This is a genomic window from Chryseobacterium gleum (assembly GCF_900636535.1).
Classification (GTDB): Bacteria; Bacteroidota; Bacteroidia; order Flavobacteriales; family Weeksellaceae; genus Chryseobacterium; species Chryseobacterium gleum.
In genome coordinates this window covers 5,198,873-5,256,543 of record NZ_LR134289.1, presented here as the reverse complement: position 1 = coordinate 5,256,543, position 57,671 = coordinate 5,198,873, and the positions used below count along the sequence as shown (strand labels likewise).

Genomic DNA, 57,671 nt, shown 5'->3' with positions numbered 1-57,671 from the left:
GCTAACAGTAAATAGGCCTCTTCCAGTCTGAAGACAATGGAGTTTTCTGTGGAGTTGGAAGACCTTGCTTTGTATTTTTCCGCTCTGTACCAAGTGTTGCCCCCTACCGTAACAGTTCCCATCCAGTATTGCTTTCTAAGATCTCCATTGTGAAACGAGCTGACCAGAGATGCGGAAAGTGCCATAGAGGTTGGAGCAACATTAACAAAATAATAAATAGTTGCTTCCCTCACCGCATCCCCATTGTTTTTAGGCTTGAGCTGCCAGATAATATGGCTGCCGTTTTTAAGAAAGACTTTCGTGATATCATTTTGAAACTGATACAGAGGACTCTGAACTACTGTTTTCAAGGTGGCTTCTGCCTCACTCCATTTCAGCTGCTGCATCTGAACTTTACCCAGAAGAAGCTGGGCTGCTTTTTTATTGATATAGATGCGTTCATTATTTCGGTATGTATCAGAAAGCAGTTCAATAGCTTCCTTCACATCAGATTCAATTCTCATCAGTACCTCCGCAGAAGATGTTTTTGAAATACTCTGATTGATCATATAATTGGTGGTCACAGGAAAAGGAATATCTCCATAAACCTGCTGGACATAGAAAAAGAGCAAAGATCGGATAACCAGGGTCTCCCCTTTTATCCTTGCTTTATCAGCTGCCGGAATATGATCTGCTCCTTCCAGCCCTTCGAGTATGGAATTGCTGACATATATTTTCTGATACGCAGCATTCCAGAACGAACTGACAAACTGATTGGAATCAATCTGTGTATTATTGGATAATTCAGGCAGTCCATTACTGGCATTGACTGCATAGTAGGTCAGGTCATCAGTATAAAGCCCCAAAAGCCTTCCGCTTTGATCTCCCGTAACAGGTGATGATTCCCACAATCCGGCATAAAGTCCAGATAATACGGCGTTGGCAGTCTGAGTATCACTGAAGACGGTTTCTGACAACATCTGATTGTCAGGCAAATCCACTTCCAGCATTTTTTCACACGATATGGCGGTACTCATCAGATAGATGAGCCCTGCCGTTATTATACTATTGAATATTGATTTCATTGTTTTTGTATTGGGTTAAATAATATGATGGTCTTTGGTTGCCGTTAAGCATTCATCACAGCGTAAGTTGAATGCCCAATGAATAAGTTTTCAAGGGAGGCAGGAATCCAAAAGAGGTCATCTCGGGATCAATTCCAAAGAACTTCGTCCAAGTCCAGAGGTTCTGCCCCTGAAAATAAAGCTTGACTTCCCTGAAAAGACCTGAATCCAAAGAAAGATGATAGGTAAGCTGTACATTCTTAAGCCTTATAAATGAAGCATCAGAAACACTGGCATCACTATTTTGAAAAAGGCTGTGCGAAGAATTTGACGTAGAGCGGTACGGCATATAAAGGCCATTGGGATTCGAAGGCGACCATACATTCAATGCCTCCACTGGGAGATTCGCCATAATCCCCGGAGAAGACATTGCCGAGTTATAGTTCCGGCTCTGCTGCTTTACAAACTGCAACAAAAATGAAAAGTTCCAGTTTCGGTAGCGTAATTCATTGCTTAGTCCTCCGTAAAACTGCTGTCCAAGATTTCTGATCACCTGCCTGTCATCCGGTGATGCGATCTTTCCGTCGCCATTGAAATCGGTAAAATCATAGACCAAGGTAGTGGGATTTACTCCCTGAAGCTGGTAGAGTTTAACAATGTTAACAGGCTGTCCGATCACATAAGTATTGGCATAAGATGAACCTTCAAGTCCAGGAAAGGAAATCAGCTTGTTTCGGGGAATGGTTATATTGAAAGAACTTTTCCATGAAAAATTTCCCTTATCGATAATTTCTCCGCTGGCCTCAAATTCAAATCCTGTATTCTGAATAACAGCATCCAGATTGGCCAGTACACTGCTGAATCCCGTTACTGAGGAAAGCTGATAGCCTACCAGTTGATTTCCAGAGCGGTTTCGGTAATAGGCAGCACTTAGGTTAAGCCTGTTGTTGAACAATCCAAGTTCAAGAGCAGCTTCTGTTTTGATGGTTCTTTCCCAGCTGAAATCAGGATTGTAGAGTTTTGTTGGAGCCAGGCCGGTGCTGCCATTATAGATGAGATTAGCCGTAGCAAAGGTATCAAGGTATTGGTAATCCCCGATATTATCACTTCCCGATGAACCATAACTTCCTCTCAGCTTTCCAAAACTGAGCCATGAGATGTTCTTCATAAAATCTTCTTCCGAAAACAACCATGCGGCCCCAACAGCACCAAACATTGCATATTTATTATTGGGACCAAATCTGCTGCTGCCGTCTCTTCTTCCCGTAAGATTAAGAATATACTTTTTATCGTACTGATAGTTCATTCTGCCGAAAAAAGCACCGTATCGGTATTCTGTACTGATCTGGTCAAGGACGACTTTATTGATTGCAGCACCTATATTATAGATAAAGGCATTACTCTCAAAACCGGATCCCTGAATTTCACCTCGGTCTGAAACATCTCTCTGATAGGTACCTCCCATCAGTACATCAAATTTATGTTTACCTGCTCTGTACATCCAGCTTATCTGGGGTTCTATCACCATAGACAGTCTATTCTGGTTGGATTTTGAAGACATGGAATTGAGAGGTGTTGCTCCAGCAGAAGGGCTATACGCCGTACTCGGACGAAGTGACCATTCTTCAAAAGTCTGATAGGTTAAACCTCCATTGAGTTTGAGCTTAAAGTTGTCAAAAGCTTCATACTCCATACTGATGTTGTTAAGGAATTGCAGATTGCTATTGGAATAGGAGTTCTCAAAAGCCGCTGCGGGATTCGTAAACGTATTGTTTTCCCAGTTAAGGTTACCTTCCGAATCATAAAGAGCGGGTGCATTGGGAGCCAGAATATACGATTGTCTTGTCGCATCAGAGCTAATCAGATTATTGTCTGTTGCGGTAAAAATATTGGATGAGTTGAAACTGAATTTTCGATCAGCAGATCTGTGGCTGATATTTCCTGAAACGGTATTGGTTCTGTACCTGAAATCCCTGCCAAACACCGTGGTTTGTTCATTATGACCGAGACTGAGCAGGAAATTGGTATTTTCACTTCCTCCACTAAGTGAAAGCTGGGTATTTGACAAAGCCGCATAATGACCAATCAGTTCCTTTCTCCAATCTGTATAACGGTTGGAATCCCAGGTTCCGTTAATGTCGTAGGCGTTAGCAGGATAGACAGAGACATTGCTGTTGGCAAATGCCTGCTTTCTCATATCTAGATACTGAGCAGTATTCATCATTTTAAGGTTTGAAATACCATGGCTCAGACCATAGGAAGAGTTCAGGGTCAGTTTTACCTTTCCCTTTTTCCCTTTTTTGGTGGTCACCAGCACTACTCCATTAGCACCTCTTGAACCATAGATGGCAGTAGCGTCCGCATCTTTGAGGATCTCGAAACTTTCAATATCGTTAGGATTGATGCTGTTCAGCGGATTGATGTCTGCATTGAGAAGGATACTTCCGGCATAGGAGGAACTCATTCCCGTACCCACCGGAACACCATCAATAATATAGAGCGGCTGATTACCATCGATTACGGAATTGCTTCGGGTCCGAAGGCTGTTTCTTCCTCTGATCTGAATATCAAATCCACCTCCGGGAGTTCCTGAATTCTGGGTGATACTGACTCCTGCCATTCTTCCCTGTGCTGCTGACAGGACATTGGAGACAGGCTGATTTTCTATATCTTTTGCTGAAACTTTGGCAATACTACCGGTTCTTTCTTTGTCTTTAACCTTGTAGTAGCCAGCGTTGAGAATAACTTCTTCGATTCCCTTTACTTTTTGTTCTAAGCTGATATTAACGACGGTCTGATTAGTGATTGTAAATTTTTCTTCAGCATAATCAGGGTGTCTGAACAATAGGATAGTATTTTCTGCTGAAACCTGTAATGCGTAGGTTCCGTTATTAGCGGTTATCGTTACTTGGTCACTACCCTCTTGGGAGATTACGACTCCTGAAAGGGGCTTGCCTGATGAAGTTACGGTACCGGAAATGGTGCGTGTCTGGGCTTTTGTTGTAATGCTTACGGCTGTAAACATGAGCCCAAAGAAAATGCCTCCTATATGGTAATAGGAATTTTTCATAGATTTGTAAAGGTTTTTAATTTTTAAAGATTAATTACTGAACTACGCTCTTTCCCGTTGGTCTCCAAACTGCATGGGAAAGGGCTTTTTTCTTTCTTCTGATTTTAAGTTGAGTAGTTTTTTTGATTCATTTTTTAGATAAAGACTTTCCTGATGCCCTTGGTATGAAAAAGGACTGGTGAGGTTCTGTAAGCAGTGACCGTAAGGCACCGGAAAGAATTTAATATGAATGAAATCTGTGTTCCCGTGTAAGCTTTTTAAAGCCGCAATAGGTTGTACATTCCTATTGTATCGTGTAGTCTGATACTATGTTTAGGAAGCGGGCTTAGAATTGTTATGTAGAAAAGAGCGGACAGCATTGAGAAAAAAACAGCGTGAGACTCTACATTATCCGATTCGGGGTACTGGTATACCTTACATGCAGATAAGAGAGCCCACGCCTAGGTCGTGAGCTTAATACTTATCGTCTCGCATGTTAAAAATTACCAGTTTTCGAATCGAGATTCTAAGCAATAGCTTCTATTATTCTTTGAAGTATCGCAAAGTTACATTATCTGTAACCTATTTTACAAATATAATAAAAAAAACAATAGACGACATATATATCTTCATGAGAAAAAATTAAAAGATCAAAATTTACTACATGTATAAATGGCAAGTAGAGAATTTGAAGTTTCAAATTGGTAAATTAATTCAAGTCTATAGACTAAGAAAAGAATTATCACAATTCCAATTAGGATTGGAATTAAATATCTCTAAAGATCATGTAGGTAGAATTGAAAGAGGATTAACTAATCCAACAATTGAAAATATTGTGAAACTGTGTAACTTTTTAGACATCAATATTCTATTTCTATTTACAAAACTGGACATCACAGAATTGAAAAAAATAGAATTAGAAATTGATCATCTACAAAAAGAGTTTAAGAATAAAAATAAGAGAAAATCATAACTAAACATTGTCATACTTAAAATTTACAGCTTCTAATTCTGAGGTTATAGTCAAGGCATCTCCTCGCTTGGTTGTTCGCCCTGTCTCACTGATCAAATGCAAGTTTGTCTTTGCTCTGGAACAAATAACATATAATAATTTTTTTGAAGCCTCGTTTGCATTTCCCGAAAAAATCTCGTTCCAATGCGGAATGTAACCGTTCAGTAAACCGTAGGCAATAACTGTTTCAAATTCTTCGCCTTTAATTCCCACGCATGTATTTATTACCACACCTGTCATTTCTCTGTAAAAACTTTTGAAGGACTGAATATCACTAGGGATTACATACTCGGGATCATTTAATCTTTTTTTTATATTGGTAAAGAAAAGTTCCCAACTTTCAACCAATGTTGGATTTTTTTTATAGTCAATCCCTACTATGTTGAGAAATTGATCAAAACAATCTTTTAGGTAATCGATCCCTTCAATTTCATTTGATTTAATTGAGTTTATGAGTCTTAAAAAACTTCTTTCATTTCTATATTCCTCAGTTAAATCACTAAAAGTATGAATTCTGAAATTATCTATTAGTTCTGCTGCCCATCTATATCTTAAAGAATATAGTTTCGGGCTAGGCTGAGTTAAAAATAATCTTGAGAGTTTAAACCAAATATTTTCCCGATTCCGTGCCATTGGAGCTAGCCCCGAGGCATCAAAATTGACATTCGGTAGTACTGCCCTAAGTTTTTTCGAAATTGAGGTGATTAACCACCATTGAGGTACCAATACACAGATCTCGTCCTCAGGTATTCCCTTGTCCAAACTTAACAGAATTAATTTGGATATCTCTTCAACAATTCCTGCCTTATCAATAGTATTATTAAGAGTTATTAGACCTTTTGTTTTTGCATTAATTCCCACCGCTTTTATATCTATAGACTGCGTTTGAAACTGCCTGTAGAAATCAATTATTCGTTGACTAGATCTGTAATTTCCTTTTAAGGTTAAAGGTTCTATTGGAAGGTCATTTAACTCTTCTTTTATTTGTTCGATATTTTTTGCTACCCCTCCTAACGAAGAGTAAATAGCCTGATCAGTATCTCCTACAAAGAAAGCAGATGTTTCACCATTTCCGGCTCTAACAATTGTTGAGATGATAGCGTATAGTAAATCTTGAGTGTCCTGATATTCATCAATACAAATAATTTTGAATAATTTAGATAATATCTGTGGGATTCTTGGCAGATCCTGAAGGATTTTATAAGAGTAAAATAAAATCAATTCAAAGTCTATTAATTTTTTTCTTTTTAAAATTGAGTGATAATCTTCTAAAAGCCTTTTCTGGATTATTTTTGTTTCTAAGAAATTACCATTTCTATCAAATCGCATATTTACAGGATCTATTGGCTTCAATTTATATTTGACTTTTAAACTGCTTATTAGTTCATCACAATAAGATTCGTCTGCCATTGAAAATCCGTTTTGCAACTCAGGAAGATAACAAGAATAAGGCCTTAAAATCCATTCTAAACAAAAAGAATGAAGAGTACCTGACCATATCTTATCACTATTAATCCCCATAGCATTGAGCCGCTTAAAAATTTCTTCAGAAGCCCTAACAGTAAATGTTACTGCAGCAATTTTTTTCTTACTTGTATTTGCAAGCTGATCCAATTCATAAGCCAATTTATGAATGATCACTCTTGTCTTACCACTTCCTGGGCAAGCCGTAAGTAAAACATTACCACTTTGCGTAACTGCAACTCTCTGCTCATCATTTAATTTGTCAAATATCATAAGTAAGAAAGAAATTTGGTTAGTTGATCTTGAGGAAATGTTTTTATAAAAGCCTCTAAAATTTCTAAATCTGTTTTATCTTTAGTTTCAAACTTTTTAGCTGCATTATAGTATGTTTTACAATATTTGTCATTTTTTATCTTTTCAATACGATACATAATTGATTTAACTTTCGAAGACAAATTGATATGTGGCGATGCGAAGGCAATGGCTTTTAAAATATAATTTGGAATATATGTATTATATAAAAGCTCGTCGGTGATAAGTAATGCGAACCAGCCTTTACCATACTTTTTAGCTAATCTTAAAACTTCCAATCCTGCAACTTGAATATTAGGATTTTCTAATCTTTTAGTTATCAACTTTATATTTGATTCTTTACGATAGATCTTATCAAGTGCTGATACAAATTCCGGACTGTTTTCATTCATGAGTAAGTCTACTTCAAAAGTATGAGTTGCGTAAAATGCTTCCAGATACTCATTATCTTTACAAAGCTCTGTAATTATTACTCTACGTTCTTCTCCACTTTTTTGTGATGCTCTGAAATGTTTCTGATTTGGCGTATCATTTTCTGGAGAATCGGGAAGTTTTACAACAGAAATGTCTTGATCTGTTAATATTGCACAATATTTCTTTATACGTTCTTCATGAAAAATATTTGCTACATTTTCAAAACCTGTACTGCCAATATTAATGAGACTTACTCCAATCTCATCTAAAGAAAGACCAAAAACAACTTCAAACATTGCTGGTATTAATATTTGTTCAGCATCACCTTCTACAAGTATAACTCCTTTTGCAAATAATAGATTACTACGAACCGCGTCTAGATATCGTTCTAATCTTCTTATTTGATTAGGTAACAAATTATTAGAAGGTTGAAAAACCAAAGCTTCATTTTTTCCTCTACAAATAACATTTACACTACTTATTTTACTTGCTGAGGATATATGAGTGGAATGAGTAGAAATTATTATTTGAGTATTACTTTTGCTTAAGTTATTAAAAAGAGTTTTTTGTATATGAGTATGAATATGTGCTTCCGGCTCTTCAATCAGTAGAAAATTCGCTATTCGATCTGTCTTGACCCTTTCATATTCTAATAGCTTTAATGACAAATATATTAAATTAGCTCCACCTAAACTAAGTTCCCAAACCCTACCTTTATAATCATCTTCAGGATCACCCACCCACAGCTTTAATGATTGGAAAAGTTTTTCCATTTTATTTGGAAGCTCTGATTTAATATCAATGCTTGGAGCATATGTTGTCCCTACAGCATTCTTTATACTTTTATCAATGCCATTCTTAATTTCTATTATCTCATCAAGTGAACTAATTTTTTCATTAAGATTGTCGATACTAGTTATAATTTCGTCCTGCTTAGTAATTTCAACTGTTTTTTCTTTCCCTTTCAATAAATTAATTAGTGGGTTATTACTATAAGAACGTAAATCAGCTTCAACATCCCTTAGAGCCTTTATAAATGTACATGAGACTTCATTATGGATACTGATTTCACGTGGTAAGTAAGTTCCTATGACTAGTTCTTCTTTTTCGTCAGGATCTGGGAACTCAATTTTATCAAAATTTCCAACGTATTTTTCGTAGGTTACATCATCACTAAAATCACCAGAACCACGACTTAAATAAACTACTTCATAATCGGCTATTGTAATTTTATCTAAGAGTAGCTCTAGTCCTTCTGAATCTTTTTCAGCTAAAATCGAATAGTCATACAACTCTTTTCTAAATTGATATTTAGGTCGGAAATATACCGAATAACTACCTTTAGAAGGAGTATCCATACATCCGCTTGATTGTACAGCCAAAGCTTGTGCTTCTTCACTTGCATCTAATCCTTCAAAAAAAACCGTTATAACGATCCAATGTCCCGCCCAATTGCCAATTCCCCGGTTGAAATCGTTTGAATTAAAATTAATATATCTTGGCAATGAATCATCAATAAGTATTCGAAGTGCATAAAAGAGATTGGTTTTGCCTGACCCATTTTCTCCTATTATTGTATTTATTCCTTCAGTAAATTTAAAATGTGCTGATTTAAAATTACGGAAATTTCTAATGGATAATCCAGAAATATACATAGTTAATAGTTTTGTTAAAAATACCAATATTTATAGAATTAAACTAACTGTATTTACAGTTTTACTTAGTAAAATTTACTAATTCTATAACACATAACAATTTAAGACATTAGTACTATGGCACTTAAGAGAGGTCCAAAAAAGAATTGCAAAATCAACCAGAGAAGATGATCAACATCAACGTGATAACAAGAAAACACCTGGAAACACAACAAAATTAACCACATAAGAAACAACAGGAAAATAAAATTTTAAAATCTTTATCACTCTTTAATTTGGACAGTTGTTCGAATTAAAAGGTAACTTTTCAAAAAATTTCGAAGCATTAAGATTTTTGTGAATACATTATTAGAGGACTGTAGAATTAAAATAACTATCTTTTTTCAAAATAGTATTCCGTAACTTTACTATCAGACAGATTATAAACTTAATTTAACTGATGATTCCAGCCAAAATTTTTATCGACGAATTTGGAAATGCACACCTTGACCTTTCCAAAGAAGGAACTTTTTCTCATTTTATTTACACCTCGGTAATTATAAAAGATACAGATATTGAAAAAGCAAGAAAAGTATTGAAAGATATCTGTATAAAATATAGACTTGGAGAAAATCTTAAATCCAGTAATATCAAAAACAAAAACTTTAAAAAGAGAAAAGATATTCTAATTGAATTTGTTGAAAGATTGGACTTCGTTATTGATATCATGGTAGTCGATAAATCAAAACTTTTCGGGGAAGGTTTAAAAATCAAAAGAACTTTTTATAAATATTTCCAGTCATTATTTGTAGAAAAATATAACAAAATCTATGAAAGCTATTCTATCAATGCTGATAAAGTAGGAGAAGAATTTAAACAGGAGCTGCAAGATTATGTTAGGGAAAAAAGCATTAACCGTGATTTATTTAATCAGGACAGAAGCTTTGAAATTTTTGATGATAAAGATGAAAAACTCATACAAATTGCAGATTTTATTTCAGGATGCTTGGGCAAGGTCTTTTGTACAAGTCATTTTGATCACCAATATATTGAATTGTTCAATCTCCTGCATGCAAGAACTTCAATTTCATATTTTCCTTTCGAAAGCTATATAACAAAAGAAATAGAGGGCAAACCCGAACTTGACAGGCAAATCATGAGAATGAACTATCAGTTAATTCAGAAATTCTTAGAATCAACCAATGTTCAAAAAACTAAAGAAAAAGCTAGACTACTAGAATACCTACGATTCCAGTCAGAACTAAATCCTAATCGTTTAGTCTCAACAACTGAACTGCTTATTTATCTCAATAATTTTTTTCCTAATATCAAAAGTGAAAGAGTCAGAATATTAATCAGAGACCTAAGATATGAAGGACTATTTATTGTAAGCCATTCTGGTAAACCTGGTTATAAACTTGCAACAAAGTATTCAGATGTTTCTGAACATTTTAACCATTTTCTAAAATACGTTGTACCAATGCTCCAAAAGGTAAAAATATTGAACGAAACCCTTTCTAAGAACTCATTTAACGATATAAACCCTATAGAGAAAGACCCCAATATGCAGAAACTTAAAGAATTAATATCAGGAATTTAATCCGCTATTATGCAAAAATCTACCATACATAAACTAAAAGAACAAGCGATATATATTGATGATAAGAACAGAACTGATGAGATAGATTCTTATTATTTTGAGGGCAATAAGTGTGTCGTGGTGTATAAGAACAGTGGGAAAGCCTATTCTTATCCCCAACATAGAATTAAGATGTTGAGATCTGCTATTCAGAGTGAGAGAGCAGGAAATATTTTTTCTTATCTAAAGGCGATTGCAGAAAGTGTTGGTTTGAAGACAGAGGAAGGCAATAACATTCTTGCCAATAGCTATGGGAGTATTCGTTTTATTCCTGAGACTTCAATTCTTTACAATTATCTTAATGGGAAAGAACCCGGTAAGAATTACCACGCCTCTCCTATTGAAATCTTTCCTTTTGGTTTTAATCTGAGTCAGAAAACGGGAGTTGACCATGCGTTTTCAAATCCGTTAAGTGTTATTGAAGGTCCTCCCGGAACAGGAAAGACACAGACTATTCTTAATATTATTGCCAATGCGGTAATGAATAATCAGAGTGTGGCTGTGGTTTCAAGCAATAATTCGGCAACAAAAAATGTTTTTGAGAAGCTGGAGAGTAAGGGAGTTTCTTTTATAGCGGCATTATTGGGAAGCAGTCAGAATAAAAAAGAATTTATCGATGCTCAGACTGAAATTCCGGATTTATCAGGTTTTAGATTAGAGAAAGAACAGGAACAATCTCTTATTCAATCTACTCCACTTCTTTTTGCTGAACTTGCTGAAAAATTGGAACTTAAGAATGAACTGGCTTTACTTACACTCGAAATAGATAAGATCAAAACAGAACATCAGCATTTTACAAATGATGTCACTTTGGCAACTGAAATCCGTTTTAAAAAGAATGTCAGTTCAGATCAGCTGCTTTCTTTATGGGTTACCTTGGAAGACTATGAGAAAACAGGCAAGAAATTTTACTGGTGGCGTAAACTGATATTTCCTTTTCTGTATGGGGTAAGAGATAAGATTTTTTATACCTTATCGTATGAAGAAATGATCAGAATTGTCCAGGCAAAATACTATGGAGTAAAAATTTCAGAGCTTGATTTCAGAAAGCAGGAACTGCAAAATACATTACAGCATTTTTCCTTCCATGATAAAATGAAAGAATATACAGAAGGATCGATGCAGCTGTTTAAAAACAAACTCTACCAAAAATATAAAGAAGAAAAACGTTCAGAATATACCGAATGGGATCTTCGTTTTAAATCAGAAGAATTTATTAAAGATTATCCTGTCATTATGAGTACCACCTACTCACTAAGAAGAAGCCTTGCTGAAAACGTAGTCTACGATTATGTGATCGTGGATGAATCTTCACAGGTTGATTTGGCTACAGGTGTACTCGCATTATCCTGCGCGAAGCAGGCCGTCATTGTAGGAGATTTAAAACAGCTTCCCAATGTCGTGGATTCTGAAACAGCAGAAAATACCGATCAGATCTTTAAGAACTATGATATCCCGGAACCTTATCGCTATTCCAATCATAGTTTGCTTTCTTCTATCACAGAAGTATTCCCGGAAGTACCTAAAACCCTGTTAAAAGAACATTATCGCTGCCATCCTAAAATCATCGATTTTTGTAACCGTAAGTTTTATAATGATCAGTTGATTATTCTTTCTGAAGGACAGATGGAAAGAGAACCTTTACTAGTCTATAAAACAACTGAAGGCAATCATGCGCGGCAAAGAGAGAATCAGCGACAGATTGATGTGATTATTGAGGAAATCATTCCACAGCAAAAGCTGGAGGGTGTGAATCTGGGAATTGTAACGCCATACCGTAATCAGACCTTAGCACTGCAAAGAACATTTCACGGAACAGATATCAAAGCCGATACGGTGGATAAATTTCAGGGAAGAGAAAATGATGTAATCATTCTCTCTACTGTAGATAATGAAATCTCAGAATTCACCGACAACCCGAATAGATTGAATGTAGCCATTTCCAGAGCCAAAGATCAGCTGATTCTATTGGTGAACGGAAATGAAAATGACAATGACACGAATATCTCCGATCTGATCCGCTATATAGATTATAATAATTTCAGCACGATCAAGAGTGAGGTACACTCTATTTTTGATTACCTGTACAAAGGGTATGAAGAAAAAAGAAGAACTCTTTTATTGGATCAAAAAAAGAAATCTGTTTTCGACAGTGAGAATCTAATGTATGCGTTAATTAAGGAAGTTTTGTCCGATGATCAATTTTCAAAGTATGGCGTTATTCTGCATCATCCATTGAGAAATCTTTTGTTAGATTTTTCAAAATTAAATCCTGAACAAGAGCGTTATACCAGACATCACGCCACCCATCTTGATTTCCTGATCTATAATAAGCTGGGGAAAAATCCTGTATTAGCGATTGAAGTGGATGGATATGAATATCATAAACAAGAAAGCCGACAAGCCGAAAGAGATATCATGAAAAATGAGATCCTGGAGAAGTATAGAATTCCGTTGGTAAGGTTTTCGACGACGGGAAGTGGAGAAAGAGAAAAGCTGATAAACGTACTAAAAACATTAATAGACTAATAATAAGTCCCTAACAAAAGTTGCAAACGGTTTCTTATTAGGAAAATAAAATTATATAATGCTTAATAGATAAGTGTTTAATAAAAACTATCTCTGTATAAATAAATGATTATAGACCAACGATATTACTTCTTGAGACCAATACAGCATTTCTTATACTTTTTTCCAGAGCCGCAAGGACATTGGTCATTTCTACCAATTTTTTTATGACGGCTCAAATTATTGTTAATTGGAAAATCCCTAACAGTTAATGTTTCCCGAACCATTTTTTTAGTTTCTAAGAAATTAATGTTTTTATTTGCATCCGAATAATACAAAATATCGTCTTCGGACCAATCCTTTGCGTTAAGCAGAATGAAATCCTCAGAATTGGTTTGAGTAAATTTAGGAGCGTCAAAAGCAATCCCTATTATTTTTTCATATTTAGGAAATTTGTTTTTTGTCACACCACAGGCAATCTCAAGCAGCGCTTGTCTTTTAGGTCTATATTCATTATCGTAATCCTTATTTCTGGGATCGTGTAATTGTAAAAAGACATAAACTGTATTTTTATAAAAGGATGGCATAATAGATAAATTACGCATAAGCGTTGTCCCATCTCCAGGAAATCCCTCTATAGCTCGTATCATAAGATCAGACAAGGTTCTTCTAAAAAATCTAGGTTCTTTGGCCATTTCACAAATAGCGCTTTCACCTTTAAAGATGTTACTATTTCCTTTAAGAGTTTGATCTAAGGCATTTTGTGTAGTATATTGAAGTAAATTATCCCACATTTCAGATGTTTTATTTGCTTCTTTTCTGCTTTTGTACAAAGCTGAATTTTCAAAGGAGTTCCACCCACCTTCGGAAATCATAATGCTGGTTGCTTTTTCATCTATTACTCCAACAAAATGCTTTTGCTTTACCGCATCAAAGTTTTGAAAGTAATTAGCTAATAGATCTTCTTCTCCGCAATAAGTAATACTTTCATAGTGCTTTAAAGCCTTCTCTTTCTCTGAAAGATATTCAGAAAAATCGTATACAGTATCTAATTCTTTAAGAATGATTTCTAAATTAAAGGTATCAAAAATATGAATAGGTTTATTACTATCTAGCTCCACGAGAAAAGGAATATCAAGCCCTAATTTTTCCCTTTTACTGTAAGTTACAGCAAGACTTCCGTTAATATTTTCGGGTGAATGCCGCAAACAAGCTTCCGCTGCTCCATGAGCAATAATAATACTATATATAGTTAAATTTTCATGAGGTATGAGTATCGGAAAAGGTGTTGTTTTTTTACTGTCCAAATATATTTTATCGGGATTTTCAAGTACATATCTTCTTGCTCCTTCCGCTGTTCTTATTTGGTTCTCAATTACATTTTTGTGCCAGCGTTTCCATTGCACATCAATATCACCCTCCAAATTATCAAATTTCCTACTTTCACGATCAAAAAATAAAAAAATCTTATTGTCAAAGACAGCCATTAAATCACACAATTCCTTTGTATCTTCTTTGTAAGGATTTGGATAAGACCATAGTTTTAAGAAAGTAGCATCACATAGTTTTGCTAATATTCTTTCTGTTTCAGTATAACCTGTAGATTTTTCAATTGCCATTAGTTTTAATCTTTAAGAGATAATGTAAGGTAGCAAATATTTAGTGAATTTCCCATAGGTTTAATTTTTTTTTATTTGTTAATCAAGGCTTTAAACGTTCCTAACGTAAAATTTTTGAGACTACGGAAAACCGTAATTAGTTCTTTTAAAGTTCATTTAGATTTGCAGATATAAAATTAACTACAATGAAAAAATCATTACTTTATCTTGTATTACTTCTCTCCGTTATTTCATGTACCAACTATTACACTGTTAGACTACAGGAAGACACGCCTCTTTACTACAGCAGTGACAGCAGCAAATCAGTTACCACTATTCCTAAAGATACGGAAGTTTTCTTGTCTTCAAAAGCTGGTAAGAAAAATTACAGCAAACTTAAATGGGGAAATTATTACGGGTGGGCCTATAAGCCCAGCTACACAGCTTATAGTGACTATTCTAAAACCTCATCGTATTCTTCTCCATCAGTAAGATCATCCTCTAGTTACAGTTCTCAATCAAATTCAGGCGGATCAGTACATGTTAAAGGTTATACGCGAAAAGATGGAACTTATGTTAGACCACATACAAGAAGCGCTCCTAGAAGGAGGTAATTGCAATCAAAATTGATTGTCTAAAATACGTTATCCATCTTTTCAGAAACCAGCGGTTACGGCTTTCCGTAATGAAAATGGTGACCAAAAATTTACTTTTGATCTGGTATTAATCTGTTTTGATATCAAAATAATTATTAATTAATCTTTATTGTACTATGAATACAATCGAAGCAATCAAGCCAGGCCCCAAGCCTAAAAAACCAGATGGAGAGCCTGACAGAAGAAGAAGGGTAACCCCTCCCAATCAACCTAAGCATCCAAAGCTAAAACCTCACGAGCACGAAAAAGGGGATTAGACTTGGATAAAATGTAAAATGTAGAAGCAGCTTATTGGCTGCTTCTTTACATTATTATTTTCTTTAAATTAATTCTTGTTTATAAATTCAAATGATGTACTGAAATCATCCTTCAGTAATAGGTAAGCATCAAACTTTTTACCGTTTTTGCTTTTCATGTTTTTGATTAATGATGTTTTGTTTTGAGTTAATAGTAAAGTAAGATCTTTAATATTGAGTTGTACTCCGCAAATAATTCTGAAGAGAATCCAGTTGCACTGCTCATCGGGACATTTGACAATTTTATCCTTGATAATAAGATTGTGTTGTTGGCATTTGGGGCATTTGAGTTGTGGGATGTTTTCTTGGGGAATATGGAGTGATAAAAGTTCGCTGGTGATTTCTGCTGTGTAGGCTTGGATGTCGTTCATGAATTGGGTTTTATTGAGTTCACCTTTTTCAATTTTATCCAGCGCTATTTCCCATTCTGCGGTCATTTGGACATTGGCTATTTTTTTGTCTTTAACAAGGTTGTAAACCTGTAAGCCTTTATCAGTGGGATGCAGGGTTTTGCTTTTTCTGACGATATAGTTTCTGCTGAGCAGGGTTTCAATAATGGATGCCCTGGTGGCAGGGGTTCCGATGCCAATATTGGAGAGTGCTTTCTGATCTTCTTTATTTTCAATAGATCTGCCTGCATTTTCCATCACTGATAAGAGGTCAGCCTCTGTGTAAAGTTTGGGAGGCTGGGTTGTTTTTTCCAATAATTCGGTTTTTGAAATCTTCAACTCATCTCCGATTTTGAATTCCGGAAGTTCTGTAAGGTCTTCGTTAGCGTTATTGGAATTTTCATTGTCAGAAAGAATCCCTTTGATGGCTCGCCAGCCTTTGTTGAGTATTTTTGAGCCCTTGATCTGGAATTCGTAATGATGGACTTTTATCTGGATCTGGGTGACTTGCTTTGTACAGGTGTGGGATAGTGATTCCAACAAGCGGTAAGCAATCATATCATAAATGGCTTTTTCCGTAGCGCTAAGTGCAGAAGGTGTTTTGGTTGTTATGAGTAATCCGTGATGGTCGGTAACTTTTACATCATTCACAATCCGCTTGTTGAAGTTTCCGAATTTTAGATGGGTTATGGCGGCTTTGAAGGGTTCGGTCTGATTCAGTATTCTGACAAGTTCAGGAATATCAGTCCATAGATCCTCAGGAATATATTTGCTGCCGGTTCTGGGGTAAGTGATGAACTGTTTCTCATAGAGGCTTTGGGCTGTTTGTAAAACCTCATCAGCAGAAAGCCCCAGTTTTCTGTTGGCTTCTTTCTGTAATTCAGTGAGGTCGAAAAGTAAGGGAGATTGCTCCTGTACTGTTTTAACAGATACATCTTCTACAATAGCTCTTCCCTCTCGCTCTATAATCTTTTGGATTTGTTCTGCCTGCTTTTTTTCTTCCCATTGTAATAGTGAAAGACTGGTGAAGTCTGTATATTCTTTTCTGTGGCTCAGCTGGATTTGAAAGTATTTTTGCTTGGTGAAGTTTTGATGCTGAAGAAACCGTTGACAGATTAAAGCAAGGGTTGGTGTCTGCACTCTGCCTAATGAATAAACATCTTGGTTTCCTCCGATGGTTAATGCCTGGGTTGCATTGATTCCTACGAGCCAGTCCGCTTCACTTCTGGCTTTAGCTGCTTGATACAAACCGTCAAAGGCATCGCCTGGCTGAAGGTTTTTAAAACCATCCTGTATTGCTTTTTCTGTCAGGGAACTGATCCAGAGTCTTTCAAAAGGTTTGTTGCATTGTAGGTAATGATAGATATAACGGAAGATCAGCTCTCCTTCCCTTCCTGCATCTGTGGCGACAATAATACTGCTGCATTGCTTGATGACTTGTTGTATGGTGTTGAGTTGTTTTAAAGCGGAAGGATCAGGCTCATAGCCTTTTGCTTTCTTTAGTTTTTTGGGAGTTAGAATAAAAGGGTTGGGAAAGATAGGCAAAGAGGCTTTCTTAAAGCCTCTTATACCATAATCTTCTGGCATTCCTAACGATATCAAATGTCCCAATGCCCAAGTGACACAGTATCCGTTACCGGATAGATAACCATCTTTCTTTTCATGGGCTCCTAATAATTGTGCGATTTCTCTTGCGACACTCGGTTTTTCTGCGATGATTGCTTTCATATGATGGATTTAGATGTTTATTATAGTTTGGGTCCTCTTGGTTTTCTAACCTTTTTTTGCTGGTCTTCCTGCTGTTGACTGGCAGGCTGCTGCTGTTTTGATTCTAAAGGCTCCTTCACATTTTTAGTAGCTTCATTGGTTTTACCCAGGGTGTTAACCGCAGTTTGGATTTTATGATCTTCTGTAGGTTTTGCCTCTTCTTTGAGCTTATTAGGGTGATTGAAGGAGAAATCGGTTTTGGAAGTCTCTTTGTTGAAGGTAATATAACCTTGATAGGCTTTACCTTTAGCATCGGTAAGACCGTCAACGTACACGGTTTGCCCAGCTTTGAATTTTTCATACTGTGAATCATCCAGTTCTTTTCCCCTGAATACTTTGGGTGCTTCTTGATCCGTAGATTGAGTTTGCTGTTGATTGTGTTGTTGTCTTTGTTGCGGTGTCTGATTATTATTGAACAGAAATTCCACATACCGCTTGTCTGCATTGAACTGTACGGTAGCATCGAAAAGTTCACCTTTTTTGGAAGTCATCCCTTCAAGATACAATGGTCTTCCTTCCAGTAAAGTTTGTTTTTGGTGTTCATCAAGCCTAATTCCTTTGATTTCATCAGGAATTTTCATGTACTCTGCTCTATAGGCTACCAATTCATTGGTTAAACGATCACGGCTTATAACCGATGGAATAATTTCATCTGTCTTAGGATTGATCAGATCTACTACCCTGCCCATATTCCCGGTTTCCTTAAGATTCTTCTTGTCTTCATCCGTGAACTCATGGCCTAAGAATTTACTGTTAAGATTAGGTTCTTTTCGGATACCATGTAGATGAACGGCAACCTGTCCCGTATCACCTGTCTGAAGGGATAATCGAACATCCATTTTGCTTACTGCCGTTCCCAAATTAATAGTAATCGGAATTAATGTATTGGTTTTAAAACCTCTGAGTAATGCATCCATCGCATTCATTTTTTCAAGCTTTTCCTGATTAAGTCCGAATTTTTCCATCGTTTTCCAGTCGATCTGTTCCGGCTGAAAACGGTACTCCTGATTGTCTGTGTTGTTGTCCATTGTATTTTGATTTTTTGGATTGTTGTTGTGTTGAGGTAAAACTTCGTAGCCTTTCAGTTTTTCTTTTTCTTCAGGTGATGCCTGATCAACATATTTTTGAAGATCCTTGGCGGTATTGATGGCATCGTATTCTGAAACTTTAAAAAAGTTGAAATGCGTGGGATTTTTGAGCTGCCGGTAAAAGTTGGAAAAGAAGTTGGAGAAAATATCTCCATGTTTATCAACGCTGATCAGCTGCTCATTATCCTTTTTTTCTTGTGGAGGAACTTTTTGAAGATTCCCTTCTTTATCTACACCTTTGACCAGCTCAACCTGATTGGTATGAATGTTCAGGACAAGGAGTGTGTCTGCTGATGGTTTGAGTTCATTGGATTCCTGAGCGTTTATCAATTCATTTTCCATTGTATTTCATTTAATGGAACCAAGGTATAAGCTCAATTATGATGCTCTAAAAGATTGGAATGGTGATGAATAATTTGGCTGCTGATGTCTTATTACCATCAAGAGTTTAAACATTCTCTGATCAGTTGATGGACATCCGAAAGCTTATAGTACAGCTTTCCGCTGATGGTATAATAAGGCAGCTTTTTATCAGTCCGGTACCGCTGTAATGATCGGGAACTTATCTTTAAAAGCTGTAAAACATCCTGGTTATCAAGAAGCTGCTCTCCGTCTACTTCTATAAATCTGGACTGGTTCTTGAGCATTTGTTCTTTCAGTAGGTCAAATCTTTCCATGATTCTCTCCATCCAGGCTATAAATTCTGTTCTTTCGATATTCATAACTGTGATTTTTATGATTATTGGTGATGTAAAATTGAACAAGAGAAATCATATAAAATCACTACTTTTTCGTAGTTACGAAAAAAGAATATTGAATGATGGAATCTTAACCAAAAGCATCGTAACTTACAAAGCATTTAATAGTAAGGACTACCGATTATGAGTGAAATGTCTGATTTTAGAGAAAATTATATTAAGCAACTGGAAAAAGAAGCAGAAAAGGCATTGAAAGACAATGAAAAAATAATTCTTGACTTTATCCGTTTTGCAGCGAGTAAAAATATAGAATTAACTACTCAAGATTTTAGGTACACCCAAATATCAGGCATTGTTGTTGAATCACATGATATTCTTTTGAAGTTAAATGAAGATCTACTTCCTGATAAAGACGGTCTTTTAGATTATAAGCTGCTCAATTCTAAATTTAAAAAGCAAATATTCTCTGACGGCTATTTTTTTGCAGATAATTATATAACAATGGCTAACCCTTTATTTCGACGTAGCTACTCCTCGCTAAATGGTTTCCAGCCCCGATTCATTAATAAATTCTGGGATATAGACCCTACCGTTTATGATGAAATAAAAATAAGCCTGGATCAACACAATTTAAAAATTGATGTAAATAATGCGGCTATCTTAGAGCTAGATACCTGGTATGGTTCTGTTTTTAATCAAAATGTAGAAAGCATTTCTGATCAATTGGTAAAACTAAGGCCTTCTCCTGATTTTAACGATTCTGAAATTAATTTTTTCTTTGCAGATACTTATTCCTTAGATATCAAATGGGCTTTATCAAAAAATATTAAAACGTTTCAGGCAGAAGAATTTAAAAGTGAACATATCAAAATAAAAATTGATAATATTATTTATTTTCCAGTCCGATATGTACATGCAGAATTTGATATGAACACCCTTAGTTTTAGACATTTTGATGGAGCGTTTCATTTCTATACTGAAGAAGAATATCTCCGAAGACGAGATTCTGACCTTAATTATAATAGGAAAGATCATTCACAAATTAAGTCAAAGTCAAAAAAATTGTTTAAAATAAATGGTACAATACCCATCGAAACTTGGGTAGACCTGACAGGTCATTTTTTTTCTAGAAATCCCTTGATCTATGAATATTTTAATGGAGAATATCCTCCTAATATAAAAGAAATCTTAGACTTAAAACGAAAAAATCAAACCTCTTAAAATCCTTGAAAAACTATGAAATGTTGGATATGTCAAAATAATGAAGCGAATTCTGAGGAACATAAATTTAAGGCGTCTGATATCCGGCGTCAATTCGGTAAGTCATTTGATGCTATCTATTATGATGGTGAAAATTTGCATCCATTCAATTCACCAAAAGATAAACTGATCAAATTCCCAAAAGTCATTTGCATTGACTGTAACAATAATCAGACAAGAAATGCAGATATTGCTTATACAGAATTCTTTGAAAATACTGATCTTATCAATAATATGATAGAAACCTCAAACCAAATTAACTATCAAGAGATCTTTGGTAATGATTGGAAGGCATCTAAAATGAACCTCTATCGTTATTTTGCAAAGCATGCGGGATGTAAAATTATGACAAGTAATTTACTGGATTATGTAGATATTACTCCACTAAGACTCTTCATCTTAGGGCAGGAACATATAAGTAATTTTTATATTAAAATATACTTTAATAAAGTCACAAAAGAATTTACAGATTACCTCAAGCATGATCAAAAGAATAAGTATCGAAGCAATATTGCATTCGGACCAACTATATATATTGGACAGGGCAATGATACCGGTTTTGCAGGAAGTATTATAAATGGTTCCATTCGTATAGAATGGTTTTATGGTAATCAAAATCATTTTAATAAAATTATTGATTTCAATACACATTCTGACGCTGTGGAAATTTTAGATACAGAAGATTTTTATCCCAAAGCCTTTAAAGATTTCCAAAATGAAGATTTCTTTTCTTATTTGAATTTTGGAAAATATCATTTAAATGAAGAAACTCTTAAAAATGATTATCAATCCGTCTTCAGAAGCTTACAGATTGGGTAATATTAAACGAAATGTCAGATTAATTCGTTCTTTCATTCGTATGGTTGATTTCGCAATGCGATGTTCCCAGTGTTCCTGAAGATCGCCTTTCATGATAAGGAGTGATCCGTGAGGCAATGGCAGACTGTATTTACTCTGATGATGGTCTTTTTTTCTGAAATCAAAGTTTCTGGTTTGTCCAAGACTTATGGATGCGATAACCGGACGTTTACCATATCGGCTTTCTTTATCCTGATGCCAGGCAACGGAATCATTATGATCACGGTATAGGTTTAACAGAACGCCATTGAATTGGCAGCCAAATTCCTTTTCGATTCTTTGTTTTAATGTAAACAATTCAGGAGTCCATGGATTCGTTGGCTTTTTATCTGCTTCAGAATCGTTATACTTTGAATCACCATACCAGGCCGTTAATCTTGGAGTAAGTACCATCTTATCGTACATTTTCTGCGTCCGCTGTTCCCAGGGAGCGGTTTCCAATAATTTGTTTTTAAGCAAGTCAGCTTCTTCCCTATTCAGGAAGTTTTCCTTGTATTCCAAAAGATCTTTTGGAAACTCATACAATTCTTCGGCATCAAATAAACTAAGCTGACTCATTGTAGTTTTTTCTTTAAATTATTTAACTTTGCTTTATTCCGTTTCTACGGAATTTTTTTTTTCATCAATTGTGTTTTTACTTCCCTTCGGGGAAGTTTTTTAATTATGCCGCGTACTCAAAATAAATTCAATTCTTATCTCCCATTTTTTCTTTGATCTGTTTGATATCGGTTTTAATTTCTGTGATAAAATTTTGAATATGATGTTCTGAAAATTCATCAGGTTCATATTCTTTGGTGTTAATACTACAGGCAAATTCCCAGATCTCTTTAATTTCAGGCAATGGAATTTTATAAGGCTCATAAAATTGATTGTCAGCCTTCACCCATATACCATCTGCTTCATGAAACTGAAATCTCTTGTAGCTGATACCATCATTGGTAGTAATGAAAACATACGTTCTGTCCGTTTTCAAGTCCGAAAGATTTTCTACATATTTTCCCACAATATAGGTTCCATTCTTATAGGGAGGCATTGAATCCCCGTCAGCCGGAAATGCCCTAAACTTGCCACCTTTTAAAAAAGGCAATGATATAGTCTCCAGACTTTCTATGTATTCCGGATCTCCATAGCCATTCAAATAGCCCATAGAAGCTTTTTGGGGAATAATCTCAATCTGATTGTTTCCATCCTGATCAACCTTTATAGGCAGAACAATCCTGTTCTCAGGAAGCTCCATGAGTTCATCGATAGAAAATTTTCTGACATCTACAGTTAATAGTAGGTCAATGCTGATGTTATAGAATTTTGAAATTCTAAGCAATATTTCAATAGGAGGTTCCGTTCTGCCATATTCATAGGCGACATATCTGGATCGGGTAAGAAATAATAGATCTGCCAGTTCTTGCTGAGTCATATTTTTCTTTCCTCTCAAAAACACGATGTTATCAGAGAATTTTGACATTGTTACAATTTTAGACAACAAAAATACAAAATTTGTTTCAAAAAGTAACTAATTTTACCACATGGAAAGAGCAATTGTACATATGGATTTAGATACGTTCTTTGTTTCCTGTGAAAGGCTGAAAAACTCTGAACTCGAGAATAAGCCTGTGATCATAGGAGGTGGAGATCGTGGTGTTGTGGCGTCATGCTCTTACGAAACCCGTTTTTTCGGAGTAAGGAGTGCCATGCCGATCAAAATGGCTTTGCGCTTGTGTCCCGAAGCAAAAGTCATTAAGGGAGATATGGAAATGTATTCCAATATGTCCCATATGGTAACGGAGATTATTCAGGAAAAAGTACCTGTTCTTGAAAAGGCAAGTATCGATGAATTTTATCTGGATCTTTCCGGAATGGATCAGTTTTTCGGATGCTATAAATGGACCCATGAAATAGCGGAAAGCGTGCAGAAAAATACAGGTTTACCGATAAGTTTTGCTCTATCCACCAATAAGACCGTATCCAAAATCGGAACCGGAGAATCAAAGCCAATCGGAAGATTGGAAGTGAAACAGTCTGACATACAGCCGTTTTTAAACCCGCTTTCGGTAAAGAAGATTCCTATGGTTGGAGATGTAACCTTTCAACTGCTCTCAAGACTGGGGATCAGAACGATACAAACACTTTCTGAAATGCCTGTTGATGTGCTTGGGCAGCTGATTGGTAAAAACGGAAATGAACTTTGGAAAAAAGCACACGGAATTGATGAATCCCCTGTCGTTCCCTACTCTGAACGAAAATCCATTTCTACAGAAGATACTTTTGCTCAGGATACTATAGATATTCAGGGGATTCAAAGTATACTCTCAGGAATGGTTGAAAAACTCTGTTATCAGCTCCGGGCAGAGAAATGGCTGGTATCGGTAGTAGTGGTAAAACTCCGGTATGCCAATTTTGATACGGAAACCAAACAATGCAGAATTCCTTACACCTCAGCTGACCATACCCTGCTCAGGTATGTTTTAGAACTTTTTAAAAAAGTATATACCAGACGTATGAGAATCAGGTTAATTGGAGTAAAGTTTACCGGACTGGTTCACGGATGCCATCAAATGGATCTCTTTGAAGATACGGAAGAGTTGATATCACTGTATCAGACAATGGATAAAATCAAGAACAGGTTTGGAACTTCAAGTGTAGGAAGAGCCTCAGGTTTATTAAAATAAGTATAAGATGTTTCTGAATTGTCATTCTTATCACAGCCTTCGGTATGGGACTATTTCTATTCAAGATCTGGTACAGCAGGCTGTACATTTTAATATTAAAACCTTAGCTCTTACAGATATCAATACCATTACCGGGATCTATGATTTTTATAAACTTTGCCAGGAGTATAATATCAAACCGATTGTCGGAGTGGAAATACGGGTTCAGGATGAACTGTATTATATCTGCCTGGCTAAAAATCAAAAAAGCATTGCAGAAGTTAACAGGCTTTTAACCGCATATAACTGTGAAGGCATTGAAATTCCTAAAGCAAATCCTGATTTTACAGATACTTTTGTTATTTACCCACTGGAGAATATTCCGGAACAATTAGCAGATCATGAATTTATAGGTATCAGAAAGGACCAGCTCAACCTTTTAATTCAACCTGAATTGAAACCGTTCATCCATAAAATGGTCATCCTGCATCCCGTTACCTTTACAACTCCTGAAGAATATGAGCTTCATAAAATACTAAGGGCCATTGATCTCAATACCTTGATCAGTAAGCTAACAGAAGCTCATTACTGTAAAGACAATGAAATGTTTACTGATAAAAAAAAGCTTTTGGCTCAGTTTCAGCATGAGCCACAAATTATTGAAAACACAAAATATATTGTCAATACTTGTCATTTTGATTTTGACTTTTCAACCCCTAAAAACAAAAAGCATTTCACTGATAGCAGGGAAAATGATTTTGAGCTTTTAAAGAAGTTAGCGTATGAGGGCCTTTCAAAAAGATACTCCGAAGACAATCTACAGGCAAAAGAAAGGGTGGATAAAGAATTAGCAGTTATTGATCAGCTTAATTTCTGTGCTTATTTCCTCATCACCTGGGACATTATCCAATACAGCAACCGCATGGGATTCATGCACATAGGAAGAGGCAGCGGCGCCAATTCTATGGTCAGCTACTGCATCGGTATTACTGATATATGCCCTTTGGAACTGGATCTGTACTTTGAGAGATTTTTAAACCTCAACCGGAAAACGCCTCCTGATTTTGACATTGACTGGAGCTGGCAAACCAGGGATATCATCCTGGAATATATTTTTGGTAAATATGGTAAAGACCATGTTGCCTTCTGCGGGACCAATGTTGAATTTAAATACCGTTCTATTTTCCGGGAAGTAGGAAAAGTTTTCGGACTTCCAAAAGAGGAACTGGATATGCTCGTAACAAAACCAATTCAGGAACATGATAGCAATTCGGTATCAAGACAGGTCCACTATTATGGAAAACTCTTAGAAAAGTTTCCTAACCAGAGAAGTATGCATTCCTGTGGGATTCTGATCTCAGAAGAACCTATCACCAATTATTCTGCACTCGAAATGCCTCCCAAAGGTTTTCCGATTGTACAGTTCGATATGTACACTGCTGAAGAGATTGGCCTTGAAAAATTTGATATTCTCTCACAGAGAGGTTTAGGTACCATAAATGATACGGTAAAGCTAGTGAAGGAAAAAAGAGGAATTGATATCGATATCCGGGATACTTCTCTCTCAAAAGATGAAGCCCAATGTAATGAATTCTTAAGTTCCGGAAAGACAATCGGCTGTTTTTATATTGAGTCACCCGCTATGCGGGGGTTACTTCGAAGACTGAAGTGCGACAATTACAAAGTACTGGTTGCCGCCTCTTCCATTATCCGCCCCGGAGTTGCACAAAGCGGAATGATGCGGGAATATATCTTCAGGCACAATAATCCCTCAAAATTTGAGTACTTCCATGAGGTTTTTGAAAAAGAACTGGGAGAAACCTACGGTATTATGGTATATCAGGAGGATGTTATTAAAATTGCACTTCACTTCGGAGGGTTATCTGCACCTGATGGTGATGTCCTGAGAAGAGCAATGAGTGGTAAAGGCAGATCTTTATCTGCATTACAGAAAGTAAAAGATAACTTCTTTAAATCCTGTAAAAGATTAGGACACCCCGAAAAGTTATCTATGGAAGTATACCGGCAGATCGAATCTTTTGCAGGATACTCATTCTGTAAAGCACATTCTGCTTCCTATGCCGTAGAAAGCTACCAGAGCTTATATCTGAAAGTCTACTTCCCTATTGAGTTTATGGTTTCTGCTATTAATAACGGTGGAGGATTCTACAGAACTGAGGTTTATATTCATGAAGCCCGGATGTCGGGAGCTGCTATCCATAATCCCTGTGTCAATCTGAGTGAATACCAGACAACGGTCTATGGTTCGGACGTTTATTTGGGATTGATGCATATTGAAAGGTTGGAACTTAAATTAGCGCAACTTATTTCTGAAGAAAGAAATCAGAATGGAGAGTATACTTCCCTGGAAAATTTTGTTAAAAGAATTCCTATTGGCATCGAAACACTACAAATTTTAATCTTTATCGGAGCATTCCGCTTTACCGGAAAACAGAAACATGAACTGCTGATTGAATCAAGATTTCTTCTGGGAACTCATAAGGTTCCTTTCAGGCATCTGACTTTATTGGACGAGCCCCAAAAAGATTATCAGCTTCCTTCTATAGAAAGAAACCGGTTTGAAGATGCTTTTGATGAAATAGAAATATTAGGTTTCCCCGTTTCATTCAGCCCTTTTGATTTATTACAAACTCGATACAGAGGTTCTGTTTTGGTAAAAGATTTATTGAAGTTTCATAAATGTCAGGTGAAAATGCTGGCGTATCTTATTTCAAGAAAGCATGTACCCACAAAAAAAGGAACCATGTACTTCGGAACCTGGATTGATGCAGAAGGAGAATATTTTGATACGGCTCATTTTCCCAGCTGTCTTGAAGAATATCCTTTTCAGGGTGGTGGCTGCTATCTCTTATTGGGAACAGTGGAGGTCGATTTTCACTTCCCTACTGTTACTATTCATAAAATGGCAAAAATGCCTTTTATTCCGGATCCAAGATATTCTATGGATAAAGAAAAATCATTGGAAGCCCAGCGTAATTTGCATGAGGATGTTAGTATGACTTTTAGGAAACCATATCCCCAGGAACATGAAATTGGATTGCCAAGACAAAAGATGTAGCATTCGAAATTACTTTTGGCGATAACATACTTTAGCGTACCAAATAGTAATTTTACATAAAACTTACTTATTACTTACCATTATTTTTTGTTGGCTTCAGCAAATTCTTCATCGGAAACCGCTTCCAGCCAAATATTCTGATTGGTTTGCGGATTTCCATTCGTTGCTAAATGCGAAAACCAATTGTCAGCAGTTGCACCGTGCCAATGCTCAACATTCGGAGCAATTTCTACAATATCTCCGGGTTTTAAACGACGCACAGGTTTTCCTCTTTCCTGATATAAACCTTCGCCGCCCACTACAATCAAAAGTTGTCCGCCTGTGTGACTGTGCCAGTTATTGCGACAACCCGGTTCAAATGTGACATTAGAAAGGGGAACATTTACATCTTTATTGCTTGTAAGCGGTGCTAAATAGGACTTGCCAATAAAATACTGCGCATAAGCCGTGTTTTCTTCACCTGCCGGAAAATCACTTATTTTAGGAATATCTGTACAGTCAGAAAAGTACAGTCGAAGTTGATGAATACATTCTTACCGATGTTAAGATTCTTTCCATAATTGATATAAATGGGTGTAAACACCGCTACATTCTTCAACTTTCCACCGACTATTTCACTTAATCTTTTCAAAATCTCATCCGGCTCTGTGGAATTATTTAACTGAATCAATTGTTTCTTAACCTCATAGGAAGCCTCCAGCAATTTATACGTTTCCGGGTCATCGGGCATTATTGTTTCACCATTTCTCAATCGGGCGAAAATATCTTGGTTAAAGCTCATTCTTATATATTTAGAGAAATTAAAAGGCTAAATCCGCTATTTTAAAAAACGGATTCAGCTATTGCAGTGTTCAATTATTTCAAATGAGTTCTGAAGAAATTTTCCAGTTTTTCAAAGGGAATCACATCTACTTTATCGTATAAATCTACGTGAACCGCATTCGGAATAATCATCAATTCTTTCGGTTCTGCAGCCATTTTGTAAATGTCTTCTGAGAAGTACCTTGAATGTGCATTTTCACCAGCAATTAAAAGCATAGGTCTAGGTGAAATTTCTTTTATGTAGCTTAAAATAGGCATATTCATGAATGAAAGTGCGCTTGTTAGCCTCCATCCTTTTGTTGAATTTACCGAACGTTCATGAAAACCTCTTGGTGTTTTGTAATAATTGAAATAATCTTTTATAAATTGAGGCTCGCTACCAGTTAATTTTTCCGGGAGATGAGAAGATGTATATGCCTGTTCTCCTGTTTCCGCATCTTTCCATCTTTGTTGGTTCAGATCTTCGAGCGTTTTTGTTCGTTGCTCAAGTGTAACTACATCATTATATCCTTTAGAAATTACTCTTGTCATATCATACATACTGGTGGTGGCAACGGCTTTTATCCGCTTATCTATCGCCGTAGCATTCAGAGCCATCCCTCCAAATCCGCAAATTCCGATAATACCGATCTTATTTCGGTCTACATTGTGTTGAAGTCCTAAGAAATCAACTGCCGCACTGAAATCTTCGGTATTGATGTCGGGGGAAGCAATATCTCTCGGCTCACCTCCACTTTCGCCTGTGTAAGAAGGATCAAAAGCGATAACGGCAAACCCTCTTTCCGCCATTTGATTGGCATACAAACCGGAAGACTGTTCTTTTACCGCACCAAACGGTCCGCTGATTGCCAAAGCTGCTAATTTTTCTTTTCCAGTATTCTTGGGAAGGTATAAATCTCCGGAAAGCGTTATTCCGTAACGATTTTTAAAGGTAACCGCTTTTCGGTTAACTTTATTGCTGAGTAAGAAAGTATAATGTTCGTTTTGTTCGGTTGCATTCATTGTTTTTGGGTTTGATTTTTTATGCTGCGCAAATGCCTGTCCGATGAAAAGAAAGGACAAAGCCATCACTGTTGTTGCTATCTTCATATCTGAATTTTGTATTAAAAATTACTGATACAAAATTAGAAATAACGAGGAGCTAACAGTTAATGATAATCAAACCAAAAATTAAGAAATTCAAACTTCCGTTAAACGAAATGCTTTTGGATTTGTGCCTGTTTGTTTTTTAAAGAAATTATTAAAATAAGTCGGATAATCGAATCCGAGTGCAAAAGCTATTTCTGAGATATTCCAGTCGGTGTGCAGCAGCAATGCTTTTGCTTCTGTGAGAATACGTTCCGTAATATGAGCCGTTGTGGATTTTCCGGTAACTTCTTTTACAGCACGATTGAGATAATTAACGTGAACATTCAGGTTTATCGCAAAATCCTGAGCTGATTTCAATTGCAGAGATTGGTCTGTAGTTTCAATAGGAAATTGTCTTTCCAACAGTTCCAGAAAAACAGATGATAATCTTAATGCCGCATTCTTATTCTTGTCGAGATCCTCTGCAGGTTCCAGCTTCAGAGATTCGTGAATGATAAGGCTTATATAGTTACGTATCAATTCATCCTTATAAACATAATCACTTTCCTGTTCGGCAATCATCTTTTGGAAAATAGTGTTAAGAAACTGTCTTTGTTCTTCGGTAATTTTCAGAACGGGAGTTCCGCCGATTTTAAAGAAAGAAGATTGCTGCAAACTTTCGGAGCGTTCAGAATTCTTGAAAAATTCTTCTGAGAAAAGAATAGTATACCCTTTATAAGTCGTTGAAATCGTTTCCCATGAATAAGGAATATGCGGATTTCCGAAAAAAAGCACAGTTCCTTCCTGCTCGAAACTTTTATCAGAATAATGAATTTTACTTTTCCCTGTCGTAAGACAGATCTTATAAAATTCTTTTCTGCTATACACGCGGGTTTCACTTCCGTCCTGCTCAATCTGGAATGCACGGAAACCTTTTAGTTTTAGCTCAGTATTAAACTCCGAAACAACTCTTTTTACCTTTTCTTTCATTTTTCAAAATTAAGAAAATCAAACCAATCACCTCTAAAATAATTAGAAGTAAAACGTCAATAGAATTCTCTGCCGAAACAAAAAATCCCGACGTTTTAAAAATTTAAAATCTTCAAGCCTATAAAATCAAATAAAGGTTTGACAAAGGAATTTTACAAAGCTGTAAAGCCCTATAGATTTATACAATAATTGATGAAGATAAAGGAATGAAATATATTTCCTTAACTGGCAATAAATGAATATACTTTTAAATTAATATTTGGTTAAGCGCACTTTTATAACACCCTAAAATGAATTCAGTATAATATAACTGCGAATCTAATGCATGAGTCTTATCATGAAGTTCTATACGTTTCGAAAGAACAATCTCGCCTTTATAGCTGAATGAGCAAAATGAATACACTTTAAAGCCTGAATTTCTTACAGATGACGCATACCCAGTAGAAGCAATTCCCCAATCTGTCCCAAATGATTCAGCGACCTTTACAGCCATTGTATCAGCCATTTTTTGGGTCTCAAAGCCGTTTTCCTCAACTTCAATACTGTTGATATCTAAAAAGTTAACTTTTTCAGGTACTGTAAAAGTCGTTATTCCTCCTTTGTAAAACAGTTTCGCATTAGGCATCTGGGAAAAAGCCAGCTGTATTAATCCCGAGGTTACACTTTCTGCTATAGAAACCGTTTCATTCATTGTAATGAGTGAAGTACTGATATAATTAAGTAAACTTTGCTGAAATTTCATGGCATCTGATATTTAATGTTAATATAAAAAGCTTTTTACACTACTGAAATCAATGCTCAGATAACGTCATAGTCATTCATGGTTGTTACAAAATAATGCTCAATCATTTCCTTTGCATTTTCGCACATTGACAAAAGATCTTCTCTGGTCATATCCTCAAAAATAAAATCATCATGAACCTCAATAATGAACTCAGTCATTTTTTCAGTGTTCATAAGATCATAAGCCATTAAATCATTTAAATTATCTAATCTGCATTCTTCCTTAAAAAAAGGATGTTTTAGGGAAATAGAATTCTTAAATTGAAAAAGATGTATTGTTTTCATAATTTCTAGCGTTAAGGTGGTAATAAGAAAGTCTGTTTTATATATAAACATGATGTTTAATCATGAATGTTCAAACAGATTTCTTTTTGTAGATTCAGTTGATGAAATATTATATATATCAATAGGGTTAAAAAGGACAGAAACCAGAGGTTCCTATCCTTAATTAATTAAAACCTTCTGAAAACAGATTTACCTATTTTATAGAGATTTTAATAAGCTCATTATTAAAGTTGAGAATCCGTAAGTCTATTAATTTTATCATGGTGTATATTCGTTTTCCCCAGTCTTTTTTACTACAATGTTTTCTAATACCAGAGACAAGCATTATGTACGATGTATACTTTCAACTGCTCGCTATATTTTCCAGTCTAAAATTTGCATTATTTATAGTGATATAAACTTTAATGGATCTGATAAATTCCTGATTATTATACTACAAAGATGGCCGTTTCAGTATAGACTACACTATAGATATCCGGAATAATCTTACATATATCACACTTTTATAAGTCTTCCAGGTTTCCAAGACGCCTTTGTTTCAACTGCTTATAAAATGAAGGAGAAAGCCCTGTGATCTTTTTAAACTGGTTAGAAAGATGGGCCACACTGCTGTAGTTGAGTTTATAAGAAATTTCTGTAAGATTCAGTTCGTCATACAACAGCAGTTCTTTTACCTTTTCTACTTTATTAATAATGATAAAATGCTGGAGTGTCATTCCTTTCACTTCAGAAAAGGTATTCGCAAGATAAGTATAGTCATATCCTAATTTTTCGCTGATATAATCTGAGAAATTTTCTTTTGGAAGTTCATCTGAATAATGAATCATTCCGATCACGACATTCTTTATTTTCTCTATCAGGATACTTTTTTTATCATCTAATACCTCAAGCCCTGTTTTAAGTAAATTTTCTTTCAGAATTTGTCTTTGTTCTGAGCTAATATCATCCAACAATTCTACTGTTCCCAAATCGACGACAGCATTTTTAATGCCCAGTTTTTCCAATTCCTGATGGACAACCATTTTGCAGCGCAAACTTACCATATATTTTATATACAACTTCATATCCCTTACGATTTACCCGTCAATTATTTCATTAACAGCCATTTATCCAAAGTTAGTCTATTAAATTGGAAATATCTATGATTTATACAACAAATTAAAAGACAATTGCAAAGCTTTCCTTTTTTAATGATTGAAATTTACAGGTAACAAAAAATATTTTCACAATGTCAAAAGAAAAAGACGGAAAAAAGAAATCAGATAAGACTCCACCCGCAAAATCCGCAAAAGAGAAACGGGAGGATAAAATGAGTAAACGAAGAGAAAGGGAACAAGAAGCCCGAAATAACGTAAACTGATTGGTATCTGTAAAACGAGACGGAATTATACTTAGAAAAACAACTTTAGACTTTGAGAGTGAGGGTGTTTTAAACCCTGCTGTCATTCAGGATAGCGGAAAAATACACTTATTCTACAGGGCTGTTGCCAGGAATAATTTCTCCAGTATCGGATACTGCATATTATCAGATTATAAGACCATAGAAATAAGATTGAGCAGTCCGGTGATCATTCCTGAGTTTGAATATGAAAAACATGGGGTTGAAGATCCAAGAATCGTAAAAATCGATCATTTATTTTATATTACCTATACAAGTTATGATGGGGTTAACGCATTGGGAACACTTGCCGTATCAGAGGATCTTACTTCATGGCAAAAACAGGGGATAATTGTTCCCAAAATTCCATATAACAAGTTTAGATTTTTATCGGAGTCCCAAGGTGAAATAGGAGAAAAATACAAACGTTTCAACAAACTCCCGTCTGCTCATAAAAAAGATAAAGAGATCTTTCTTTGGGACAAAAATGTCATATTTTTCCCAAGAAGAATTAACGGTAAGCTTTATTTTCTTCATCGCATAAGACCTGATATCCAAATTGCAGGTATAGAAAGCATTGAAGATCTGAATCCTGATTTCTGGAAAGATTACTTCCTTCATTTTAAAGAACATATTTTATTAGCTCCTCAATACGAGCATGAAGTAAGCTATATCGGCGGAGGATGTCCCCCTGTAGAAACCAAGGATGGATGGCTTTTGATATACCATGGGGTACATGATACCATTGAAGGGTATGTTTACAGCGCATGTGCTGCCTTACTGGATCTTAATAATCCCGAAAAGGAAATTTCAAGGCTTCCTTACCCTCTTTTCAAACCAGAAGAAGAATGGGAACAGAAGGGAGAAGTAAACAATGTCTGCTTCCCTACCGGAGCCATCGTAGAAGGAGATACACTCCATGTTTACTATGGAGCAGCAGATCAAAGAATTGCTGTTGCTTCTTTAAGTATTTCAGAATTACTGAAAGAATTACTACGGTACACACCATAACTGACTATTCAATATAGGATGTCAGACTTTAAAACAGATATCATCATGAATAAAAATATAAAATCAGACGTGGAGGAAAAGACAAAAAGACGATCTGTACAAAGTAATAAAAACACATTTTATCATAAACCTGAAATTATCTTTATAAGTACTTTTCCTCCTAAGGTGTGCGGTATTGCAACATACTGTCAGGATTTGATACAATCCCTTAAGTTAAAATTCAGAGAATCATTTAGCATCATTACCTGCCCGATGGAAACTGAGGATGAGCATTATCAATATGAAGCAGATCCAGCATATCGCTTAAATACATCCGATGCCATATCTTACTTGGAGCTGGCTGATAAAATCAACAAAAATGACAGGATTCAACTGGTTATGCTCCAGCATGAATTTGGATTTTTCAACGAAACCCAAGACGGATTACTCCTTTTCCTTCAAAATTTACAGAAAGACCTCATCATTACTTTTCACACTGTTCTTCCGAAACCTGATCCCAAATTAAAAGAAAAGGTAAAAGAAATCAGCAGTTTCGTAAAATCTATTATTGTCATGACCGGTATTTCTGCGGATATCCTTACCAATGATTATGATATTTCATCTGATAAAATTAAAGTGATACCCCACGGTACCCATTTGCTGCCATTTATCGATAAAATTTCACTGAAAACAAAATACGGACTTAAAGATAAAAAGGTACTTTCAACATTTGGTTTACTGGGTGCTGGGAAAAATATTGAAACCACTTTAGAAGCTCTGCCTGAAATCGTTTCCCAAAATCCGGATGTAATGTTCCTGATTATCGGAAAGACCCATCCCGGAATCATTAAATATGAAGGAGAGAAGTACCGTGATTTTTTACAGGATACTATTAAGAGGCTTCATCTGGAAAAACATACGTACTTTATCAACCAATATCTACCTTTGAATGAGTTGCTAGATTATCTTCAGCTTACCAATATCTATCTTTTCACTTCAAAAGACAGAAATCAGGCAGTAAGCGGTACTTTTTCCTATGCCATCAGCTGTGGATGCCCTATTGTTTCCACCCCTATTCCTCATGCTTTGGAAGTCTTAAATGAAGACCTGGGAATCATTATTGATTTTGAAGCTCCGGAACAGCTTACTGCTGCCGTGAATACATTATTGAAAAATGAAACCGCACAGAAAAAATTACGATCAAATAGTCTGGAAAAAATGGCTCCCACAGCCTGGGAGAATTCTTCTATTTCACACGCCTTATTATTTCAACAATACAACAAAGACAAAATGACATTACACTATACATTCCCGATTATCAATCTTAGCCATATCAAAAATATGACAACGGATTTTGGAATGATCCAATTTTCTAAAATCAACAAACCTGATATCAATTCCGGGTATACTTTGGACGATAATGCCCGTGCTTTGATTGTAGTCTGCAGACATTATGAAGTAAGCAGAGATGAACCTGATCTTGACTTAATCTCAACCTACCTGAATGTAATAAAGTTTTGTCAACAAACAGATGGTAGTTTTCTAAACTATGTAAATAAAGACAAGGAATTTGCGCAACAAAACTACGAAACCAACCTTGAAGACTCCAATGGCAGGGCAATCTGGGCATTGGGATACCTTCTTTCTACAAAAGCAATCTTACCACGACTGTTTTCTGATGAAGCAGAGTCCATCATTGAAAAATGTCTTCCGTCTATTGATAAAATTCATTCTACCCGTGCAATGGCTTTTATTATAAAGGGATTGCATTATCAAAACTCTGAAAACAATATTCCATTATTGAAAAAGCTGGCTAACAGACTGGTAAAAATGTATCAGCATGAGAAACATAAAGACTGGCATTGGTTTGAAAGCTATCTTACTTACGGAAACAGCGTACTCCCTGAAGCTTTATTGTGTGCGTGGATTACAACCCAGGACGAAATGTATAAACAGGTTGCCAATGAATCATTCAAGTTTTTGCTTTCTAAAACATTTAGTAAGGGAGGCATTAAAGTAATATCTAACAAAGGATGGCTGCAGAAAGAAACGATTAATAGTCCTGAACCAATTGGTGGTGAACAGCCTATTGACGTTGCTTATACCATACTAACCTTATCTACATTCTACAAGGTTTTTAATGATGAAAAATATTTGCAGATGATGAGGAATGCTTTTAGTTGGTTTTTAGGAAAGAATCATTTGCATCAGATTATTTATAACCCTGCAACAGGTGGATGTTATGATGGGCTTGAAGAGAAAAATGTTAATCTTAATCAGGGAGCAGAATCCACGGTAAGCTACCTCATGGCAAGGCTTTGTTTTAAAAAGTAATAGCATAATTAATGTTGTAATCCAGTGTAATGAAAATAAGTATAGCATTCATGACAATAGCCTGCAAAGTATTAGTTTACTGGTAATTCCAACCAACAGTCAAACTTCTGATCAAACACTGATGTTGGTCATTTATCCACAGAAATGACATATTAAAAAGTTATTCATAAAAAAAACTCCCTAAGAAGAGTTAAAATAACTGTATTAATTCTACTGCAAATACGACAAAAATAAATAGAATCGTATGACTTGCAGCATATAAATGTAATTGATTAACACCTACATTTACTGTTCATAATAGTTGTACATTCTCATTAGTACAATTGACTCTCCCCTAAAAAGGAGGGTTTTTGTTATATAATCTACTATAGGGCATTAGGGAGGCTAATAAGACTTTCATATAGGAAATCATAATTACTAACTGAGGTGCACAATTAGCAATAATTATGAAAAACCACAGGTAGCCAAAAGAAATCAGCCAATTATTTATTATTATCCAAGAATCCAGTTGTAATAAAAAAGTTATCGAGTAGAAAGTAACCGTTAGTTTGAAAATTCCAGAAAGATATCCAAAACTGCCGAACTCTTATTAAAAAGCTTAGTACAAGACATAAAAATCTTATAATGAAATAGATGATTTAACAATTACAAAGGGGCTCTGCCGTACAGGAAACAACAAAATATAACATTATAGCTTTCAAAGACCATCAAAGCAAAATAAAACAAGTATCGGTATCCCAAAGAAATGTGAGTTTTAATATAAAGCTATAATGGGAAGAATAATAAAAGTATAACAATGTTTATGTTTATTGAATAGTATAATTATATACTGTATCTTCACTAAGATATAAATAAAGTCTTATTTTAAATATTCCGAAAAATGTTTTTTTCAGGATATAAACACGCTCTATTGTATGTAGTTTTTGTAATTGATAATCAGTAAGAAAACATTCTATCTCATCCATCTTTTTTCCAATTAACTGATCTTCTGATATAATATTCTGACTTTTATCTTGGAAGTAATATTTTTTACTGGTCATATCGATACATAATTTTTATTGCAAAATCTTTTTATTATTTTCTGAGTACTTTTTTTCAAACTTAATTTCCGACGGTGGTTAATTATAAGAACGGTTTGTTTGGTAAGGAAAAATTATTTCCCTGAGTCTTCAAAAGCTTTTTGTGGATTCAGTTGATGAAATATATTCTATATCAACCACCATATCATATAAACTAAAAATGCTGTTTCTGTACATATCAAGCTATATAATGCATTGCTTAAATAGGTTTATGGTACAATTGTAATAAAAAGATAAATTAAAAATATAGCAATCAGTACAATCCCCTGCATGATATTGGTTCTGCCTGTTGCCAGTGAAACAGTAATAATAAAAAGGGAGAGCCCTAAAAGTATTGTTGATTTAATATCTATTCCTAATGTCATTCTTATACCGGTTATTACTGATATGATAGCTATAGCAGGAATACTGAGTCCGATACTGGCCAAAGCAGAACCAAAAGCCAGATTTAATGAGGTTTGGATCTGATCACTTTTTGCAGCCCTAAATGCAGCCAACCCTTCAGGAAGAAGAACAATACCAGCAATAATAATACCTACAAGAGATTTGGGGGCTCCCGCGGAAACCACTATATGCTCAACATCCCTTGAAAGAAGCTTTGCCAGCAAAACGACAATTCCCAGGGATAAAAGTAACAATATACAACTGATATACAATTGTTTTCGCGAAATCATTTCATAATTACTTTGAACAGGCTGATTTTTGGATAGTTTGTTCTCTGGAGAAATGAAAAAGCTTTGATGTCTAAACGTTTGGATCATAGTAAATCCAAGATAAAGCCCTAAAGAAATTAAGGCAATAAAAAGCAATTGAAAGGAGGTATATTCACCTCCGAGATGACTTACCGTATAATTAGGGAGAATGAGCACAAAAATAATCACAGAGGTAAGCGTAATGAGTGCCGTACTTACCCCCTGTAGTGTAAAGCTTTGTTCCCTATATCTTAACGAACCTATCACAATACAGCTTCCAATGATTCCGGTAAGGATTATCATTACGGCAGCAAAAACCGTATCTCTGGCAAGGGTAATGGTTTCTAAGCCTTTTGCTCCCATCATAATAGAAATAATAAGTCCTACTTCTATGACCGTAATGGCAAATGCCAGAAGCAAAGTTCCAAATGGCTCTCCCAAACGATGGGCAATAACTTCGGAATGATACACCGCTGCCAAAACACTTCCCATCAAAAATAAAGCAAGAATCACAGAGTAATACCCTGATGAAAAAACAAAATTGCCAACATAAGATAACCACGCCAGAATAGGAACCAAAAACGTCCACATCCATAAATATTTTTTTATATACATAAAAGCATTAATAATTTTTACAATTGAATTGTCCTTTGGAGAAAATCACAAGATTTATATTCTCTTTTTCAAAACAGTTTCTATAAATGATTTGAAGCAGACTAAAGAGGTTATACTGGAAATATCAAATAATGAAAAAGTGAATAGATCGGAACTTAGGGTCCGGATCATCAGTTCAATGTAGTGAATCAGCAAGATACGATTAATTAATCACTTATTAGGAATTATATAGTAGTATTTTAGGTTTGCAATCATGTCTTAAGGCCCAATAATCTCCATTACTTCATGAATAGTAATCAAAACCACTGTTTTTATGATCACCCGTCTTACAGATGCTTAAAAATAAACTGGAATTTTGCAAAAGTGTGATATGTGCAACATTAAAGAAACAATCTGTAATATAATAGATTATTAAACACCCAACTTTGTATTGTAGCAATGAAGTTACATTAAAATCCACCTTATGGACACAAACCACAACAAAGACAATCAATCTTTTAAAATTCCAGGAGACTGGGATGTGCAATCAAAACAATTAAAAGAAAAATTTTCAACATTAACGGACCACGATCTGAAGCTTGAAGAAGGGAAAGAAAGGGAAATGCTGGAAAGAATCGGAAACAGATTAAGAAAAAACCGTGAAGAAGTTCTCAATATTATCAAAGGAATCAATCTTTCATAAATTGTTTTCAAGGACAGTTAAAGCCAATGAAAAGACATATTTGTCAAAAGTTTTAACTGGAAAAAGGGATGGAATATTAGACAGTTCTGTCCCTTTTATTTACAATACCATCTGCACATTTTATGTTTAAACCCATTGCGATGAATCATAGGGAACTTGAAAAATCAAAAGTATATATTACCAGCCAGATTGTAGATTACATTCCAAATTCTGTTGTCACCAAAAAAATACTGGAAAAGCTGACCGGCAATATCAGTGTTTTATCTTTTGATGACAAAGAAGGGTTATCTGAAAAGATCTCTCCTTTTGATGCTGTTGCACAGATCATTGAAGGTAAAGCAGAAATCATTATAGACGGAGCTTCTTATTTTATGGAAGAGGGTGAATGCATTATCATTCCTGCCCATAGATCTCATTCTATAAAAGGAAATAAACGCTTTAAGATGATCGTAACGATAATAAAAAGCGGCTATGAATAATCTGAATATACTTTCAGGCAGCATGTACTCATTACCATCAGAACGTATCTTATCCAGAAGATGGATCAGCAGAAAAATAAAAGGTAAGCTGTCTTAATGAACCTCAACCTAAATTTTTTATCTTATTAAATATTATTGAAATGAAAACAATACACCTCTTTCGGTTTAACGATTCTATTTTCCGTAAAATTCCTTTCTTCAAAGAAGAGCATAGGTTGAAAACCGATGTAATGGAAATTGATTTAATGAATATTGAAATAGTAACTGAATATATCGTGAAAACTCATGATGACTTTAGTTTTGACAATACATCAGGAAATGATCTTTTATCAATGTGCAAAAAAGCTCAAAAAACAATTGAACATTATTTTGTGATAAAACTGGATCACTATGATTTTATATGAAAAAGTTATTTAATCAAATGTTAGTATCATAATCCAAAAAGTAAGATATTGGAGGCTTCCCGTATTTTAATTTTTTTAATCTGGCTTCCTATTATAAAAAATGATATAGAAAAATTACATCCCCTGTATAGGCGGGTTTCGCATGATTCTTTATAAGAAGTTTAGCTTCCACTACTACTTTTATAGTTCCTCTGAGATCTGTCACCGATTTCACAGTGGCCTGTAGTTTTACGTCAGTCTCTACAGGAACAGCCTGGCCAAATTTAAGGTTCTCAATCCCATAATTGATTTCCATTTTTACATTTCTCACCTCAGCAATTTGTTTCCAGAGATAAGGGATCAGCGATAAAAGCAAATAGCCATGAGCAATTGTAGATTTGAACGGGCCTTCTTTTTCAGCTCTTTCTTTATTAATATGGATCCACTGGTCATCTAAGGTTGCCTCAGCAAACCTGTTGATCTGCTTCTGATCTATGGTATGCCAATCAGAAAACCCGACCATTTGTCCTTCGAAAGCCTTATACTCTCTAAAATTGTTAATTATAATCATGTTTGTCTGTCTTTTTTATTTAGACTGATTGAAATTCTTCCTTGAAAAACCTCTCACGTCGATGTGAGAGGTAAATGAACATAATGGAAAATAAAAAGTAATTTAACTTACACCAATGTTCTTTCAAACAATATACTCAAATTCCAAAGATTACTGGACTTTGAATTGTAAAAAAATATAAAAATATAATACTGAAATTGAAAATAATATTTATTTCAAACAGATGATATTAAAGCTTAATTATGCCAGTTTTACATTAACCGCATTTAAACCTTTATCACTCTTTTGTACATCGAAAACGACTTTATCATTTTCACGGATTGATCTTGAGTCTAATCCTGAAGAATGTACAAATATATCTTTACTCCCGTCTGTAGGAGAAATAAATCCGAAGCCTTTTGCTTCATTGAAAAATTTTACTGTGCCTTGTTGCATTGTAATTATTATTAAAAAATTATTTATTGTTTTCTGTAAACTCTACAGATTTTATTTATAAAATGATCTGACCGGCATTGTGAATCCTATCAGTTTTTGAATATTTTTAAGATCTAAGCGCTCATCGGTATCGCAAAATGAAATAGCAGTACCTTCCGTTCCTGCCCTTCCGGTTCTTCCGATCCTGTGGACATATGTTTCCGGAATATTGGGAAGCTCATAGTTTACTACATGAGGAAGATCATCAATATCAATTCCTCTGGCGGCAATATCTGTAGCTATCAATACTTTAATCTTACTGCTTTTAAAATCATCAAGTGCATTCTGTCTTGCGGTCTGAGATTTGTTCCCATGAATCGCTGCAGCAAAAATCCCTACTCCTTCCAATTGCTGTACCAGCTTATTGGCAATATACTTAGTACGGGTAAAAACCAGTGAACGCCTCATATTTTCATTTTGCAATAAATCAATCAACAAACCCGTCTTATCTCTTTTTTCCACAAAATAAACGGATTGTTTCACCGTTTGTGCGGTTGAAGATACCGGAGTTACAGTAACCTTTACCGGATTATTCAGAATTGTTTCCGCAAATTTTCTTATACCTGAAGGCATTGTGGCCGAAAAAAATAAGGTCTGCCTTTTCTGGGGAATCAGCTTTAAAACTTTTTTGACATCATTGATAAACCCCATGTCAAGCATTCTGTCTGCTTCATCCAAAACAAATATTTCTATTTTAGAAAGATCAATATGTCTTTGATTAACCAAATCCAGTAATCTGCCGGGTGTAGCCACCAGAATATCTACTCTTTTCCTAAGAGCCGCAAGCTGACCACCTGCTGAAACTCCTCCATAAATAGAAAGCTGTGATAAAGGTAAATATTTGCTGTACACAGCAAAATTCTCTTCAATCTGTATTGCCAATTCGCGGGTCGGTGTAAGTATTAATGTTCTGATCTCTTTATGATCAGGGGTATATTTTTTTAACAGCTGAAGAATAGGCATTGCAAATGCTGCCGTTTTTCCTGTACCTGTCTGGGCACATCCTATAATATCTTTTCCTGCAAGAATATGGGGTATTGCTGTATACTGTATTTCAGTTGGCTTAGAATACCCTGCTTCTGTTACAGCACGGATAATAGCATTGATTAAATTTAAACTTTTGAAACTCATCATAATGTTCGGTCTTCCTGATATTTTGTAAGCAAATTCCCTTTTCAGAATTTGAATTGGTGTATCATAATGATGAACAAAGAAATTCTTTTCTTTTCATCATTCTACTTGCTTAACTTCCGATAAATACCTGTGTAGTATTCATGAGCCTGCAATAACGTATCATTCTAGGATGAAAAGACTTATGGAGTGTTTTTCACATTCGAAACCCGATTGATAATTGGGTGACTGAAAAAGCAAAAACTGAAAGAAAAAATGGTGAGTTTAAACTATTACAGAATGGCAAAGGCAGAAACCTGTTTTATAAATGCATTGCAAATATACAACAAAACAATTAGGCAACAGTAAATTTAATTAACTGATTATCAAAAATATATTCGTACCTTACGCACATAAACTGAATTGTTTGCCTTTGCGGATGATTTTAAATTTTACTCCCATGCAAACTTCATTTCCCATAACTCATCCCCATTCCCAAACTACCGATCTGCATTCAACTCCGCAGGTGACAATTGCTTACTTTATTATGATCCATCATAAACCTGATGCATTTAAAGAGATGTTTCAGAAAATTTATACAAGGGATCAGTTTTACCTTATTCATATCGACCGGAAAGCAAAAGCGGAATTTACAGAAGAAATACAATTATATTTAATACACTTCCCCAATGTGTATATTCTGGAAAGCATGAATATTGTGTCTGGAGGATTTAGTATGATCCAGGCTGAACTTAATGCAATGGAATATCTTTTGAATGTAAGTCATGACTGGGATTATTTTATCAACCTGAGTGGTGAAGACTCCCCACTCAAGTCACAAAATATTATACGTCAATTTCTTACCGTTAATAACGGAAGAAATTATCTTTTTTATTATGACCAGAAATTTTACAGGCCTGATACACTGCAAAGGATACAAAATCATTTTACAGAGCTGACCCATAAAATATCTTCATTTATTTATAAAAGAGAATTTATGAAGGAAGTTATACCTTATATTGGTGGGAAATGGTTTATCCTTACAAGAGAAACCTGTGTATTTTTAACCAATAATAAAAGGGTAATGGATTTTGAAGATTATTACCTTCACACTCTTTTACCAGCTGAATCATTTTTCCAGACAGTACTCCTCAATACAGCCTTTAGTGATATTATTGTGAATGATGATAAAAGAGCAGTCATTGAAAAAACTTTTTTTAGTAAAGACCAATATGCTGACAACTTCATCGAAACTCTGAAATCCTCCAATAACCTTTTCATTAGAAAAATAGATGATAAAACAAATAAAAATATTCTAAAATATATTAATGACACTTATCTTCTTCCTTTACCTGAAATTAATGAAGTTGAAAGAGAACTTAAGAGAAATGATCACGACGACAAATGGTCATAAGAAAACTTTGTACACTTGTAAATAAATTAGAGACTGTACACAAGGTAGTTTCATATGAATAATTAAAATAAAAATTAATGCTGATAAAAGAGGAGCTTTTGATGAACTATGGAGCTAAAATTGTAAATTTTACAAAGGGAAAATATGTATTTAAAGAAAATGATGACGTAATCTCTTATTTTCAAATTTCAACAGGAACTGTGAAGATTGTCAGTGAGAAAAAAGCGGGTCGTGAATTTATTCACAACATTTCTATTCAAGGTGATTGTCTAGGAGCACTTTTCCTGTTCTTAAAACATCCATATTCTGTAAGTGCCATTGCAATGGAGAATTCTAGGATAATCAAATTGGAAAAATTGGGCTTTGATTTAATGCTAAAAGATAATCCCAAAATACTGTTAGATTTATACAAATATACCGCAGAAAATATGCATTATACCTACCTGATGAAAGGATTTGCATCAGAAAGCCCGTCCGAAAAAATAATGAATCTATTCAATTACTTAAAAAAATCAAAACCTCCGACTGATTCTTATCAAGTATTTCTCACCAGACAGCAAATTGCATCACTAACAGGATTAAGAGTGGAAACTGTTATAAGAACAATTAAAAAACTGCAAAATCTAGGAATACTCTTGGTTATCAATCGCAAAATATTTTATTAGTCTATATATTACTACTATTTTATAATTGGTAACCAAACAATACATAAAATATTTGAGAAAACACATCAATGCAGCGCCCTCTGTCAATTTACCTCACAACGGTAGAGCAAAAACACCACCTACTTTAAACACCTGAATAAGCTTGTCAATATCAAATAGAGGATTATCTAATTCTATTATCTTTTCTAAATTCCCACCAAATTTTTCGAGATCTCTTCGTTTATGGTTCAAGAACGAAACAGCCAAATAAACAGTTATTATTCCAACAGTAATTAATAGTTAGCTTTCAGCAGATTAAGACTTTCATTACAAAAGTGCTGATTTCAAAGAGCTCATGATTCTACGATAAAACATATAATAACTGAAAACCAATTAATTAAAATTACAAACCATGGAGATTTGAAAATTTAGGATTCGATGACCTAGCAGGATCCGAAAATCAAAATTTAGAGAGAAAGCAGATTTCTATTCCTTTAAATTGTATGATTTATACAAAAATAAATAAGAAGTAAGTGTATCGCAACTAGATGATGTGGGTTAAGAATCGTTTAAACGAAAACCCTTCCTGATAGAGATACAGAAAAATTTCATAAAAAAGACCGTTTTCACGAGTTGTGAGACGGCCTCTAAAATTTCTAAGAACGACGAAAAATGCCGGGTACTAAGCAAGATATTTATTAAAAAACGGAACTATCTCTTCCAATGCTCTTTTCGTAGATTCTTCTCCATCATATAAATCATAATGGCTTGCTCCCTGAACAACCTGAATGCTCTTTTGCTTTGATGCCGACTTTTTAAACAGCTCAAAACCATCCCTGTATGAACCAAAAGCGCCTACTTTATCGCCAATCACTATGTGAAGTGGCTGTGTAAGCAATAAGTCTGCTAAATGGAAAGCATCAAAAGCCATTGCTTTGTCCAAACTATCCACACGTAAATGATTGGGTGAGTTCGGATGCTGTCCTCTTGGTGTCTGATAGTAGTCTACAGCTTCAATGATGTCAACATCGTTCATTCCTGCGGCTATTCTGTCTTCCTGTGAATTTGGTCTGTAGACTGTAATAGCAGGTTCAGCTCCTCTTGCCTGAGCGGTGCGTTGCCTTGCAATTCCCTCCAGGGTTCTGATAGCTGCATCAGCTGTAAAATCTCCTTCACGAAGCAAGCGCCCATAGTTTGCACCCACAACCGTTACTACGGCTTTAAAGCGTCTTTCCGTCATTGCAGCATTAACAGCATATCCGCCTCCGCCACAAACTCCCAAAACACCTATTTTTTCTTCATCTACATAATCCAATGTAGTCAGAAAGTCTGTAGCACAACGAAAATCTTCTACACGGATAGCGGGGTCTTCTAAGAACCTTACTTCGCCACCGCTTTCTCCCTGGTTAGAGGCATCAAAAGCCAGCGTAATAAAACCTGCTTCTGCCAATGCTTTTCCATAAATGTTTCCGGCTGTCTGCTCTTTACAACTGCTGATAGGATGCGCACAAACAATCGCCGGATATTTTTTAGTTTCATCAAAGTCTTTAGGGAATTGCAGGATACCTGCTACATCCCAATTTCTGTTTTTGAATTTTACTGCTTTCATTAGAATTTATCTTTAATAAGTTATTGAACAGTACAAAGATATTCTGACTTAGAAGCTCCATACTTAAAGTAATTACGGGAAGACTTTAACTATTTACTGATTTCGGAAAACACTTGGAGAAATACCTGTTTCCTTTTTGAAAAACGTAGCGAAATAGGAAGGATATTCAAACCCTAAACTAAAAGCTATCTCACTTATGCTTAATGAGGTTGTCCGTAATTTGTTCTTCGCAATCTGTATGAGCAGCTGATGTATATGTTCCTGTGGCGAGCGACCTGTGTAGTGCTTAATGAGGTCGCCAAAATAGTTAGAAGACAGATTAGCTATATCTGAAAAGTAGGAAACTGAGGGCATTTTCAGGGCATTCTGTTCATTGTCATAATATGCTTCGAGATTTTTGTAAAAATCAGATACAGTAGTATTGTATAATTCCTCTCGTGTATCAAACTGCCTGCTGTAAAATTTTTGGATATAGGAAAGAATAAGCGAAGCATAAGAAATTACAATATCTTTTGAAAAATTCTCATTGCCCTCAAACTCTTTCAGTGCCTTTCGAAAAAGGTCGGTAATGGTTTTCTCTTCTTCTTTCGTGATAAAAAGTCCTTCGTGATTGCCGTAATAAGTAAAACTGTATTCTTTGGCAATCTTCCTGAATAGTCCAGCATCAATCAAAATATGATACCCTGAAATTTGATGCTCTATATCCCATTGCAAAAAATCTCCGGGTTGGTCGAGATAGACAAAGGCATCCGCCTGGTCGAATATTGTCTGACCAAAATTCTTGTCTTTATCAAAGTTTAACTTGATTGCCAAAAAATAGAAGTCAAGCTCAATAGGAGCCGATTTTCTACGCATCTCCTTTTGCTTATGATATTCAACCAAATGGATGTGATTGTTCTTAAAACCGCTGATATTGGTATATTCAAGAAACTCTTTTATATTGTACCTTTTCTTCAAATGATTATCAATTGTAAAATACAAATTTAAAAATTAAGTGAGTTACAGGCTTTAAACTTTTACTGAAATATTTTTGATTTTTACAGATACATACAAATATTCAATGTGTAATAAAACAAGGCTTTTCAACGTTAGCTAAAGCACAAATCTACTTTCTGTTCTATTTTAAACTTCTTTCGGTTATATTCCGTATTACTTCCAGCCTTTTTTAACAGCCATTATTAAGAGCTTAGCGAATTGACTTTGAAAATCCCTCTTGAACGTCGCCGAGTTATAAATCAGGGACATTATGATTTTTGTAATACTTGTTTAATTTGGCTCAGTCGAACCAAATCATCAATAAAAGTGTTTGAAGATACGCTCGTCTTGGTCACATTAAAGGATTATTTAATTCTACAATTCTTTCTAAATCTTCCACTAAATGTTTCGATATCTCTTCGTTTATGTGTACAAAAAACCTCTGAAATCATTTGATTCTCAGAGGTTTTTATTTTTTAGTAAGTTAAAAAATTCCCTAATTCACAAAAGTTCAATCATAGCAGATATAGGGTCATTTCATACTCAATTAAAAAAAGAAAACTTTAATTCTCTTCTGTATCCGAAAATCCCTGAATTCTTTTAATAATCAATTTTCTTAACCGATCCTCGTGCTGATCACCCCACTGTCCCAAAGCACCTATGACAGGAATTACACTTTCACCAAAATCAGTCAAGCTATATTCTACTTTGGGAGGAACAACGGGATAAATTTTCTTTGTAACCAGCTCATGGTCTTCCAGTTCTTTTAGCTGGATGTTTAAAACCCTTCGTGATGCATCCGGAATCTTACGCTGCAATTCACTTGGTCTTTTATGCCCCTGATAAATAAACCAAAGCAGGCGTATCTTCCATTTGCCGTAAAGTACTTCACCAATCAGATCAAGACCGCAGTTTAAGTTCGGAATTATTTTTCTCTCGTACATAATGTAAAATTAAGCGTATGTTCCCATTTGCACAATAGGGGAATAATTTATCCCTATATGAATCGTAATTCCGTACTTGTCCGAACTGCTTTTATACCTCAATTTTGTCCTATAAATAATTCTTAAAAATGGAACAATTTAATTACAACAATGAGTTATCAGGCAAAATTGCTTTGGTAACAGGAGGTACAAAAGGCGCTGGAAAGTCAATAGCAGAAAGACTTCAACAGGCTGGCGCAACAGTTATTATTACCGCAAGAAATGCACCTGAGCAGGAAAACAGCAATCTGCATTTCATTGCTTCCGACCTGAGCACAGCAGCGGGATCCCAAAAAGTAGTCAGTGAAGTGCTTACAAACTACGGAAGGCTGGATATCCTGGTTAACAACCTTGGTTCTTCATCAACGCCAGCCGGTGGATTCTCTGTATTAAGTGATGAAGACTGGGAGTCAACCCTACAGGCAAATTTACTCGCTCCGGTTCGGCTGGACCGGGGATTTTTACCACAGATGATTGAACGAAAAAGTGGTGTTATCATTCACATCGCATCAATTCAGGGTAAATTGCCTCTTTATGATTCTACTTTGCCTTACGCAGCTGCAAAAGCAGCACTGAGAAACTACAGTAAAAGCTTATCAAATGAAGTTACTCCTAAAGGCGTCCGGGTACTGACTGTTTCACCAGGCTGGATCAATACGACAGCTTCGGAAGCATGGCTGGGAGAAATTGCAAGAAACGCGAACAGTACTATAGAAGAAGCGCAACAGGGCGTAATGGACGCATTGGGTGGAATACCTTTTGGAAGACCTGCCGAGCCTGAAGAAATAGCTGAATTCGTCGGCTTCCTTGTTTCACCAAGAGCCAGCTATTTAACAGGAACTGAATATGTAATCGATGGTGGAACAGTACCAACAATTTAATTATCTCTAAAAAAAGAAAATATGAATTTACCAAACGTAATCGCAAAGCTGATAAAAGCACAAAACAATTTCGATAGCGCTGCTTATGCCCAATATTTTACAGAAACAGCCATAGTTTTCGATGAAGGCAAAACCCATAAGGGAAAAATAGAAATTGAAAAGTGGATTGACAAATCCAATAAGGAATATAAAGCCACGATGGAGCCGCTGGATTATAACGAAAGAGAAAATATACTGTCAGCGGAAATTTCAGGATCATTTCCGGGCAGTCCGATTATTTTAAAATTTCATTTTGATATTACTGACGGAAAAATTCAGCAGTTAAAAGTGACAGATTAAGAGAGAATCTGTATCAAAAAAAAGAGTCCGTTTTACAAATTGTGGGACGGACTCTTTTTTAACTTAAATATGAATTAAGCAATATCAGTATTTCCTATCCGACCTTTCCTTCTGCAAATCGAATATTCTTTGACGTATGTTAATCAGGAAACCAGAAACAGATAAAATTCAAAAGTTTTTAAGCCCAGGAAAATGTCATCCGTTTACAGGCACGGACTTCATCAGAAAACGGCTACTTTTTGCGCTTATACCGCAATTGTATCAATCCGGTTTCAAATGTTTTTGAAGTCATAAATTCAAGTGCCTGTTCAGGCCGGCCATCTTTAAAAAGCTTTGTTCCGCTGCCTAATAAGACCGGAATTACGGAAATAATAAACTCGTCTATCAGTTCATTCTTCAACAATTCATTTATTATTTCCGCACCACCGTCACAATATATATTCTTCCCTTCTCCGGATTTTAGACCATTAACCAATTCTGTAATATCTCCTGTATAGAAAGTTGTCCTGCCTTCTTTCGGCCTTGCTGTTCTTGTGATAACATAAATATCCCGCTGTCCGTTGTCGTAATGGGATGAGCCGATTTCTTTAAGTACATAATCATAGGTTTTTCTCCCTATAATAATAGTATCGATTCCGGCCGTAAAGTCCGCATAGCCGTAATCCTCGCCTTCTTTTTCAACTATTTTCAGAAAGCTCAGGTCATCATTGGATTTTGCAATGTAGCCATCTAAGCTCATCGCAATGAAAAGTGATAATTTTCGCATAGATTTTAATTTACTATTGAAGCAAATTTACTTCTATAAAAGGTTCTGTACTTTGTAAAAATGCGACACATTAAAGCAATGAGGGGACAAGTCCGGTATTCCGCTTGATTTCATTGGTGAGATGCGAATGATCATAGTAACCGCATTCAAACGCTATTTCCAATAAGCTCCGGTTTTGATCTGAATTTTTGATCAAACTCATAGTATACTGAAATCTTATTATATTTGAATATTCCTTGGGTGATAATCCGATCAGTTTTTTAAAATTCCGTTCCAGTTGTCTTACCGTCGTACAATGTATTTTGGCCAGCTCGTTAACACTTATATTTCCATTGGTTGAATGTATATGATTAAGTACTTTCTTCAGCTGGATATTTTTATTTTTAAGCCTCGAGGAAAAGAACTGGTCAAAATAAAGGAAAGGATTGTCAGATGTTTTATCAACATCAAAGGAATTGACCTTTTCAAATTCAACAGTAGCATTTGTCAATTCATTTTGTGACGCATAGCTGTAAAAATTTGCAAAAGTCGCAGGCTTCAGACATACTCCTGCTAAATGGGTTTCGATGTCTATAAAACTGTCTTTAAAAGAATTCATGGCACCCACCACATAAGTCTTTTCAGATTCCATTGTAAATAAACCGTTATCCGTTAAACATTTATCTCCCAAATTGATAAGTACACCAGCGCAGCCATCAGGGAAAACTCTCTCCCACGGCCTCTCTATTTCATTTCCTTTCAATTCCCAATAGAAATGAATAAAAGGCTCCAATTCCTTGCAAGGCTTCTTTTTTTTGTACTGCATGTTTTTTCTTCAGTATTGTTTTGCAAATTTATCTTACTGTGCAGGAATTAAAGACATTACGAAACACTAACCCCGAAAATACGCCCCACCAATGCTGTAATTCCCATGGCAACAGTTCCCCAGAAACAAATCCTCAATACTGCGATTTTAATATTTGAACCTCCGGCTCTCGCAGAGATTGCCCCCAAAAGCATCAGAAAGATGATTGAAAATCCATATTGGAAATACACCATTTGTTTAATAGGTGCCAATAGAGAAACTGCAAACGGTAATAAAGCTCCTACCGCAAAAGAGCTGAAAGAAGCAAGTGCCGCCAGCAAAGGTTTAGCTTGTGTTATTTCGTTGATTCCCAGTTCGTCCCGGGCATGAGCTCCCAAAGCATCATGCTCTGTAAGTTCAATGGCTACCTGCATGGCTGTTTCTTTGGTGCAGCCTCTTTTTTCATAAACTTTGGCTAATTCTCTGAGCTCTATTTCCGGCATTTGTTCCAGCTCAAGCTTTTCGCGCATCAGATCTGCTTTTTCCGTATCTTCCTGAGAACTTACGGAGACATATTCACCTGCAGCCATAGACATTGCTCCGGCAATCATACCTGCAAGTGCTGCAAGGATAATAATATGCCGTTCAGGCTCTGCTGCCGCAACTCCGATAACAATACTTGTGGTGGATAATAACCCGTCGTTCGCTCCCAATACGGCAGCCCGGAGCCACCCTACCCTGTTTACATAATGTTTCTCCAGCTGATGATGCATAACTTTTTGTTTTGATAGCACGTTAAAGTTACCAAATGTTTCGTCAAGAATCGTTTTAAATTAAGGCATTTCGGATAGGGATTTTATATTTTGAAAGATGTCTTTCCGATACTGACCTTATGATAAAAATCAATACAGAATGTATAAATATTTTTTTACGAAGCATGATATTACTCCGTTTCAATATATACATTTCCCGTTTTGTATAGCTTATTTATACCTGGGGCAATTCACCTGCAGATTTTCCGGCCGGCTGTTATCCGGTATATTTTTCTCTCTGCGTTGTTTTTCAAGATCTTCATAGAATCTGTGAAGCTGACTCAGCTCATCTTCTGTAAGGTTTTCTGTTTTCGTGCCCTCTTTACGTGCAGCCATCAGTTCATCAAGCTTATGCTGAAGCGTTTTTATTTCTTTATTCTGTGTATTCCTGATAAAAAGTACAGCAAGTCCTGCAATACCTAAAAAAGCACTTCCTTTAAAATAGTCCCGCCAATCCGGCCATCTGTCTAAAATATCCTTTATCATAACTGTTATTTTAAAAATTTATTTAAAAACAAGTCATACAGATTGCTCCATATGACAGGTTTCAACATTAATCTAAATCTATGCAAACTAGAAGTTCTTACTGTTTTCAATTTAAAAATATTTTTTCCTTCTAAAATTTGTATTGTTCTTATGACTCTTTCTGCACAAAGTCGCTTATATTAAATAATTATTGTATTATACGACGATTACAGAATGCTGTAACTTGTTATTTGATAACAGATTGCCTTTCGAACCCCTTTATCATAAGCATTAATCATCTGGGAAAATATACAATCAACCCCTATTTATTATAATGTCCCGGTTTATTATCTTAATAGAATTCTGTACTGATTCCCATTTAAAAAAATTAATCCTGCTTTACAAATTCAATGACTGTAAATATGATAATTCACTTTTTTAATAGAATCTACATCATAGGTAAGTCCACCCATCTCACAAGGTTGATCTGATATCCTTTAAACTGAAAAAGTCATACTGTCAGATGACAGAATTAGTCTGCGGCCTGGAATTCTCTTTTGCAGTTAACGGCAAAAGGCCAACCAGTATAATGAATTTCATATTTAAAAATTTTATGATGTGTAGTTTCAAATGTAGTCAACCTACTCCTAACGCTTTATGACTCAGATCATAGAATTCCCTAACTGCACGTTTTCCATCGGAAAATCCGATTTTCCTATCTTTGCAGCAATGAATTTATTATATATCAACTGGGACATCAATCCCGAAATCGTCAATATCCTGGGAATTCCTATCAAATATTACGGATTACTGTTTCTTGCAGGGCTTGTTTTGAGCCTGAATATCTTAAAACGCATCTATAAAAAAGAAGGTCTCAGCACACAGGCCCATGAAGCTTTATTCTCCTATGCACTGATAGGAATTCTGGTGGGAGCCAGATTGGGGCATTGTCTTTTTTATGATTTTGATTATTATTCTCAGCATCCTCTCGAAATATTTTTACCTATCCAGAAAGGTCCGGACGGAAGCTACCACTTCACAGGATTTGCTGGTCTTGCCAGTCATGGCGGCGGTATCGGTCTGGTGATTATGCTTCTTATTTATGCAAGAAAATATGCTATCCCATTCATGACCGTTCTTGATGCGATAGCCATTGTACTTCCGTTGGCAGGTACCTTCATCAGGCTGGCCAACCTTATGAATTCTGAAATTATCGGAGTTCCTACTGATATTCCGTGGGCTTTTATATTCCGTCAGGTAGATGATCTTCCGAGACATCCGGCACAGCTTTATGAAGCGATCTCTTATTTTATTATTTTCCTTTCTGTATATTTCATTTACAGAAAGAATATCTTTAAAATCGGAAAAGGATTTTATTTTGGAATCAGTATTCTGCTGATCTTCATTATGAGAATCCTGATTGAATTTATCAAGGTAGATCAGGTAGAATTTGAGCACGGAATGATCCTTAATATGGGACAGCTTCTGAGTATTCCATTTGTTCTTCTCGGATTATTCTTTATTATTAAAAGTATATTGGAGAAAGGAAAGATTAAAACCGCTTGATTTATTATTCCTTTTACAAATAAAAACTCACTGAAAGCTGCTTTTCAGTGAGTTTCTTTTTTAATGAAATTTACAAAGTATTATCTTGTTGTATATCCACCGTTGGCAAAGATGGTCTGCCCTGTAATCCACCAGCCATCTGTCACCAGAAATTCTACTAAAGGCGCAATATCTTTAATATCTGTCAATCCTCCCAATGCTGATGCTGATTTATGATAAGCAACAGCATCGGCAGTTTCCTGCCCATAGAAGAAAGGTGTGTCCATCGGGCCGGGAGCCACTGCGGTTACAGAAATGCCTCTGGATCCAAATTCTTTGGAAGCCGCTCTTGTAAAATGCTCTACCGGTGCCTTTGCCCCTGCATAGGTGGAATACAATCCGGTGTAGGCCGCCAGCAATGAAGTGACAATCGTACAGATTTTCCCATGGTCATTCAGTTTTTTACCGGCTTCCTGCAAAAAGAAGTAAGCAGATTTTGAATTGACATTGAACATGGTATCATATTCTGCTTCTGTAGTTTCTGAAAATGGTTTTTTAAGCACCATTCCTACAGTATTGATGGCAATATCGATTCCTCCGAAACGGGTAATGGTTTCATCAAAGAACTTCGTGATATGATCTACTTTGGTAAGGTCTCCCTGGAATAAAAATGCTTCTGCTCCCAGTGCCTGTACTTCAGCCAGTGTTTTTTCGCTTTCTGCTTTTGAGCTTTCACTGTTGTAATGAATAGCCAGTTTTGCACCTTTTGCAGCAAAGTCCCTGCTTAATAATCCTCCTAAGTTTTTACCGCCTCCCGCAATTAAAACAACTTTTCCTTTTACATTTTGTGTTGACATTGTTTTTATTTTTAAATGTTAATGAGACAAAGATGGATAATAAAAACGGCCCAAGCATGGTGAAATTTTCGGGAATTTCATTTTCCGATCTCATACAGAAAAAACATTTACTTTTTTTATGTAAACAATAGTTGTTCAATAGAACGCTATTTACCAGCCAGATACATCTTGAGAGACTCTTGTTTATTTAAACACCCTGCTACAATTCGCAAACCGACGCCAATTTTAGGCATAACATTTGATACCTTCCTCCCGTATCACGCACCACCACTTCATTTTTAATATATTTTTTTATAATCCTCAGGTTTCTGGGGATTTTTTTATAAGATTTTTACCACTTTACAAATACACTTATACATACAGTATAGCGCAACCTGCAACACTATTTCTGATAATCAATCATTTAAAACCTGATTATTCATTTTATTGTTGTATATTTGTAGATAATAAACCAAGTCATTACTTTGTTTTCTGTAACGACACGAATATTTTTATTCAGTCTTTGCCTTTTGAGCAGCCATATTTTTAACTTTTATTCTTCTATTAAGAACAATACTTGTCGGAATTTTAAAGCTCTGTATGATTGGAAATATCCAGGACAGGAAACATCAGTGGGCTTTATAGGTCTCATGCAGGCCAGATTGAACCGATTAATTTATAGAAACTAAATACTAAAAATAATTTATGGCAGATTCTTTTTCTAAAAAGGAAAATTTCAAGAAAAAAATTCAAAAGCAAAAAGAAAAGGCGCTAAGACGCGAAGAACGTAAAACGAACAACAACAAAGGGAAAGACATGGAGGATGTATTCATGTATGTAGATGAATTCGGAAGATTAACTTCTACTCCCCCTGAACAAAGACAGGAAGTAAACCTAGATGATATTCAACTGGGTGCAGCTCCTATCATTGAAGAAGATCCAAGAAAAACAGGAATTGTTACGTTCCTGAGTGAAAAGGGATATGGTTTCATTACTGAAGATAACAGCAAAGAAAACATCTTTTTCCACAACAATAACTGTGCAGAGCCGGTGAAAAAAGGAAACAAAGTTTCTTTTGAAAAAGAGAAATCTCCTAAAGGATTTTCTGCTGTTGAAATACAGCTTGTTAAATAATACGTACCTGTAAAAATGTTTCTGTGTTAAAAGCAGATCCGTTTTAAACCATACATAAAGAGACTGTCCGCGCGGACAGTCTCTTTTTTAGGGACATATAAAAAAAAGTTAACTTAACTTGTAAAAAGTTAGATTATAACGCAATATCTTAGAATTATTTCAAATCTCCTTACGGGAACCCGTAGCATACAGTTAAAATTTAAAAAAATAAAAGAAGCTGCCATTTAAGACAGCTCCTCTCATCGTAAAAAAAGTAAAAAATTAATCCAGTTTTCCTCCCAGTGCTTTAAACAGCAGGACGTTATTTCTGGTATTCTGATGCTGGAACTGTAGTAAATCCAATTCAGCCGTTAGCTTGCTCTTCTGGGAATTGATCAACTCAAAATAATTTGCATAGCCCGTCAGATACAGATCATTGGAAACCTCAACACCGCGGTCAAGGAAACCTACTTCTTCTGATTTCAGTTTCAAAACACGTTCATAAATTTTAGTTTGTTTCAAAATAGACTGAAGTTCATTAAAAGCTGTCGTTATACTTTTCTGATAGTTTAAAAAAGCAATTTCCTGTTCTTTGCTGGCTACTTTAAATTCATATTTCAACTGTCCTTTATTAAAAACAGGAACCATCAACCCTCCCAACAGCTGTCCGGCCAGTGAACCTGGCTTAAAGAATGTTTCCACAGAAAAAGAATTCAGTCCGAAACCGGCTCCCAGATCAATCTTGGGATAAAAAGCAGCTCTTGCCGCCTTTGCATCAGCCTGGGAAGCTTCCAAGACATAGTAATTTGCTGCTACATCCGGCCTGGAATGGATAACATTTTCTACATTAATGGTTTTATTTAAAACATCCATATTGGTAGGCATTAATACCTTACCTCGTTTCACCTCTCCGCCATAGCTTCCCGTCAGGGTTGTGATCGCCTGCTCTACGGTAACGATTTCCACCCGTATGTGTTCAATCTCTGCGAGCCAGTTATTATTCTGTGCCTTGAACTGCTGTACAGCCAGTTCGGTAGCTTTACCTACTTCACGCTGGGCTAAAACAATTTCAAAAGCCCTTTGCTGAAGGTTGTAATTCTTCTGATAAATAGCAAGACGATTATCTAAAGCCACCAGCTGATAATACAGATTGGCAATATCGGTGAAAAGCTCTACCTGCAGTAACCTCAAACCTTCTGTTGAAGCCAGATATTTCTTCTGGGCAGCTATCTTTTTATTTTTCAATTTCCCCCATGCATCAATTTCCCAGCTGCTTCTTGCGCCCAGCCAGTAATTAGGCGTAAAATCCCTGTTAATTTTCTGGTCTTCCGTAATATTGGGTGAAAGATTGGTATCATAGTTTCCAACCCCTTCCATGGTATATTTTCCATAACGGTTGCCGGAAGCTTCTATTCCGACTTCAAGGGAGGGCAACAGATCCATTTTTGATCTTTGCAGAAAACTGTTGGCAATCTCTACTCTTTGCTGCGCAATCTGGAAATCCGGATTTGCCTGTACTACCTTATCAAAAAGCTCAAGCAGATAAGGATCCGTAAAATAGGCCTTCAAATTGATCTGCTGGAATTCATCCGTGTTTTTATTTTTATCTGTTTTGATAATCTCGTCAGGTAGTTGCTGAGCTTTTTTCAGCTCCGTTACTTTGGGAACAGCACACGAAACAAGGCTCAGTGACGCCATTCCATACAATATATTTCTATGATTTAATCTTTTCATCGTTCTTCTTATTTTCAAGTTTTGCAAAGAATATATACAGTCCCGGAATCACCACCAGTCCGAAGATGGTTCCAATCAGCATTCCTCCGGCGGCCGCTGTTCCAATAGAACGGTTACCGATTGCCCCGGCTCCGGATGCTATACATAAAGGAATAAGCCCGGCAACGAAGGCAAAGGAGGTCATCAGAATCGGTCTAAGACGCTGTCTTGCTCCTTCAATGGCTGCCGGAATGATATCAAATCCCTGCTTATTTCTTGCCACGGCAAATTCTACAATCAGGATGGCATTTTTAGCTAAAAGTCCGACCAGCATGACCAAGGCTACCTGTGCATAAATATTGTTATCCAGCCCTGCAGCCACCAATGCGATATAAGAACCAAAAATTCCCGTCGGAAGGCTTAATAGTACCGGCATCGGAAGAAGGAAACTTTCATACTGTGCGGCCAGTAACAGATACACAAACAATAGACAGATGGCGAAGATATAAACGGTTTGATTTCCTGATAAGATTTCTTCCCTTGTCATTCCTGACCATTCAATGTCAAATCCTCTTGGCAAAGATTCTTTGGCTACTCGTTCTACAGCTGCAATGGCATCTCCGGAGCTATAACCATCTGCTGGTTCAC

At 35.7% G+C, this 57,671-nt stretch carries 52 protein-coding genes (2 of these 52 running past the window's edge); 21 read left to right on the top strand and 31 right to left on the bottom strand.

The features are described from left to right. Together EL165_RS24185 and EL165_RS24180 are read right to left on the bottom strand one after the other, a co-directional pair. Positions 1-1,064 carry the 5' portion of a RagB/SusD family nutrient uptake outer membrane protein gene (locus EL165_RS24185; RefSeq protein WP_002980952.1) on the bottom strand. 313 nt of this gene lie to the left of the window's left edge, so only the first 1,064 of its 1,377 coding nucleotides appear in the window; its start codon is at positions 1,062-1,064; the stop codon falls past the left edge of the window. Positions 1,065-1,119: 55 nt separating this feature from the next. Further along, positions 1,120-4,113, bottom strand: coding sequence for a SusC/RagA family TonB-linked outer membrane protein (locus EL165_RS24180; RefSeq protein WP_002980953.1), 2,994 nt, complete (start codon positions 4,111-4,113; stop codon positions 1,120-1,122). Between the two features lie 643 nt (positions 4,114-4,756). On the opposite strand from EL165_RS24180, the gene EL165_RS24175 reads away from it, so the two are divergent. Further along, positions 4,757-5,065, top strand: coding sequence for a helix-turn-helix domain-containing protein (locus EL165_RS24175; RefSeq protein WP_002980955.1), 309 nt, complete (start codon positions 4,757-4,759; stop codon positions 5,063-5,065). On the opposite strand, the gene EL165_RS24170 is transcribed toward EL165_RS24175, so the two are convergent. Both EL165_RS24170 and EL165_RS24165 read right to left on the bottom strand, forming a co-directional pair. Further along, positions 5,066-6,841, bottom strand: coding sequence for a UvrD-helicase domain-containing protein (locus tag EL165_RS24170; protein ID WP_002980956.1), 1,776 nt, complete (start codon positions 6,839-6,841; stop codon positions 5,066-5,068). Continuing rightward, positions 6,838-8,949 carry an ATP-dependent nuclease gene (locus EL165_RS24165; RefSeq protein WP_002980957.1) on the bottom strand — a complete coding sequence of 704 codons (2,112 nt, stop codon included), beginning with the start codon at positions 8,947-8,949 and terminating at the stop codon, positions 6,838-6,840. Before EL165_RS24165 ends, EL165_RS24170 begins: the two co-directional genes overlap by 4 nt. A 439-nt stretch (positions 8,950-9,388) precedes the next feature. On the opposite strand from EL165_RS24165, the gene EL165_RS24160 reads away from it, so the two are divergent. After that, entirely contained in the window at positions 9,389-10,528 is a 1,140-nt protein-coding gene (locus tag EL165_RS24160) for a DUF3800 domain-containing protein (protein WP_002980958.1), read from the top strand. Positions 10,529-10,537: 9 nt separating this feature from the next. After that, positions 10,538-13,096 carry an AAA domain-containing protein gene (locus EL165_RS24155; RefSeq protein WP_002980959.1) on the top strand — a complete coding sequence of 853 codons (2,559 nt, stop codon included), beginning with the start codon at positions 10,538-10,540 and terminating at the stop codon, positions 13,094-13,096. 125 nt (positions 13,097-13,221) lie between these two features. Here EL165_RS24155 and EL165_RS24150 read toward each other — a convergent pair whose 3' ends face one another. After that, positions 13,222-14,694 (bottom strand): SEC-C metal-binding domain-containing protein, encoded by a 1,473-nt coding sequence (locus tag EL165_RS24150; protein WP_002980960.1) that lies wholly within the window; start codon positions 14,692-14,694, stop codon positions 13,222-13,224. A gap of 185 nt (positions 14,695-14,879) precedes the next feature. On the opposite strand from EL165_RS24150, the gene EL165_RS24145 reads away from it, so the two are divergent. Beyond that, positions 14,880-15,287, top strand: coding sequence for a hypothetical protein (locus EL165_RS24145; protein WP_002980961.1), 408 nt, complete (start codon positions 14,880-14,882; stop codon positions 15,285-15,287). Positions 15,288-15,445: 158 nt separating this feature from the next. Beyond that, the gene (locus tag EL165_RS25990; protein WP_002980963.1) at positions 15,446-15,586 is read left to right on the top strand and encodes a hypothetical protein; all 141 of its coding nucleotides are present in this window, start codon (positions 15,446-15,448) and stop codon (positions 15,584-15,586) included. Between the two features lie 68 nt (positions 15,587-15,654). On the opposite strand, the gene EL165_RS24140 is transcribed toward EL165_RS25990, so the two are convergent. From EL165_RS24140 to EL165_RS24130, 3 genes are all read right to left on the bottom strand, one after another. Then, positions 15,655-17,742: a type IA DNA topoisomerase gene (locus EL165_RS24140; RefSeq protein ID WP_002980964.1), complete on the bottom strand. Its 2,088-nt coding sequence runs from the start codon at positions 17,740-17,742 to the stop codon at positions 15,655-15,657. 20 nt (positions 17,743-17,762) lie between these two features. Next, positions 17,763-19,211: a DUF3945 domain-containing protein gene (locus EL165_RS24135; protein ID WP_002980965.1), complete on the bottom strand. Its 1,449-nt coding sequence runs from the start codon at positions 19,209-19,211 to the stop codon at positions 17,763-17,765. Positions 19,212-19,309: 98 nt separating this feature from the next. Further along, a complete protein-coding gene (locus EL165_RS24130) occupies positions 19,310-19,591 on the bottom strand; it encodes a helix-turn-helix domain-containing protein (RefSeq protein WP_002980966.1) in 282 nt (93 codons plus the stop codon). Positions 19,592-19,750: 159 nt separating this feature from the next. Here EL165_RS24130 and EL165_RS24125 point away from each other — a divergent pair, with 159 nt between their 5' ends. Both EL165_RS24125 and EL165_RS24120 read left to right on the top strand, forming a co-directional pair. Next, positions 19,751-20,788, top strand: coding sequence for a hypothetical protein (locus EL165_RS24125; RefSeq protein WP_002980967.1), 1,038 nt, complete (start codon positions 19,751-19,753; stop codon positions 20,786-20,788). Between the two features lie 15 nt (positions 20,789-20,803). Next, positions 20,804-21,646 carry a hypothetical protein gene (locus EL165_RS24120; RefSeq protein ID WP_002980968.1) on the top strand — a complete coding sequence of 281 codons (843 nt, stop codon included), beginning with the start codon at positions 20,804-20,806 and terminating at the stop codon, positions 21,644-21,646. On the opposite strand, the gene EL165_RS24115 is transcribed toward EL165_RS24120, so the two are convergent. Both EL165_RS24115 and EL165_RS24110 read right to left on the bottom strand, forming a co-directional pair. Continuing rightward, complete coding sequence (locus tag EL165_RS24115; protein WP_002980969.1) at positions 21,632-22,243, bottom strand: alpha-ketoglutarate-dependent dioxygenase AlkB family protein; 612 nt, start codon at positions 22,241-22,243, stop codon at positions 21,632-21,634. The genes EL165_RS24120 and EL165_RS24115 overlap by 15 nt on opposite strands. Positions 22,244-22,370: 127 nt before the next feature. Further along, positions 22,371-23,147, bottom strand: a complete 777-nt coding sequence (locus tag EL165_RS24110; RefSeq protein ID WP_002980970.1) for an XRE family transcriptional regulator — start codon at positions 23,145-23,147, stop codon at positions 22,371-22,373. Between the two features lie 61 nt (positions 23,148-23,208). Between EL165_RS24110 and dinB the strand changes: the two genes are divergently transcribed. Next, positions 23,209-24,351, top strand: a complete 1,143-nt coding sequence (dinB, locus tag EL165_RS24105; RefSeq protein WP_002980971.1) for a DNA polymerase IV — start codon at positions 23,209-23,211, stop codon at positions 24,349-24,351. A 7-nt stretch (positions 24,352-24,358) separates the two neighbouring features. After that, positions 24,359-27,409 carry a DNA polymerase III subunit alpha gene (locus tag EL165_RS24100; RefSeq protein ID WP_002980972.1) on the top strand — a complete coding sequence of 1,017 codons (3,051 nt, stop codon included), beginning with the start codon at positions 24,359-24,361 and terminating at the stop codon, positions 27,407-27,409. A gap of 80 nt (positions 27,410-27,489) precedes the next feature. On the opposite strand, the gene EL165_RS26420 is transcribed toward EL165_RS24100, so the two are convergent. The 7 genes from EL165_RS26420 to EL165_RS24065 form a co-directional block, all read right to left on the bottom strand. Beyond that, complete coding sequence (locus EL165_RS26420) at positions 27,490-27,837, bottom strand: cupin domain-containing protein (protein WP_228370566.1); 348 nt, start codon at positions 27,835-27,837, stop codon at positions 27,490-27,492. Positions 27,838-27,884: 47 nt separating this feature from the next. After that, positions 27,885-28,190, bottom strand: coding sequence for an LbetaH domain-containing protein (locus EL165_RS24090; RefSeq protein ID WP_002980974.1), 306 nt, complete (start codon positions 28,188-28,190; stop codon positions 27,885-27,887). Positions 28,191-28,264: 74 nt separating this feature from the next. Beyond that, the gene (locus EL165_RS24085; protein ID WP_002980975.1) at positions 28,265-29,320 is read right to left on the bottom strand and encodes an alpha/beta hydrolase; all 1,056 of its coding nucleotides are present in this window, start codon (positions 29,318-29,320) and stop codon (positions 28,265-28,267) included. A 90-nt stretch (positions 29,321-29,410) separates the two neighbouring features. Beyond that, positions 29,411-30,289 carry a helix-turn-helix domain-containing protein gene (locus EL165_RS24080; protein ID WP_002980976.1) on the bottom strand — a complete coding sequence of 293 codons (879 nt, stop codon included), beginning with the start codon at positions 30,287-30,289 and terminating at the stop codon, positions 29,411-29,413. Positions 30,290-30,536: 247 nt separating this feature from the next. Continuing rightward, positions 30,537-31,031, bottom strand: a complete 495-nt coding sequence (locus EL165_RS24075) for a CinA family protein (protein ID WP_002980977.1) — start codon at positions 31,029-31,031, stop codon at positions 30,537-30,539. A 56-nt stretch (positions 31,032-31,087) separates the two neighbouring features. Then, a complete protein-coding gene (locus EL165_RS24070) occupies positions 31,088-31,357 on the bottom strand; it encodes a hypothetical protein (protein ID WP_050791153.1) in 270 nt (89 codons plus the stop codon). Positions 31,358-31,860: 503 nt separating this feature from the next. After that, positions 31,861-32,421 (bottom strand): helix-turn-helix domain-containing protein, encoded by a 561-nt coding sequence (locus EL165_RS24065; RefSeq protein WP_198418443.1) that lies wholly within the window; start codon positions 32,419-32,421, stop codon positions 31,861-31,863. A gap of 164 nt (positions 32,422-32,585) precedes the next feature. On the opposite strand from EL165_RS24065, the gene EL165_RS26530 reads away from it, so the two are divergent. From EL165_RS26530 to EL165_RS24055, 3 genes are read left to right on the top strand one after another with little or no spacing between them, the layout of a single operon-like run. Then, the gene (locus tag EL165_RS26530; protein WP_002980980.1) at positions 32,586-32,717 is read left to right on the top strand and encodes a hypothetical protein; all 132 of its coding nucleotides are present in this window, start codon (positions 32,586-32,588) and stop codon (positions 32,715-32,717) included. Next, the gene (locus EL165_RS24060; RefSeq protein ID WP_002980981.1) at positions 32,718-33,746 is read left to right on the top strand and encodes a glycoside hydrolase family 130 protein; all 1,029 of its coding nucleotides are present in this window, start codon (positions 32,718-32,720) and stop codon (positions 33,744-33,746) included. Positions 33,747-33,791: 45 nt separating this feature from the next. Next, positions 33,792-36,059, top strand: coding sequence for a glycosyltransferase (locus tag EL165_RS24055; RefSeq protein ID WP_126358708.1), 2,268 nt, complete (start codon positions 33,792-33,794; stop codon positions 36,057-36,059). 1,288 nt (positions 36,060-37,347) lie between these two features. On the opposite strand, the gene EL165_RS24050 is transcribed toward EL165_RS24055, so the two are convergent. Beyond that, positions 37,348-38,445 carry a calcium:cation antiporter gene (locus EL165_RS24050; RefSeq protein WP_002980984.1) on the bottom strand — a complete coding sequence of 366 codons (1,098 nt, stop codon included), beginning with the start codon at positions 38,443-38,445 and terminating at the stop codon, positions 37,348-37,350. Between the two features lie 463 nt (positions 38,446-38,908). Between EL165_RS24050 and EL165_RS24045 the strand changes: the two genes are divergently transcribed. The 3 genes from EL165_RS24045 (at position 38,909) to EL165_RS24035 (ending at position 40,010) form a co-directional block, all read left to right on the top strand. Further along, positions 38,909-39,127, top strand: coding sequence for a hypothetical protein (locus EL165_RS24045; RefSeq protein WP_002980985.1), 219 nt, complete (start codon positions 38,909-38,911; stop codon positions 39,125-39,127). A 140-nt stretch (positions 39,128-39,267) separates the two neighbouring features. Then, the gene (locus EL165_RS24040; protein ID WP_041461873.1) at positions 39,268-39,606 is read left to right on the top strand and encodes a cupin domain-containing protein; all 339 of its coding nucleotides are present in this window, start codon (positions 39,268-39,270) and stop codon (positions 39,604-39,606) included. Between the two features lie 140 nt (positions 39,607-39,746). After that, positions 39,747-40,010 (top strand): hypothetical protein, encoded by a 264-nt coding sequence (locus EL165_RS24035; RefSeq protein ID WP_002980987.1) that lies wholly within the window; start codon positions 39,747-39,749, stop codon positions 40,008-40,010. 91 nt (positions 40,011-40,101) lie between these two features. Here EL165_RS24035 and EL165_RS24030 read toward each other — a convergent pair whose 3' ends face one another. From EL165_RS24030 to EL165_RS24020, 3 genes are all read right to left on the bottom strand, one after another. Further along, the gene (locus EL165_RS24030; protein WP_002980988.1) at positions 40,102-40,560 is read right to left on the bottom strand and encodes a MaoC family dehydratase; all 459 of its coding nucleotides are present in this window, start codon (positions 40,558-40,560) and stop codon (positions 40,102-40,104) included. 240 nt (positions 40,561-40,800) lie between these two features. Further along, positions 40,801-40,995: a cold-shock protein gene (locus tag EL165_RS24025; RefSeq protein WP_002980989.1), complete on the bottom strand. Its 195-nt coding sequence runs from the start codon at positions 40,993-40,995 to the stop codon at positions 40,801-40,803. Between the two features lie 51 nt (positions 40,996-41,046). Then, complete coding sequence (locus tag EL165_RS24020) at positions 41,047-42,165, bottom strand: DEAD/DEAH box helicase (RefSeq protein WP_041461874.1); 1,119 nt, start codon at positions 42,163-42,165, stop codon at positions 41,047-41,049. Positions 42,166-42,604: 439 nt separating this feature from the next. Between EL165_RS24020 and EL165_RS24015 the strand changes: the two genes are divergently transcribed. Together EL165_RS24015 and EL165_RS24010 are read left to right on the top strand one after the other, a co-directional pair. Continuing rightward, the gene (locus EL165_RS24015) at positions 42,605-43,558 is read left to right on the top strand and encodes a beta-1,6-N-acetylglucosaminyltransferase (RefSeq protein WP_041461537.1); all 954 of its coding nucleotides are present in this window, start codon (positions 42,605-42,607) and stop codon (positions 43,556-43,558) included. Between the two features lie 77 nt (positions 43,559-43,635). Then, positions 43,636-44,223 carry a Crp/Fnr family transcriptional regulator gene (locus EL165_RS24010; RefSeq protein ID WP_002980992.1) on the top strand — a complete coding sequence of 196 codons (588 nt, stop codon included), beginning with the start codon at positions 43,636-43,638 and terminating at the stop codon, positions 44,221-44,223. A 661-nt stretch (positions 44,224-44,884) separates the two neighbouring features. Here the strand turns inward: EL165_RS24010 and EL165_RS24005 are convergent. The 3 genes from EL165_RS24005 to EL165_RS23995 form a co-directional block, all read right to left on the bottom strand. After that, the gene (locus EL165_RS24005) at positions 44,885-45,811 is read right to left on the bottom strand and encodes an alpha/beta hydrolase (protein ID WP_002980994.1); all 927 of its coding nucleotides are present in this window, start codon (positions 45,809-45,811) and stop codon (positions 44,885-44,887) included. A gap of 93 nt (positions 45,812-45,904) precedes the next feature. Further along, positions 45,905-46,768: a helix-turn-helix domain-containing protein gene (locus EL165_RS24000; protein WP_041461538.1), complete on the bottom strand. Its 864-nt coding sequence runs from the start codon at positions 46,766-46,768 to the stop codon at positions 45,905-45,907. Positions 46,769-47,349: 581 nt separating this feature from the next. Continuing rightward, positions 47,350-47,730, bottom strand: coding sequence for a winged helix-turn-helix transcriptional regulator (locus tag EL165_RS23995; protein WP_002980996.1), 381 nt, complete (start codon positions 47,728-47,730; stop codon positions 47,350-47,352). Positions 47,731-47,858: 128 nt separating this feature from the next. Between EL165_RS23995 and EL165_RS23990 the strand changes: the two genes are divergently transcribed. Both EL165_RS23990 and EL165_RS23985 read left to right on the top strand, forming a co-directional pair. Beyond that, the gene (locus tag EL165_RS23990) at positions 47,859-48,650 is read left to right on the top strand and encodes an SDR family oxidoreductase (RefSeq protein WP_002980997.1); all 792 of its coding nucleotides are present in this window, start codon (positions 47,859-47,861) and stop codon (positions 48,648-48,650) included. Between the two features lie 21 nt (positions 48,651-48,671). Then, entirely contained in the window at positions 48,672-48,989 is a 318-nt protein-coding gene (locus tag EL165_RS23985) for a hypothetical protein (RefSeq protein WP_002980998.1), read from the top strand. A 232-nt stretch (positions 48,990-49,221) separates the two neighbouring features. Here EL165_RS23985 and EL165_RS23980 read toward each other — a convergent pair whose 3' ends face one another. From EL165_RS23980 to EL165_RS23965, 4 genes are all read right to left on the bottom strand, one after another. Then, positions 49,222-49,755: a dihydrofolate reductase family protein gene (locus EL165_RS23980; protein WP_002980999.1), complete on the bottom strand. Its 534-nt coding sequence runs from the start codon at positions 49,753-49,755 to the stop codon at positions 49,222-49,224. 70 nt (positions 49,756-49,825) lie between these two features. Next, entirely contained in the window at positions 49,826-50,560 is a 735-nt protein-coding gene (locus EL165_RS23975; protein WP_002981000.1) for a helix-turn-helix transcriptional regulator, read from the bottom strand. 56 nt (positions 50,561-50,616) lie between these two features. Beyond that, positions 50,617-51,312, bottom strand: coding sequence for a VIT1/CCC1 transporter family protein (locus tag EL165_RS23970; protein ID WP_041461539.1), 696 nt, complete (start codon positions 51,310-51,312; stop codon positions 50,617-50,619). A 210-nt stretch (positions 51,313-51,522) separates the two neighbouring features. Further along, on the bottom strand, positions 51,523-51,837 hold the full coding sequence (locus EL165_RS23965; protein ID WP_002981002.1) for a low affinity iron permease family protein: 315 nt from the start codon (positions 51,835-51,837) through the stop codon (positions 51,523-51,525). A gap of 708 nt (positions 51,838-52,545) precedes the next feature. On the opposite strand from EL165_RS23965, the gene lgt reads away from it, so the two are divergent. Continuing rightward, positions 52,546-53,382 (top strand): prolipoprotein diacylglyceryl transferase, encoded by an 837-nt coding sequence (lgt, locus tag EL165_RS23960; protein ID WP_041461876.1) that lies wholly within the window; start codon positions 52,546-52,548, stop codon positions 53,380-53,382. An 80-nt stretch (positions 53,383-53,462) separates the two neighbouring features. Here lgt and EL165_RS23955 read toward each other — a convergent pair whose 3' ends face one another. Continuing rightward, positions 53,463-54,218, bottom strand: a complete 756-nt coding sequence (locus EL165_RS23955) for an SDR family oxidoreductase (RefSeq protein ID WP_002981004.1) — start codon at positions 54,216-54,218, stop codon at positions 53,463-53,465. A gap of 684 nt (positions 54,219-54,902) precedes the next feature. On the opposite strand from EL165_RS23955, the gene EL165_RS23950 reads away from it, so the two are divergent. Continuing rightward, positions 54,903-55,331, top strand: coding sequence for a cold shock domain-containing protein (locus EL165_RS23950; RefSeq protein ID WP_002981005.1), 429 nt, complete (start codon positions 54,903-54,905; stop codon positions 55,329-55,331). Positions 55,332-55,592: 261 nt separating this feature from the next. Here the strand turns inward: EL165_RS23950 and EL165_RS23945 are convergent, their stop codons facing one another. Continuing rightward, positions 55,593-57,044: a TolC family protein gene (locus EL165_RS23945; protein ID WP_002981006.1), complete on the bottom strand. Its 1,452-nt coding sequence runs from the start codon at positions 57,042-57,044 to the stop codon at positions 55,593-55,595. Continuing rightward, positions 57,025-57,671, bottom strand: the end of a protein-coding gene (locus EL165_RS23940; RefSeq protein ID WP_002981007.1) for an efflux RND transporter permease subunit. 2,476 nt of this gene lie beyond the right edge of the window; the window shows 647 of its 3,123 coding nt (coding positions 2,477-3,123); the start codon falls outside the window, past its right edge — the gene reads right to left on this strand; its stop codon occupies positions 57,025-57,027. The genes EL165_RS23945 and EL165_RS23940 overlap by 20 nt, the downstream gene beginning before the upstream one ends.

Bases quoted from the DNA above. Each gene is read 5' to 3' on its own strand.
- EL165_RS23945 (WP_002981006.1), bottom strand. From the start codon at position 57,044: ATGAAAAGATTAAATCATAGAAATATATTGTATGGAATGGCGTCACTG.
- EL165_RS24175 (WP_002980955.1), top strand. From the start codon at position 4,757: ATGTATAAATGGCAAGTAGAGAATTTGAAGTTTCAAATTGGTAAATTA.
- EL165_RS24110 (WP_002980970.1), bottom strand. From the start codon at position 23,147: ATGTCAAAATTCTCTGATAACATCGTGTTTTTGAGAGGAAAGAAAAAT.
- EL165_RS24025 (WP_002980989.1), bottom strand. From the start codon at position 40,995: ATGCAACAAGGCACAGTAAAATTTTTCAATGAAGCAAAAGGCTTCGGA.
- EL165_RS24050 (WP_002980984.1), bottom strand. From the start codon at position 38,445: ATGTATATAAAAAAATATTTATGGATGTGGACGTTTTTGGTTCCTATT.
- EL165_RS24180 (WP_002980953.1), bottom strand. From the start codon at position 4,113: ATGAAAAATTCCTATTACCATATAGGAGGCATTTTCTTTGGGCTCATG.
- EL165_RS24130 (WP_002980966.1), bottom strand. From the start codon at position 19,591: ATGAATATCGAAAGAACAGAATTTATAGCCTGGATGGAGAGAATCATG.
- EL165_RS24100 (WP_002980972.1), top strand. From the start codon at position 24,359: ATGTTTCTGAATTGTCATTCTTATCACAGCCTTCGGTATGGGACTATT.
- EL165_RS24115 (WP_002980969.1), bottom strand. From the start codon at position 22,243: ATGAGTCAGCTTAGTTTATTTGATGCCGAAGAATTGTATGAGTTTCCA.
- EL165_RS25990 (WP_002980963.1), top strand. From the start codon at position 15,446: ATGAATACAATCGAAGCAATCAAGCCAGGCCCCAAGCCTAAAAAACCA.
- lgt (WP_041461876.1), top strand. From the start codon at position 52,546: ATGAATTTATTATATATCAACTGGGACATCAATCCCGAAATCGTCAAT.
- EL165_RS24005 (WP_002980994.1), bottom strand. From the start codon at position 45,811: ATGAAAGCAGTAAAATTCAAAAACAGAAATTGGGATGTAGCAGGTATC.
- EL165_RS24075 (WP_002980977.1), bottom strand. From the start codon at position 31,031: ATGAAATTTCAGCAAAGTTTACTTAATTATATCAGTACTTCACTCATT.
- EL165_RS24070 (WP_050791153.1), bottom strand. From the start codon at position 31,357: ATGAAAACAATACATCTTTTTCAATTTAAGAATTCTATTTCCCTAAAA.
- EL165_RS24040 (WP_041461873.1), top strand. From the start codon at position 39,268: ATGAATCATAGGGAACTTGAAAAATCAAAAGTATATATTACCAGCCAG.
- EL165_RS26530 (WP_002980980.1), top strand. From the start codon at position 32,586: ATGTCAAAAGAAAAAGACGGAAAAAAGAAATCAGATAAGACTCCACCC.
- EL165_RS24150 (WP_002980960.1), bottom strand. From the start codon at position 14,694: ATGGCAATTGAAAAATCTACAGGTTATACTGAAACAGAAAGAATATTA.
- EL165_RS24120 (WP_002980968.1), top strand. From the start codon at position 20,804: ATGAAATGTTGGATATGTCAAAATAATGAAGCGAATTCTGAGGAACAT.
- EL165_RS24055 (WP_126358708.1), top strand. From the start codon at position 33,792: ATGAATAAAAATATAAAATCAGACGTGGAGGAAAAGACAAAAAGACGA.
- EL165_RS24035 (WP_002980987.1), top strand. From the start codon at position 39,747: ATGAAAACAATACACCTCTTTCGGTTTAACGATTCTATTTTCCGTAAA.
- EL165_RS24030 (WP_002980988.1), bottom strand. From the start codon at position 40,560: ATGATTATAATTAACAATTTTAGAGAGTATAAGGCTTTCGAAGGACAA.
- EL165_RS24165 (WP_002980957.1), bottom strand. From the start codon at position 8,949: ATGTATATTTCTGGATTATCCATTAGAAATTTCCGTAATTTTAAATCA.
- EL165_RS24160 (WP_002980958.1), top strand. From the start codon at position 9,389: ATGATTCCAGCCAAAATTTTTATCGACGAATTTGGAAATGCACACCTT.
- EL165_RS24125 (WP_002980967.1), top strand. From the start codon at position 19,751: ATGAGTGAAATGTCTGATTTTAGAGAAAATTATATTAAGCAACTGGAA.
- EL165_RS23975 (WP_002981000.1), bottom strand. From the start codon at position 50,560: ATGCAGTACAAAAAAAAGAAGCCTTGCAAGGAATTGGAGCCTTTTATT.
- EL165_RS24065 (WP_198418443.1), bottom strand. From the start codon at position 32,421: ATGAAGTTGTATATAAAATATATGGTAAGTTTGCGCTGCAAAATGGTT.
- EL165_RS23980 (WP_002980999.1), bottom strand. From the start codon at position 49,755: ATGCGAAAATTATCACTTTTCATTGCGATGAGCTTAGATGGCTACATT.
- dinB (WP_002980971.1), top strand. From the start codon at position 23,209: ATGGAAAGAGCAATTGTACATATGGATTTAGATACGTTCTTTGTTTCC.
- EL165_RS24015 (WP_041461537.1), top strand. From the start codon at position 42,605: ATGCAAACTTCATTTCCCATAACTCATCCCCATTCCCAAACTACCGAT.
- EL165_RS23950 (WP_002981005.1), top strand. From the start codon at position 54,903: ATGGCAGATTCTTTTTCTAAAAAGGAAAATTTCAAGAAAAAAATTCAA.
- EL165_RS24155 (WP_002980959.1), top strand. From the start codon at position 10,538: ATGCAAAAATCTACCATACATAAACTAAAAGAACAAGCGATATATATT.
- EL165_RS23955 (WP_002981004.1), bottom strand. From the start codon at position 54,218: ATGTCAACACAAAATGTAAAAGGAAAAGTTGTTTTAATTGCGGGAGGC.
- EL165_RS23985 (WP_002980998.1), top strand. From the start codon at position 48,672: ATGAATTTACCAAACGTAATCGCAAAGCTGATAAAAGCACAAAACAAT.
- EL165_RS24010 (WP_002980992.1), top strand. From the start codon at position 43,636: ATGCTGATAAAAGAGGAGCTTTTGATGAACTATGGAGCTAAAATTGTA.
- EL165_RS24090 (WP_002980974.1), bottom strand. From the start codon at position 28,190: ATGAGCTTTAACCAAGATATTTTCGCCCGATTGAGAAATGGTGAAACA.
- EL165_RS24135 (WP_002980965.1), bottom strand. From the start codon at position 19,211: ATGGAAAATGAATTGATAAACGCTCAGGAATCCAATGAACTCAAACCA.
- EL165_RS24140 (WP_002980964.1), bottom strand. From the start codon at position 17,742: ATGAAAGCAATCATCGCAGAAAAACCGAGTGTCGCAAGAGAAATCGCA.
- EL165_RS24020 (WP_041461874.1), bottom strand. From the start codon at position 42,165: ATGAGTTTCAAAAGTTTAAATTTAATCAATGCTATTATCCGTGCTGTA.
- EL165_RS24170 (WP_002980956.1), bottom strand. From the start codon at position 6,841: ATGATATTTGACAAATTAAATGATGAGCAGAGAGTTGCAGTTACGCAA.
- EL165_RS24085 (WP_002980975.1), bottom strand. From the start codon at position 29,320: ATGAAGATAGCAACAACAGTGATGGCTTTGTCCTTTCTTTTCATCGGA.
- EL165_RS23965 (WP_002981002.1), bottom strand. From the start codon at position 51,837: ATGATAAAGGATATTTTAGACAGATGGCCGGATTGGCGGGACTATTTT.
- EL165_RS24045 (WP_002980985.1), top strand. From the start codon at position 38,909: ATGGACACAAACCACAACAAAGACAATCAATCTTTTAAAATTCCAGGA.
- EL165_RS23990 (WP_002980997.1), top strand. From the start codon at position 47,859: ATGGAACAATTTAATTACAACAATGAGTTATCAGGCAAAATTGCTTTG.
- EL165_RS23995 (WP_002980996.1), bottom strand. From the start codon at position 47,730: ATGTACGAGAGAAAAATAATTCCGAACTTAAACTGCGGTCTTGATCTG.
- EL165_RS24145 (WP_002980961.1), top strand. From the start codon at position 14,880: ATGAAAAAATCATTACTTTATCTTGTATTACTTCTCTCCGTTATTTCA.
- EL165_RS23970 (WP_041461539.1), bottom strand. From the start codon at position 51,312: ATGCATCATCAGCTGGAGAAACATTATGTAAACAGGGTAGGGTGGCTC.
- EL165_RS24080 (WP_002980976.1), bottom strand. From the start codon at position 30,289: ATGAAAGAAAAGGTAAAAAGAGTTGTTTCGGAGTTTAATACTGAGCTA.